Genomic DNA, 57,671 nt, shown 5'->3' on the forward strand with positions numbered 1-57,671 from the left:
AATAATTGACGGGTATTGTCTCTTATTAAGGCGTCCGGTTCATTCAACCAGAACACGGATCAAGTCCGGTATGACCGCTATCCAGTCGATATAACTGCTTTTTTAGTTGGTATGACTGCGTTTTCGGCCGGTATGGTGGTGTTTTTTGCTCGGCATGACATCTTTTTCAAGGTCGGCATGGCTGTTTTTACGCTCGGTATGGCTGCAAATTTTACAGTACTTTGCCTCATCTCCTGCGTTGTCATTCTGAACTTGATTCAGAATCTAATGCCGCAGTCGTTGAATATTGGCTTAAGGCTGGTATAACAGAGAAACAGGGTTTCCACTTTTTCTTAATCTAGCAAAGGTATAGCAACTTGATATTGATTATGAAAACTGAGTTCGAGAACCTGCAACAGAATGATGCACACTCTTATGATGTGGATACCAATTCCGATAAACAGGTTCTTAAAATCTATTGCGGCGAGGTGTTGATCGCCAAAAAGATCAAGCAGAAAAAATCGATTCGCTACTTTGGGGTTCGGGATTACCAGCAGTATCTAAACTTGGTTTAATTACTGCTTTTCTCAAGTAGGAAACTGGCGGCCGTCCTTGGCTGCTGTGATTTTGTGGGCTATTTCTCTTCCTCTGATCGAATCCATATGTCCCGCTGTGGAAACGGAATTTCTATTTCATGTTTTCTTAAGATTGCCTCTATTTCCACGTGAATCTCGTGAATTAAGGGCATGATGTCGAGCATGCTGGGCACAAATACGCGCAGTTCAAAGTTGAGGCTGCTGTCGCCAAAGCCAACAAAAAACACCGATGGTGGCGGATCTTTGGTAATGCGGCGGTTGTCGTCTATGACTTTAGAGAGCAATTTATGCACGGCAAGCACATCTGATCCGTAAGCAACGCCTACTTTTATAATTTGCCGAGTAATGGAGTCGCTTAGTGTCCAGTTGGTGAGCTGTTCGGTTATAAAGGTTTTGTTGGGAATTATCTGTTCTTTGCGATCCCAGTCGGTGAGTGTTGTTGCGCGTATACGAATGCGCGTTACGGTTCCGGTGTGGTTGCCTACGGTAACGGTGTCGCCAACGCGGATTGGGCGTTCGAATAAAATGAGCAGGCCAGAGACAAAGTTGGCTACGATTTCTTGTAAACCAAAGCCCAGACCGACGCCTAAAGCGGCGACGAGCCATTGCAGTTTTGACCACTGGGCACCAATAATATTGAGCGAAACGATAATCCCAACCAGTACGATAATATATTTCACTACCGTGGTAATTGCATAGCTGCTACCAGCTTCTAGCCGCAGTTTGCGAAGGATTGATATTTCTAATATGCCCGGTAGGTTGCGTGCGCCCAAGTAGGTTAATGTCATCATGATGATGGCAATGATGCCGTCGGCAAGGGTGATTGCCTTTTCGCCCATGGCGGGGTTTGCGCCCGCCACATGCCAGAGTTCAACATTATTGAGTACACTCAGAGCCGGTAGTATTTCTGCCCATAAATCCCAGACTAAAACGATTGCTGCAACTGCCGTTAACAAGCCCACAAAACCTCTGGTTTGCTGGGTAATGGTGTCCATATCGTATTCGGTGGCTTCAATTGCTTCTGGCATTCCCTCACCGGCATTGTCGGCCGCTTGGCGATTTGCATTTTGAGCTTGCTCTGTTTTGCGTTTCAGGCGCAGCCGTTCAAGGGTCATGCGCCGTTCTATCACCGAAAATATTCGTAAACTTAGCGAGTAAAGTATGAAGAGCATGGCCAGTAAACAAGCACTTACAAATAGCTTGCTTTGAATTAGTAGTGCCGAAAAATGATAGCCGTACCAAGAGAGACCGAGCAGAATTAACGGAATGCTAACAGCCAAGCCATGTGCGATGTATTTAATGGTGATTTGGCGGCGAGAAACGTGGTTTCTCAAATGCAGGAGCTTCCATAATACGCGGTGCGCTACGTAGGCTAGCGCAAGCGACGAAACCCCGAAAAGTAGCCGGCTAATAATTGTATTGCCATCGTTGGTGTGGTCTGCAATGGGGATAAAAAGGGCGACAAAAACCAGTGTTAAGGTGAGCCACGGTAGGTGCTTTCTAATTACGGCAAGTATGTCTAACCGCCATTTAAAATGGAATTCGGCAATTCCGTCGGTTCTGCATATTTCGCGAAACACATTCAGCAATAACCATAGGCCAGCTGCATTCTTTAATCCTAGGTGAATCTGTTGTGTGGATGTGCCGCCGTCGGCCGTTAATACGGCAAGAAAGCCAAGTATTAAGGGGCCAGGTGAGGCGAGTACAAGTGATATGAGTAATGCTGTGGCCGTGTAGGAAAATCGGTCTCGATTGACTTTGCCAACGTTAATGGCCAAGGTTTTTAAGAGCTTAAGTAGTCGCGGCTTGAGTAACAGAGTTAGCCCAGGAACGACAAACAAAAAAAGCAGCCATTTATTATTCCATTGCAGGTTTTTTGCCACAACATTTGTTTGCCATTGCGGTAAGCGTTCTGACCACGGCGAGCTTTGCTGGGCAGTTTGTTTTAGTTGAACCCACAGTGGTGTCGTGCTGGGAATCCATAGTAAACGGCTATTGAGAAGTTTAATGTATTCGGCGGTTTTTACATTCAGGGCAATATTTTCGCTTCGGGTAGTCATTATTGCATCAATGTACCGGCGGTAGATCTTGGCGCCGTCCTGAAGTAGTCGCGCTTTTTCCTCGTGCAATTCATTGCGTTGTGAACCCGTCCCACTAAGGTCAGTTTTGGTCATTAAATATTGGCGATCTTCTAGCCGAAGCTTACTAAGTTGGGCGCGGGCAAGTTCTTCATTTAGCGTTTTCGGTTTTAGTGTCAGGGCCGAGCGTTGGAAAAACTGTTGGCGCTGAGCCAGTAAATCGACCCCTAAGGTCGACAGGCGATCTGCACCAGTTATTGCAAGTTGCTGGGCCATGCTGTTGGCGTAGCGCTCTACGTAAGCGCGCTCGTCGCGCAATACGCCCAATTTAATAAGCAATTCATCGGTGCGGGCGGTGATATGGGCAATATCGCTAGCGAGCTCGGCGTTTTCTTTGGCAATTGTTTTAATATCTTCGGCAGCATTTTCTAATTGAATGAGATGCTGCTGGGCGCGCTCAGCGACCGCATTAGCTTGATTGCGACGGGCGCTGCTAACCGCTTCTTGCAGTTTGCCAATGGCTTGATTGGTGATATTGATTTTGCGTACCACTAAACGCTGTTGAAGATCCAAAACTTCAAGCCTGGAGTCTCTGGAGATTAATCGTTGTCGCAATAATTCGACGCGGGCATTTGCGGCATCGCGTTCGCTCACGTTATAGGTTCTGCGTGCTTTGGCGAGTTCCGTGGTGTCACTTTCTGGGCTCTCTGCCAATTGCATTTCTGCGGCCGATTGCTTTTGTAATGCTGCTTCAATAAGTAGCGACACGTCTTGTTGCGCCGTTAAAATTTGGGCATTTATTGAGGTTTCTTCGCTGTGGAGTTCGAGCAATGTTGCCTGCTGATCCAGTAGCCTCTGCTCCAGCAGCCCCAGCTTGCCGCTAACATCGACCTCTGGAAAGCGTTGGTCGAGTTTGCGCTGAATGTCGGCCACGCGGGATGCGGCGTTGGCTATTTGGTCTATATAGCCCTGCGCTTGATTGCGGTCTTCGGTTGCTAACGCAAGGTTAGCGATCGATTTTTGATAGAGTTGAACAGCAAAATCGCGCTGTTCTGGGCTGATATTTTCTGAGGATTGAACAGCATTCAGCTGAAGTTGGATATCAGTACTTGTTTGCGGGGTAAGGGCAGACGCCGCGAAGCTAGGGCTTGCCGTCATGCCGAGCAGTAATAAAATCACGCCGATGGTGTTTGCGGCGTGGCGGCGCCACTGCTGGCTTGCGTGAGCCGAGTAGTACCCTATGGCAGCGGCAGGGGTGTTTAGGCTCGATAGTGGTGGGGCACCCAATTTTATCCTCCTTAAAGGTGGGGAAGCGTGGTTAGCTAGTAGATGGTTTTGTGGTGGAGATAACATGAGCTGCCTTTTTGGTGTTCAGAGCCTATTCAAAATGCTGGCTTAGCCTAACGGGTGTTGTCAGTTGATGTGGTCATTCCGTCTTGGATGAGACGCTATGTTGAGCTATTGCTAAAAATGCATGAACTGACGTTACCAGAAATGAAAGCTGACGCGTATAAATAAAGAATGGCTCGGTAGCGAGCGACTTACTGTAAAGGATAAGGATTTTCTTAAACCGTTCAATTTACGCAGTCGGCCAGTCGGCCTTGCGGCAGTGGGGTTTGGATTACGGTCAGGTTGATGCGACCTTAGATGCTTTAAGTAGAGTATGTATTTTAAATCATGGTTAGGTGCAATTGGGGTTGTTCCTCTTCTCACTGGTGCATTAGGTTGGTGCCCACTATACGTGCCGTTCGGTAAGAGTAGTTGTAAAACTAAAACCAATTAAATTATTTGTTTGTGATCAATGTCGCCAAGGAAGGGTGCTAGTGCGGTAAATCGTATATCCACCACGCTGCCGCGCACCGATACAATTGTGCCTTGCTTGAGCGTGCTGACATTTGTCTTCATGCACTAATTCCCATGCCTGTGTACTTGGCGCGACTTACGTAAAAGGCCTGCGCGGTAGCGAACTTAGTTGTAGCGTTCGGCGGCGATGCTATATTTCGCTTTCTGATTGAGTATACAGCGTGATGGGCGCGAGAATACAAAATTTAGTTAAGCCGCTCGGTTCTAGTGGAACGGTATACAGCCACACTTACAAACTGATTTTGATGGCTGGCGGCTGATAACGCCCTTGTTCTCTGTTATGGCGTTTGGTTTTGCACCAAGGCATGATTGCAATGTGCGACGCTGGAAATAAGATAGTGCGACAGCGTGTTATGGATGGCTGGAGCTTGTAATAATACTTAGGGACGCGCAGGAAACACCATGAATAAAAAAAGCCGCTTACGTGACTCTGCACTGCGATTGTCTGGACTAAGTCGTATTAGAAAACAGGGGCGTCGAGTAAAGCCTGGCGAGTTGCCTGGCATAGAACATGTCGCCGCGGCATTGATTGCACCGGCGCCGGGCAGTGTTGCTATTAGCTATATTGATTATAGCGCTGACCAAATTGAAACCGGTACTATCAGTAATCTTGACGAGTTTCTCGACAAACCCATGCCAAGTTGGGTTGCGGTTAGGTGGATCAACGTTAGTAATATGCATCCGTATGTTATTAACCAGTTTCGGCAGCATTTCGAATTTCACACGCTTACCGCCGAAGACGTATTGCATGTTACTCAGCGTCCCCGTGTGGAAAGTTTTGATGACCATCTTTTTGTGGTGTTGCGAATGCTACAATTGCTTCAACATAACGCTGCAGGCGAGGCGAAGGATTGGACACTTGATACCGAGCAGGTAAGTATTTTTCTTTATGACAAAGTATTGATTACCTTCCAAGAAAAATTGGGTGATGTTTGGCAACCAATTCGGGAACGTCTGCACACAGAAGGCGTGCGCCTTCGAAAAAATGGCCCAGGTTATTTGTTATACGCGATGCTAGATGCAGTGGTAGACCATTGTTTTCCGGTACTTGAACACTATGGCGATTTGCTCGAAGACCTTGAAATACTTACCTTGGAGTACCCCTCGCCAGATGTGCTGCGGCGGATTCATTGCGTTAAACGTGAATTGGCGCTATTGCGACGCATTGTTTGGCCGATGCGGGAGCTTGTTGATCATTTGTATCGTGAGGAGGAGGGTCGAATCAATGAATCGACGCGGCCGTATTTGCGCGATGTTTATGAGCATACAATTCAGATCGTTGAAATTATCGAATCGTATCGTGAGATAGCCAGTGGCCTTACCGATCTCTATATGTCGGCGGTTTCAAACCGTATGAACGAGATTATGAAGGTGCTGACCATTATGTCATCTGTGTTTATTCCCTTAACATTCATTGCTGGCGTGTATGGAATGAATTTTCAATTTATGCCGGAGCTCTCCTTACGGTGGGGCTATCCGGTAGTTTGGGGTGTATTTGTGGTGCTCACTATTGGCATGGTGTTATTTTTTAAACGTAAAGGCTGGCTAAGCGCGGGTAGATGAACACGGGACGATAGCTAAGTGCTAAGCCCATTTAACATAAGCGGAGACCATTAAGGTATGTCACACCAAGAACTTCACCGTCAACACCGAGTAGGTTGGTTGCGAGCCGCCGTACTGGGCGCTAACGACGGCATAGTGTCTACCGCAAGTTTGATCATCGGGGTAGCGGCGGCAAACTCAGATCATGGCGCTATTGTTGTGGCTGGTACCGCGGGATTAGTTGCTGGGGCCATTTCGATGGCGGCGGGCGAATACGTTTCAGTGTCGTCGCAGGCAGATACTGAGAAGTCAGATCTGTTGCAAGAGCGCTTAGCGATAGAAAATGATTATGAAGGCGAAGTCCTTGAACTGGCTGAGATATATGAGCAGCGTGGCCTTGAACCGGAGTTATCAGTTACCGTTGCGCGGCAGTTGATGGCGCACGATGCACTTGGCGCGCATTCTCGCGATGAAATTGGCATTTCGGAATTAACGCAAGCACAGCCGGTTATAGCTGCATTTTCTTCTGCGCTTAGCTTTAGTGTTGGTGCGGCGCTGCCCTTGCTTACTGTGCTATTTTACAAATCACCCGATGTGAGTCTGTTGGTCGCGATTTTGTCATTGTTTTTTCTGGCGGCCTTAGGTGCGGTATCGGCCTATTTAAGCGGCGCAAAAATATATACGGGTGTTGTTAGAGTCACCCTGTGGGGGGCGCTCGCGATGGCTGCCACCGCGCTCGTTGGTATTGCATTTGATGTTGCGGTGTAGGTATTTATGTTGCGAACTTTTCGATAAGGCCGGGTAAATATTAACGGCCAAACCCAAAAGATTAATTTTTATAAAGCAGGGTGGGGCATGTCAAAAATATGTAAGGTGTTGTTGCGCTGCTGCTAATGGGTTTGTGTAATTTATGTAAGCTATTTATTGGGAAGCCGGTAGCTGTTCGCGTTTACTTGATTTGAATCAATTCACTTTTCCACAAAACCGATAGTATTTACTTAGCGCATTATTGCAGCCTTAGCATTGGAGAGTTGGCGATGAGTACTAAGCAAAATTTCAACGACATGGTCGAAAAATTACGTGAGCAGCGTGACGAAATCAATGTGAAGATTCATTTGGCGAATATGGAAGTACGTGATGAATGGGAAGAGCTAGAGCAAATGTGGGGCCAGCTCGTGGATAAAACCAAACGCGTGGGTAAAGAGGTGGAACCCGCCGCCGAGGGTGTGCACGCCGCAATTTCCCTTTTGGGCGAACAAATTACAGATGGTTATCGTAAAGTTAAGCGCGCTTTGTAAGGTAAGTCTAAGAAGGCGGCGTCGGTGATTTGAGGCCGCCTAGTTTCGTCACCAAGTTACTGACTTATGTTCCGGCTTTCCGTTGACCTACGAGTGAAAATACCGCGCCCTGTGGGTCGAGTCCTTGAATGGTGTATTCGTCGCCTGGAATTGGGTCTGGGCCAGTTAATATCGTTCCGCCGCCAGCCTTTACTTTTTCGACCGCGATATCAATGTCTGCAACTCTGAAATAGTAATTCCACATTGGCCGTGGCATAGCTTCTGGACTTGGCATTATTGCGCCGATCATGTGATCGTGACGTAAAAACTCGTACGTACCCATTGGCCCCATATCCATTTCGCTGTCTTTAATCCAGCCAAATTCCTTGCCATAGAATGAGCGCGCCCCAGCGGGGTTGCTGCTCATTAACTCGTTCCACGCGCAGTGTCCGTCCCTAGGGTGGTCAGCGGCAAAGGCAAGACTGGCTTCGTCGCTAAGCCCCCGCATAATATAAAACAGCGCGCCCTGGGGGTCGCTTACCATCGCGATACGGCCAACATCAGGAATGTCAGTTGCCGGCATTATTTCTGTGCCACCGGAGGTGATGATCCGCTCAATACAGGCGTCAACGTCGTCTGCGGCGAGATAGCCTAGCCATATTGGTTGCGCGCCGCCTGCTTTCATCTCAGTCGTAATCTGTAGCATGCCACCAATGTCGGCGCTGGCTTTGGCGGTGATAATCGTATAATCCATCTCGGCTTGGCCGCTATCGTTGAATTCCCAGTCGAGTACATTTCCGTAGAATGATTGCGCGAGATCAGTATTGTCTGTTAGCAGCTCGTACCAGATGAAATCGCCGTGTTTGTTGGCCATGCTTATTCTCCTTATAATTTAGTCCACTGCTTAATGCTACTCGTCGCCGACGCGAGGGCCGAGGGCTAAATCGACACTAGCACAGAATTTTTACAGTTTTTAGTATGTTCTCGGCTAGCAGTGGTGCGGTCATTTATAGGCTAAAATAGCGAATACATATAATTTGGGGTGAAATCCGTGGAGGCGAAGAATGCTGGGCAGTAAGCACGAGGTTTTTCAGTGGCGTAGTATGCGTGTCTGAATTTTCCGACGAGTATTGGATGCGCCATGCTTTGGGATTGGCGCAGCAGGCGGATTTGGCGAATGAGGTGCCAGTTGGCGCGATTATCGTTAAAGATAATGAGCTTATTGCCGAGGCTTTTAATCAGCCAATCAGCAGCGCAGACCCTACAGCTCACGCGGAAATTGTCGCGCTGCGCAGTGCGGCGCGAAGCCTGAATAATTATCGTTTGCCGGATACCACGCTTTATGTGACCGTTGAGCCCTGCGCGATGTGCGCTGGGGCAATTATTCACAGCCGTATTAAGCGCGTGGTGTATGGCGCGGCAGAGCCAAAAGCGGGGGCAGTGTGCAGTCATTTGCAGCTGTTCGACCAGCCACAAATGAATCATCGCGTAGAGTGGCTTGGCGGTGTGCTGGCTGCGGAGGCCACGGCTGTATTGCAGGCATTTTTTACGCGCCGCCGTGAAGAAAAGCGGGCTTTGAAGAAAGGCTGATTAAAGTTTTTTGTAAGTTAGCCTGCTAGAGTGGTTTTCGCCTCGCTGCGCAACTCGCCTTCGGCTCAAACAGTGCTCGCTAAAGGCCCCGCTCAGTTTCTGTGATGCTCAGCGAGCTCAAAGGGGATTTGCCTGGCCGGTAGTCGATGCGCATAAGTTCAATACAATGCGCTAAGACATGTGATGAATCTAAAAACATATAATCTAGGCATAATGTTACTGGCACAAAAAAGCCGCCCGAAGGCGGCTCTCTCAACAACGTAAGTCTAAGACTTACATCATGTTTACATACTTACTTCGGTAATTTCTACTGAAGCAATACGCTTACCTTCTTCCGCACCTTTCTGGAAAGACGCAATTTGATCGAAGTTCATGTAGCGATAAATCTCGCTAGACATGGCATCCAGATCTTTGCAGTATTCCATATACTCAGCCGGTGTTGGCAGGCGGCCCAGAATCGCGCCAACCGATGCTAACTCAGCAGAGGTCAGGTAGACATTGGCGCCATTGCCAAGACGGTTAGGGAAGTTACGGGTTGAGGTAGACAGCACAGTAGCGCCATCGGCAACACGTGCTTGGTTACCCATGCACAGTGAACAGCCTGGCATTTCGGTACGTGCACCAGAAGCGCCAAAGATGTTGTAGTAGCCTTCTTCCATCAGGGTGTGCTGATCCATTTTAGTCGGTGGCGAGATCCACAGACGGGTGTTCAGCGTGCCTTTGTTGGCGTCGAGCAGCTTACCAGCGGCGCGGAAGTGACCGATATTGGTCATGCAGCTACCAATGAAGACTTCGTCTACTTTGTCGCCAGCAACTTCAGACAGCAGCTTGGCGTCGTCTGGGTCGTTAGGGCAGCAAACTACAGGCTCTATCAACTGGTCTAGGTCAATTTCGATAACCGCAGCGTACTCAGCATCGGCATCGCCTTCGAGCAGGCTTGGGTTGGCCAGCCATGCTTCCATATTGGCAGCGCGGCGCTCTAGGGTGCGTGGGTCGCCATAGCCTTCGCTTACCATCCAGCGCAGCAGGGTGATGTTAGAGCGCAGGTATTCAGAGATTTCTGGAATGCCTTGCTTGATGGTACAGCCAGCGGCTGAACGCTCTGCAGAGGCGTCAGACAATTCAAATGCCTGCTCAACAGTCAAACCAGCCAAGCCTTCGATTTCAAGAATACGACCAGAGAAGATGTTCTTCTTGCCTTTTTTCTCAACGGTCAGGTGGCCTTCTTTAATGGCTTGGTAAGGAATGGCGTGAACTAGGTCGCGCAGGGTAATGCCAGGCTGCATTTTGCCTTTAAAGCGAACCAGTACTGATTCGGGCATATCCAGTGGCATAACGCCGGTCGCGGCAGCAAAAGCAACCAGACCAGAACCCGCTGGGAAAGAAATGCCCATTGGGAAGCGAGTGTGTGAGTCACCGCCGGTGCCAACAGTGTCTGGCAGCAACATGCGGTTCAACCAGCTGTGGATGATACCGTCGCCGGGACGCAGTGAAACACCGCCACGGGTCATGATGAAGTCTGGCAGGTTGTGCTGGGTGTCGATGTCGATTGGCTTGGGGTAAGCCGCAGTGTGACAGAAGGACTGCATGGTCAGGTCGGCAGAGAAACCGAGGCAGGCCAAGTCTTTCAGCTCGTCGCGGGTCATTGGGCCAGTGGTGTCTTGCGAACCAACGGTGGTCATTTTGGGTTCGCAGTAAGTGCCTGGGCGAATACCAGTACCTTCGGGAAGACCGCAGGCGCGACCAACCATTTTTTGCGCCAAGGTGTAGCCTTTGCCAGTGTCGGCGGGCTGCTCGGGCAGACGGAATAGGGTAGAGGTGGGCAGACCCAGCGATTCACGGGCTTTAGCGGTTAGGCCACGACCGATAATCAGGTTGATACGGCCGCCAGCGCGCACTTCGTCAAGCAATACCGGTGACTTCAGTTCGAAGGTGCTTAGGGTGGCACCAGTTTCAACATTTTTGATCACGCCGTCGTAGGGGCGGATTTCAATCACGTCGCCCATGCTTAGCTCGTCAACGGGGGCTTCAAAGACCAGTGCGCCAGCATCTTCCATGGTGTTGTAGAAGATAGGAGCCACTTTGCTGCCGATACAAATACCGCCAGAGCGCTTATTAGGCACGCCGGGCATATCGTCGCCAAAGAACCACAGTACCGAGTTGGTGGCTGATTTACGTGAAGAACCAGTACCAACAACATCGCCAACGAAGGCAATGGGGTGGCCTTTTTCTTTCAGCGTGCCGATCAATTTAAGTGGGCCAACACTGCCTTGCACGTCGGGCTTAATGCCATCGCGTTCCATTTTAAACATCGCCAGTGCGTGCAGTGGGATGTCTGGGCGCGACCATGCATCTGGCGCTGGTGACAGGTCATCGGTATTGGTTTCGCCGGTGACTTTAAATACGGTGTTAACAATGCTTTCGGCAACTTCAGGGCGGTTGGTGAACCACTCTGCGTCTGCCCAGCTTTGAATCACTTCTTTCGCCAGTGCATTACCGGCTTTAGATTTTTCTTCTACGTCGTGGAAGGCGTCAAACATCAGCAGCGTGTGCTTAAGCTCTTCGGCGGCGAGTTTGGCAAGGTCGGCGTGGTCGAGGAGGTCTACCAAGGTCACAATATTGTAGCCGCCGTGCATATTGCCCAGCAGTTTAACTGCGAGCTCTTTGCTAATTAGGGGGCTACTGGCTTCGTCTTTAACGATGGCAGACAGGAAACCGGCTTTTACATAAGCGGCTTCGTCGACACCTGGTGGTACACGGTTGGAGATCAGGTCAACTAGGGTTGCTTCTTCACCCGCTGGTGGAGTTTTAAGCAATTCAATTAGGCCCGCGACTTGTTCAGCGTTGAGTGGCTGGGGAACAATGCCTTGCGCCGCGCGTTCGTCGACGTGTTTCCGATATGCTTCAAGCACAGTGTAACTCCTCTTTTCAGTTTCGGTACCCGTATCCGCCGGGATCGCCGGGGCCGGGGCTATCGATGCCCATCATCGATGCGAAATAGGGGGTTGCAAGTATACTGAAAAACCACACATACGTTAAGGAATCTCTGCAGAAGTAGGTGCTTAGCCAGTCTTTCTTCGCCTCGTCAGACGTCCGACGTCAGGCGTCTGACGATTTGCGGTCTTTGCTGTAGCTTGGGGCGAGGGGAATTAGATAGTAATATTGTCAGCTTTCATTATTGACCAAGCTTGCCAGCTCCTAGGGTGCTGGCTTACCCTTTACGCTGTATTTCACCTATTTATCTGGAGTCTGGCTTGGCTGTTGTGCGTCCTCGTGTGGTAACCCCTTGTATTGGTGTTTGTTCGACGGCACTGGGGGACGAGGTATGCCGCGGTTGTAAGCGTTATAGCCACGAGGTGATTGACTGGAATAGCTATAGCGATGATCAGAAGCAGATTATTGATCAGCGCTTAGACGGCTTTTTGGTTCAGGTCATCGAAAATAAGCTCCGCATCAATGATGTCACGCTCTTGGAGTGGCAGCTGCAAACCCAGCGAATTCGCTATCCTGCGCATAAAAGTCCCTATATTTGGCTGTTTCAGTTGTTGCGGGCAGGGGCGGGGCAGATCAGTGATAGCGCTCAGTTTGGCTTTAGTATTGACGCAGAGTATCGCGATGAACCCTTAGTATCGCTGCGCGATATGATTGATCGCGAGTTTTATCTGCTTTCAGAGGCGTATTATCAGCGTTATATTGGCCGATATTTAAGCCGAGAGTCGTAGTTCGTCCTACTCGCCGTTTTTATCCCCCTATTGCTCCTGAAAACCCCTTCACTTTGCTATACTGCGCCGGCTTTTCTGCCTCGCCTTAATTTGATTGGATGCGTTTTGTCATGTCTGTAGATATTAGTGAAATACTTGAATTCCTGCCCTGCGAGACGCCGCAGGGCTGGATAGACGCCGCTTTGCGTTTTCCTGAAGAAATGCTGATCGATCACGCTAATTGCGAGAAAAAAGCAGCGGGCACCGCCTTGAATCTCATGTTTCGCCATGTCGATAAGCCGGATCTGCTCATGAAAATGTCGAAACTGGCACGTGAAGAGTTGCGCCATTTTGAGCAGGTTATGAGTATTATGAAAAAACGCGGTATTGAATATCGGCATCTTTCATCAGCAAATTACGCCAATGGTTTGCGCACCGGCGCTCGCACCAGCGATCCCCATAAATTGGTCGATATTTTAATTATTGGTGCGATTATCGAAGCGCGCTCCTGCGAGCGCTTCGCGAAAATAGCCCCGCTGCTAGACCCTGAGTTGGGCGCGTTCTATACCTCGTTACTAAAATCTGAAGCGCGGCATTTCAAAGATTATTTGGCATTGGCTGAGCGTTACGCTGTTGAGCCAATAGCGCCGCGGGTGGATTTCTTTCGAGAAAAGGAACAGCGCTTAATTGAAACGGTAGAAGAAGAGTTTCGCTTTCATAGTGGCCCATTGGCGGCCTGAAGTCTGCGCATTAAAACTTGGCGACCATGAGGGGCTTGCGTGTACCGTCCGTCTCCCATCAAGCATTCAGCCGTGCTCGCTCACAAACGTGAGGATTTGGTTGGCATGGTGCAAGGCTTAAATAAAAGAGCCGGTATCGAGTAATTGCCGCGCGACATCAGTAACCGGTTTACGTTGACGATCTGCATTTTTATTTAATAAATCGGTGGCTTGATCCTCTGTTAGTCCATAGGTGTCCATAATAAATTTCTTGGCTTTATTCAGGGATTGACGAGCATCGGTGGTTGGCTTGAGCGCTTCTACCTCTGCGCGCAGCTGGTTTACGCTGTGAAAATAGCTGATGGCGATGTCGATTAGTGACTGCAGCAAGGCTGTGGGCACGGCGTCGATGGCATAAAGGCTAATACCTGCTTCTGACGCTAGGCGGTTGATACTTTCAGAACGATTGCCGCCTAAATTTATTACTGTGCGCGGTGCGCCTTTTTGGAGCTGAGCCAAATGTTCTAAGGTGTCGCGATTGGGGGAGTTGGTGTCGACCAGAATGATCTCGGGGTGCAGCTCGCCGACCAATTGATAAATATCGGCGTCGCTGTCAGTGACGCTCAATAATTCTATACCTGCCCAAGTAATAATAGCGTCGATTTTCTTTGCGCGATGTTCATCAATATCAATCAGTAACACTTTCATTTAAGGGGTTAAACCTCTTTTCGGGTATTAATTAGGCGGAGCGCGGGAATGTCGGCCTTGGACAGATTTTGTTTTTCTAGGTATTTGATAATGCCGCCAACACTAATAACTTGCCCGTCTAAAAACTGATTGGGGCCGATGTGTTGCGATTTAGTCAAAATCATTTTCTCATGCAAATTGCCTTCGGTTTTACGGTCAATACTCGGGCACTCGATACCGACTGCTGCTGCGGCAATGCGGAATAGGCTTGGCTTATAAACAGCTGCTACTGTTTCCTCAATATTTACGGGGGTAGTTAGCTGCCCCCAGCGATACATTTGCGAAATAAACCACTCGGCGTGGTTGAGCCACGGAAAATTGGCTGAATAGCGATGGAATACGTGAAAGTCTTCGACCTTTTCCGCAGGTAGGCCGTGGTGTTTTAGGGATGAGCCCGTCAGCGATAGTGCGACGGTTTCTTCGGGTAGGGCGATATAGGCGGCTTGGCTAATAATTTTTGCAGTGGCCCTACGGTTTTCCTTTTTGTCGAGCCAAATGCAGGCTTTTATTAAGGCGCGTAGCATAGCCTGGTGGGTGAGCGGGTTTTCTTTTGACCAGCTTTCGCTAACCGCAAATACCTTCTCTGGGCTGTTATTCCACAACTGGTATTTGGTGGCGACCACATGGCCGATTTGCTGCTGCACGGCGAGGGTATTCCACGGCTCGCCAACACAAAACCCGTGGATATCGCCATCGGTCATGGCGGTTACCATTTTGGGGGGCGGAATAACGACAATCTCAATATCGCGATCTGGATCAATGCCTGCACTGGCTAACCAATAGCGTAATTCATAGCTTTGGGTTGAGCAGGGATAGACCACCCCAAAACGCAATTTTGGCCTTTTGCTGCGCTTGTTTTCCTCAATTAAGCACTGCAGTGCTTGGGCGGCAATGAGCGGGCTAAACTCGCAGCGCGAATCTATTTCATATAGGTGTTTGTAGAGTTGATTGTTGATGGTAATGGCATTGCCGTTAAGGTCGAGCACCATGGCGCTGACCATGTCTATTTTGGGGCCGCCAACACCGAGCCTGGACGCCACTGGAATAGATGCCAGCATTTGCGCGCCGTCTAATATCCCCAAGCCAACCTTGTCGCGAATTCCCGCCCACGATGCTTCTCGAGAAAGGGTGACATTAAGACCTTCACCGGCAAAGTAGCCTTTTTCTTGGGCGATAACCAGCGGCGCGCAGTCAGTTAGGGGGATAAAACCCAAGGTGACATCGGGCTTTTCAAGTTGCAGGCCATTCCTATTATTAATGGTTCCCATATTCAGGCTCCAACGGCTTTTTTAACGTCCGCCACAGGCGCTATAGCGGGTTTGGCTTGTGAGGGCGGGGTATCTGACTTCGCTTGCTTTTGGTGCAAGAACGTTAGCACTGCCGCGCGGTAGTGGTTGTAATCTGAGTTGTCAGCCAAGGCTAGTCGATCCCTTGGTCTGGGCAAATCAATATTGAGAATTTCGCCCACTCTGGCCGCAGGACCATTGGTCATCATAACAATTCGATCGGAAAGTAATACTGCCTCGTCCACATCGTGGGTAATGAGAATGACGGTATTGTTTAGTTCGGCTTGGATTTCCATTAACGCGTCTTGCAGGTGGGCGCGGGTAAGGGCGTCGAGAGCGCCAAAAGGCTCGTCCATTAGCAGTACTTTAGGTTCCATCGCCAAGGCTCTGGCAATGCCAACCCGCTGTTTCATACCGCCGGAAATCTCGGCGGGTAACTTGTGACTGGCGTGGGACATGTGTACCAAGGCGAGGTTGTGCTCCACCCACTGGTGCATTTCAGCCTTGGATTTTTTGCCCTTAAAAACCTGTTTAACAGCGAGCTCTACGTTTTGGTACACCGTGAGCCAAGGGAATAAAGAGTGGTGTTGAAATACTACCGCGCGGTCTGGGCCGGGGGCGTTAACCTCTTTGGATTCGAGTATTACCGCACCTTCAGTCGCTTCATAAAGTCCAGCAACGATATTGAGTACGGTTGATTTACCACAGCCCGAATGGCCGATTAGTGAGATAAATTCACCGCGATCAATTTTTAAGTCGACCTTGTCCAAGGCTTTAAATGGGCCGGTTTTGGTGGGAAATTCAATGCTAATTTGTGAAATATCAAGATAAGTAGACATGTCGGCATCCTTGGTTTCAGGCTTCGTCGTGGGCAATGACTTTGTGAAGAGTATGCATAAATGAGTCCAGAATGAATCCAACAAAGCCGATGGTAATCACTGCAACCATAATGCGAGCGAGGGACTCGGAGCTGCCATTTTGAAACTCATCCCAAACGAATTTTCCAAGGCCTGGGTTTTGGGCCAGCATTTCTGCGGCAATTAAGACCATCCAGCCAATGCCTAGGGAGATGCGCAGGCCTGTGAAGATCATAGGTAGCGCTGCCGGTATGGCTATTTTGTGGACCCGTGTGAACCAGCCAAGCTGGATAACACGACCAACATTAATTAGGTCTTTGTCGATATTGGCAACACCGACGGCAGTATTGATTAACGTCGGCCACATGCAGCACAGGGTGACGGTGATGGCTGAGTTTATAAATGATTTGGATAAAGCTGGGTCGTCACTTACGTATACCGCACTAACCACCATGGTCACGAGCGGCAGCCATGCCAAAGGTGATACTGGTTTAAGAATCTGAATAATTGGCGTAATGGCGGTGTTTAGTAGTGGGCTTAGGCCGCACATTATTCCAATGGGCACCGCGATAAGTGAGGCGACTAGAAAGCCGGTAAAAACAGTAATGAGGCTGGTAAAGATTTGGTCGAAATACGTCGGCTTACCGGTGTAGTCTCGAATCTTAACTTCTGCGTCGGGGTTTTTTGCGAGCTTTGCGTCATTGCGCTTGGTTTGGCGCTCATAAAATGCAACTGCCTTTTCACGCTCTGCCAAATGCTCCTGATATAAGCCCTGTGCTGCTGTTACCACGGCGGTAGGGCCGGGGAAAGTGCCAAGGCTAGTGTCAATGCGCGATGCGGCAGTTGACCAAATGGCGAGAAATACCAAGATGGCGATCAACGGCAGACCAATAAGGCGGACAATTTCTTGTAATTGCTCGCGGGGGCTCTCCCAGCTGGCAAGTTTAATGAGTGGGACTAGCCATGCGAAACCGGCAACACTCAAGTAATGCAGGGTGTTTTGTTTAAACATAAGTGCTCCTTTTGCCCCGCTGTAGGTCAGCGGGGCGGTACGACTACTTCAGAGTGTCTTTTGGTTTCAGGCCGATACTGAACTTGCCGAGGTACTCGTTGGGTTTGTTGCCATCGTAGGTGATGTTGTCAATAAACTCCGTCTGTGGTGGTTTAAAGCCGGTTTCGGTGGCGAAGTTAGGGAATTCGCTGGCGCTGACTTTACCTTCGGCAATTAATTGCTCGGCTGCTTTGCGGTAAATGTCGGGGCGGTAAACCTTCTTAGCGATTTCCATATACCAGCTGTCAGGCTTGTGCTCGGCAATTTGGCCCCAGCGGCGCATTTGGGTGAGGTACCAGATAGCATCGGAGTAGTAGGGGTAGGTCGCGTTGTGGCGGAAGAAAACGTTAAAGTCGGGAACCTCGCGCTTATCGCCTTTTTCGTATTCAAAGGTGCCGGTCATCGAGTTAGCGATAACGTCGTAGTCGGCGCCAACATAGCTGGATTTAGCTAAGATTTTAACGGCTTCTGGGCGGTTGGCATTGTTGTTGTCGTCCAGCCATTTAGCCGCGCGGATCATGGCTTTAACGACGGCAATGTGAGTGTTGGGGTATTTCTCTGCCCATTCATTGCTTACGCCAAAGACCTTCTCTGGGTTGTTTTTCCAAATTTCATAATCGGTAATAACAGGAACCCCAATGCCTTTGAAAACGGCTTGCTGATTCCATGGTTCACCTACGCAGTAGCCATAAATAGTACCTGCTTCCATCGTTGCCGGCATTTGCGGTGGTGGTGTAACCGATAAAAGTGCGTCAGCGTCAATTTGGCCGCTGGTGTCGCCTTTAAGCGGTGCGTAGTAACCCGGGTGAATGCCGCCGGCCGCTAACCAATAGCGCAACTCATAATTGTGTGTTGAAACAGGGAACACCATGCCCATTTTAAAGGGCTTACCCTCGGCCTTGTATTTGGCGATTACCGGTTTCAAGGCGTCGGCCTTAATTGGGTGAACCGGCTTGCCGTCGGCTTGTTTGGGGATGTGGGGTTTCATGTCTTCCCACACACTATTAGAAACGGTAATGCCGTTGCCATTAAGGTCCATGCTAAAAGCGGTGATGATGTGAGCTTGGGTACCAAAACCAATGGTGGCGCCAAGCGGTTGTCCGGCCAGCATGTGGGCGCCGTCGAGCTCGCCGTCAATGACCCGATCAAGTAGCACTTTCCAGTTGGCTTGTGCCTCTAGGCTAACGTAAAGTCCTTCATCCTCGAAATAGCCTTTCTCATAGGCGATTGCTAAGGGCGCCATATCGGTCAGTTTGATAAAGCCGAATTTTAATTCTTCCTTTTCAAGATCTGCAGCCATTGCAAAACAGGTGCTCGTGAGTGCAAGGGCACCGACGGTGTGTTTAATAAAGCTATGATACCAAGGCATTTATCTGTCTCCGAGTGAGTGCCGGGTGCTGGGATGAGATCAAGATCGCCAGCAGACCGTTTCGTAATACCGCCGCTTAAGCTTAGGTAGTTTTGGATCAGAACGTTCTGCTTAGAACTAGCAATAGCTATGCCATTAGTATTATATTGTTTTTAATCAGTGGCTTAGCGCTTTTCAAAGCGCAAATTGCGCTGGCGGAGTGCGCCAATTGAGTGCTGGGTAAAAAGACTGTGTTGCGGCGGTGTTGTTCAAAATGGTGCAAAACAGCCCAGAGTCGTTTGCTCTAGGCTGTTTTTATTGGCTTATGCCGAGGTGTTGGGGAAGGGGTGTTGTTCTAGTTTGAGGCCGTCGTTATTGGCGCGAAGCACCCATACCGCGCGATCCCAGTCGCCAAGTACAATGCGCTCGGCTGGCTGGCCGTCAATCGTCATCGGGTGACGTTGGGGACGATGGGTGTGGCCATGAATCAAACGCTGACACTGGTGGCTCTGCATTGCGCGGCTCACGTCATCAAGGTTTACGTCCATGATGTCTTCGGCTTTGTTGCTATTCGCTTCGCTGCTCATCATGCGCAGGTGCTTGGCTATAGCGCGGCGCTCTTCCAAGGGTTTGGCAAGTGCGTCTTGCTGCCATTGGGGCGAGCGCAGCATTTTCCGAAACTGCATGTATTCTTGATCGTCGCTACATAGGCTGTCGCCGTGCATGAGCAGGGTCGCTTCACCATTTATTTGAATAACACTTGGGTCGCTTAATAATTGGCCGCCAACGGCAGCGCAGAACTGCTGGCCTATTAGAAAGTCGCGATTGCCGTGCATTATATAGAGCGCAACACCACTGTCGGTGAGGGCTTTGAGCGCAAGGCTGACCTCATCGATGAGCGTGGAGCGATCATCGTCTCCTATCCAGCTTTCGAAAAAGTCACCGAGAATATACAAGGCCTGAGCTTTGCTGGCGTCGTCGCGCAGGAATTCAAAAAACGCCCGGCTGATATCCGGGCGAGTTTCATCTAGATGTAAATCTGAGATAAAGAGCGTTGTCATTGGGGAATTAGTCTACCCAAACTGCTTTTTCAATGATGACGTCTTCCATTGGTACGTCTTGGTGTCCTGCTGCACTCCCGGTTTTTACGCCTTTGATTTTGTTAACCACGTCCATGCCGTCGGTGACTTTAGCGAACACGGCGTAGCCCCAGCCCTGCATGGTTTTGCTGCTGTGGTTAAGGAAGTCGTTGTTCTTGACGTTAATAAAGAACTGCGAGCTAGCTGAGTGTGGGTCTGAGGTGCGGGCCATAGACAAGGTGCCAACATCGTTCTTTAGGCCGTTGTCTGCTTCATTTTCAATCACGGCGCGGGTGGTCTTTTGCTTCATGCCGGCCTCGAAACCGCCGCCTTGCAGCATAAAACCATCGATAACGCGGTGAAAAATGGTGCCGTCATAGAAACCGTCAACAACGTATTGTTTGAAATTCTCAGACGTCTTGGGCGCGTTTTCGAAGTCCAATTCAATGCTGATGTCGCCGAAATTCGTTTTGAAGATAATCATTTGCGCTGATCTCGCTTATAACCGGAAATTAAAGCCGCTATAATACGGCTTTTGGCCTCGCGGCGAAACCAGCCTAGCGAATTGGATATTGAGTCCACTCGCGCCTAGCCCGTGGCCCGCCAAGCAGGCTAATGACGATTAACGGAATTATTCAATGACTGACAATGCAGTATCCGGCAATAATTTTCTCCGCAGTATTATTAAAGAAGATATTGCCAGCGGACGCTTAAGCGGCGAGCTGGTAACGCGATTCCCTCCAGAGCCCAACGGTTTTTTGCATATTGGTCACGCCAAATCAATCTGCCTTAATTTTGGCTTGGCAGAGCAATTTGGCGGTCGCTGCCACTTGCGCTTTGACGACACCAATCCCGCCAAAGAAGAGCAGGCTTATATTGACGCGATACAGGAAGATATCCGCTGGTTGGGCTATGAGTGGTCTGGCCCGATTCGCTACGCCTCAGATTATTTCGACACTTTGTTTGAATACGCTCTGCATTTAATTAGCAATGGCGACGCTTACGTCTGCGATTTAAGTGCTGATGAGGCTCGCGAATACCGCGGCACCTTAACTGAGGCGGGGCGTAATAGTCCTTTCCGTGAGCGCAGCCCAGAAGAAAATTTGGCTTTGTTTACCGCCATGCGCGACGGCGAATTTGACGAAGGCAGCCGCGTATTGCGAGCCAAAATAGACATGGCGGCGCCGAATATTAATTTGCGTGACCCGATTATTTACCGCATCCGCAAGGTTAGCCATCATCAGACTGGCGACAAATGGTGCATTTATCCAAATTATGATTTTACTCACGGCCAGTCCGACGCCCTAGAAGGCATCACTCACTCCATTTGCACCTTGGAGTTTGAAGATCACCGTCCTTTATACGAGTGGTTTCTTGCGAAACTGCCGGTGCCTGCGCAGCCTAAGCAGTACGAATTTGCGCGTTTAAACATCAATTACACTGTGACCAGCAAGCGCAAACTAAAAATGCTGGTAGACGAGAACGTTGTTGATGGCTGGGACGATCCGCGGATGCCGACAATTGCCGGTATGCGTCGTCGTGGTTATACCGCCGCCGCGCTGCGCAATTTCTGCGATATGGTTGGCGTGGCGCGCAGTGAAGGGGTGGTCGATATGGCCATGCTGGAGCACGCGATTCGCGACGATCTCGACAAAAACGCACCGCGGGCCATGTGTGTAATGGATCCGCTGAAATTGGTCATTACCAATTACCCCGAAGAGAAGGTTGAGCAGCTTAGCGCTGCCGGTCACCCTAATCGTGATGATCTTGGCGAGCGCACCTTGCCCTTTAGTCGCGAGGTGTATATTGAGCGCGACGATTTCCGCGAAGAGGCAAATAAAAAATTCAAGCGCTTAGTCTTAGGTAAAAAAGTGCGCTTGCGCAGCGCTTATGTACTGCTCGCGGAGTCGGTTGTTAAAGACGCCGATGGTAATATCACCGAAGTGCACTGCAGCTACGACGAAGCTACCTTGGGTGAAGATCCCGCCGATGGCGTAAAACCAAAAGGCGTTATTCACTGGGTTTCGGCCAGTCACGGCAAGCAAGCCATTGTGCGTTTATACGACCGATTATTTACTCATGAAGCGCCGGACCGTGGCGGCGAAGAGTTCCTTAATCACGTTAACCCCAGTTCATTGACCGTGCTTGAAAATTGCTGGATCGAACCGGGCCTTGCCGATGCAGCTCCTGAGGCTCGATTCCAGTTTGAGCGTACCGGCTATTTTGTTGCCGATCGCCGCGAGCATAGTAGCGACAAGCCGGTGTTTAATCGCGCGATCGCACTGCGGGATACCTGGGGGAAGGAGGGCGAGTGATTCGTCAGACGTCCGACGTCAGACGTCAGACGTTTGGTCTAGCCTGCAAAATTACGGGCATCTGCGAAACTAAATTTACGTCACGGGTCGTGGGGCTAATACCCCCGTCTCCCGTCCAGCATTAAGCGATAATCTATGACTATACAAATCTACAACACTCTCAGCCGCAGCAAGCAGGAGTTAATCCCGCTTGAAGACGGTAAAATTAAAATGTATGTCTGCGGGATGACGGTATACGACTACTGCCACTTGGGTCATGCGCGGGTGTTGGTGGCCTTTGATGTGATTACGCGGTTTTTGCGTGCCAAGGGCTACGATGTAACTTACGTGCGCAATATCACTGATATAGACGATAAAATTTTGCGCCGGGCGACGGAGAATGGCGAGCCATACGAGGCGCTTACTGCGCGCTTTATTGAGGCAATGCATGAGGACGCGGCGCGCTTAGATATTCTGCCGCCAGACCAAGAGCCCCGTGCAACCGCGCATATCGGCGATATTATTGCCATGATTACGCGCCTAATTGCTAGCGGTCACGCCTATCAGGCGAGTAATGGCGATGTTTATTATCGGGTAACTGCGTTTGCCGATTACGGTAAATTGTCGGGCAAAAAGCCCGATGAGCTGCTTTCTGGTGCGCGTATTGCGGTGGATGAAGCGAAGGATGATCCGCGCGATTTTGCACTGTGGAAAGCGGTAGATGACGACAGTGTGAGCTGGTCTTCACCGTGGGGCAAAGGGCGCCCAGGTTGGCATATAGAGTGCTCGGCAATGTCGACGTGCTGCTTGGGCAATACCTTTGATATTCACGGCGGTGGCCCAGATTTAGTTTTTCCTCATCACGAAAACGAAATCGCCCAGTCGGAAGCGGCAACGGGCGTTCAGTATGCGCGGGCGTGGATGCATGCCGGCGCGGTGCGGGTCGACAATGAGAAAATGTCTAAATCACTGGGCAATTTTTTCACGATCCGTGAGATTTTAGATCGCTATCACACCGAAGTAGTACGCTATTTCTTGATCTCTAGTCATTATCGTAGCGCGATTAATTACTCTGAAGATAATTTGCAGATAGCGAAGCAGAATCTCGATCGTTTTTATCACGCCCTGAAAGGTTTGCCAGATGTCGCAATCTGTGAATATTCGGCGGTAGTGCTCGACAACGACTACGCGCAGCGCTTTGATGCGGCGATGCAAGATGATTTTAATGCGCCGGTCGCGCTGGCGGTGCTCTATGATATGGTGCGCGAACTAAATAGCGCAAAAGACAGTGGCGATAAAGCTCGCGCCGTAGTCCTAGGTGGGCAGCTAAAATCTTTGGCCTCGGTGTTAGGGATTTTGCAATTAGACGCAGATGCGTATTTACAGGCTGGCAGTAGCGATCAGTTGGCGGCGGCGGAGATAGAGTCGTTGATTGCGGCGCGGGTGCAAGCCAAGCAAGATAAGCAATTTGCACGTGCGGATGAAATTAGGGACTCTCTTAAGGCGCAGGGCGTTATTTTAGAGGACAGTCGCGAGGGAACAACTTGGCGCCGAGAGTAATATTTAGCGCTGGCTATCGTTTTTTCTAAAACACTTAATGCTATAGAACAGCCCCCATGCCAGTAAATAGCCTGCGGCAACGCCGAGGCTATTGGCAAAAACATCTTCCCATGAGGTTTGGCGTCCAGGCGATAAGCGCTGGGCGTACTCCATCATTACGCTATAAGCAATAATGCCGACGGCGGTGAGCAGTCGCCAGCGATGCCAGTGTGCAAGCGGGAAGGCCAGTACCATAAATAGCAGATAGGCGCTGAAGTGCTGAACCTTGTCCCAGATGCCAAAGCTTGGTGCGGTATTGGCGGGGAGTAGGGATAGCACTGTGATAACAATGGCGTAGCTTATAAAGAGCAGGGCGCGATGCTTGCGGCTTAGTTGCATTCAGTGGCTACCGTAGTCGTCTGTTTGCAGAGCAGAAAGCCGTTTTTGCGCTGCGGCAAGGATTACCTCAATGTCGCTCTCGTCAGCGTAGTCTTCCATTGGGAAGCGCTCGTAATTGAAGCTGACTTCGGCGAAGGGCTTGGGGAATTTTGATTTATCCCAAGACTTCTCTATTCGCCAGCCACTGTAGCTGGCGCGAATAAGGTAGAGGGGCAGCTTAGCTTTGCGGGCTAATATCACTGCGCCCTGCTTCATTTCGTGGCGAGGGCCCCGTGAACCATCTACCGCGAAGGCAATGGTTTTGCCCTTGCGCGCGGCTTTTAGCAACTGAAAAAAAGCATCCATGCCGCCACGGCTACGGGAGCCGAGTGCCACTTCGTAACCATAGCGCTCCATAACCTTGGCAATCGAGTAGCCAAAGTGATTTTGCGAGGCGATTGCGGTGACGTCTTCATTGCGAAAATAGTGGATGAGCGGCATTAACTCATCGTGGTATACCGCCATTACGCAGGGCCGCTCAATTTCCAGCTGATTTTTAAAGCGCAGGGTGTTCATTACCCAGAAAAAAAGTTGCAGCACGCCACTTAGTAGGGCACGCGCAATTTTTTGGGCCGGACCAATTTTCTTGGGGGGTTTAATGCGTCCCATAAGGCTTGTCCGGATTAGGCTAGGGCTTTTTCGCCGGAGTCGACACTTTGAAATATAAGTGTGTTGATTGTCATTGGGCCAACGCCACCTGGCACCGGTGTGTAGGCGCTGACTCTGTTGAGTAGTGGTGCTAGTTCAATGTCGCCAACGCCACCTGGGTGGTAGCCGGCGTCAACAACAACTGCGCCATCTTTAATCCACTCGGCTTTAATGAACTCGGGTTTGCCAACCGCGCCAACTAAGATGTCGGCTTGCTTAATCAGTGCTGGCAGGTTCTGGGTGCGGGAGTGGCAGATAGTGACCGTGGCGTTGGCCTCGAGCAGCATCATCGCCATGGGCTTGCCCAAAATGGCGCTGCGGCCCACAACGACGGCGTGTTTGCCTTCGATGTCGATCTTGTAGTGTTCCAGTATGCGCATAATGCCTTTGGGAGTAGCGCAGCCGTAGGCGTCTTCGCCCATGGCCATGCGGCCAAAGCCCAAGCAGGTAACGCCATCCACATCTTTATGCAGAGCGATTGCATCAAAGCATGCGCGCTCGTCAATCTGCTCTGGCACTGGGTGTTGCAGTAGAATGCCGTGAATGTCAGGGTTGGCATTTAATTCGGCAATTTTAGTTAATAGTTGCTCGGTGGTGGTTGAACTTGGCATCTCAATAGCTAACGAGTCCATACCGACGCGGCGGCAGGCATTGCCTTTCATTTTTACATAGGTAGCAGAGGCGGGGTCGTCGCCCACTAGAATGGTCGCAAGTATTGGGGTTCTGCCGGCGGAGCTATTCTTGAGGGCAGTGACTCGTGCTGCCAGTTGTTCTTCCCAGCTTGCCGCCAGTGTTTTGCCATCTAAGATCAGAGCTGCCATTCGAAATAGTCTCGCAAAAAGGTGATTCAAATTAAGATGTTATTGTCGCATGGGCCGAAACGGCAGGCCAACAAATGAAATGAAATAATTTTCCTAAAAGCGTTGACGAAGGAGGGGCTGCTGCGTATTATGCCCACCTCCTGTAGCGAGGCATACGGGAAACGAAAAACGGGGTATAGCGCAGTCTGGTAGCGCGCCTGCTTTGGGAGCAGGATGTCGGGAGTTCGAATCTCTCTACCCCGACCATTTTTCGTATCTCAGTTAAGGCGATTTTGCGCCCGTAGCTCAGCTGGATAGAGCAACGGCCTTCTAAGCCGTCGGTCACAGGTTCGAATCCTGTCGGGCGCACCATTTACAGGTTTGCAGTACCCTCTTAGTAGTACCCCAATGGTGGCCGTAGCTCAGTTGGTAGAGTCCAGGATTGTGATTCCTGTTGTCGCGGGTTCGAGCCCCGTCGGCCACCCCATTATTTTAAAAAAACATACCGTTAGTGCCTTTTCTTCCTGTAATTTCTCTACTTATAGTGTTTCCTTTTAAGCTTTATTTCTCTCTATTTTCTTCGCTTTAGTTTTTACTTGGCGCTCGATGATATTGCAATACACTCTTAATTTATCTGGCGTCAAGCTGGCAAAATTTACTTCGTGTGTCGTAGTCCTCAGTGTTGAGTTTTTGCTGTGTGATTCCCATCACAAAATTGTATTAATCTCGGTTTCTACGCATTGCATTGCTATTTAAGAGCGATGGCTTTGATTAAGATTGCCTGCATAAAGCGCCCCCTCTAATGAATTAACGAGGGGTATTGTTTTTGTGTTTTAAGTACAGCTTGAACAATGACGTTCCTTAGTAATTTATTTTTGCTATGTACATGGAGAATGCATATATGCCCTATGCGTGCCAAGCGCGACTAACTTTGCGGGATTCTTGCCAAATTTTTATTTGAGGCGGGGCGTGCCCGCGAAATATGTTTTTCCTTGTAGGGTGCTTGACGTTTTCACAAGGTACTTAATTTTCGGTTTTGTGTGTCGTTCCCGTGCTGCTTTTTGTGGAAAGAGGTATTTGTCGGGATTTCGGTGTTTTCGTCGACGGCTGTTTGGCTGGCGACTGGTTTTGAGTAGAGGAACGTTCAAATGAGGAGTTTTCGCAGGCTGTTGTCCGTCTTTACGGTAACGATGGTATTGTTATTTTCAATAGGGGCTTCGGCGGGTGCTGTTACGAACCTTCTTGATACTTTGGGTGTTACTCGGCTTTTAACCGGCGTAGGTACGACGGTTGGGACTATTGGAGCTTCTGTATTAGACCCAACAGGTACGGGTGATAACGATTTTCTCGGTGTTGATGCGTTAAATCCCGAGAATGATCTCGGTGTGACACTTCTTTCTGGAGAGCTACTTGGTTTTGGTAATAAAACCGGCTCTGGTACAGCGCTTCCGTTGGATGCGCTGGGTTTGTCACAACTAATAGCCGCGCTGGGTTTGAATTATGAAAGTGGGATAGTGACCCAATTGCGTGGGTTAGTTGGGCCAGAGGGGGTGATTATATCACCTGTGGTGGGTGTTCTTGGCGGGCTCACTGATAGGCTTAATACAGACGGACTTGGCTTGGCGCAGATATTAACTTTACCTAGCTTAGATGACAGTCTTTTAGGTTTAGCTCTGTTTGGGGAGCCGAATTCAGGTAACGCGAAAGAAGGCGGTTTATTGGGTATTTCATTGCTAACACCGGGATCATCGGGTAATGGCGGTCTGATCGGTTTGTCTATTTTGTCGGGAGATAATTCTGGGAATGGTGAGCAGATTGGTATTTCTTTGTTGAGTGGTGATGACAGCGGTAACGGTGATTTTGCCGGTATATCACTGCTTTCCGGGAGCAATTCTGGTAATAGCGACAATCTTGGGGTGGCTGTGTTGTCGGGAGATACTGCCGGCAATGGTGATAATTTTGGTGTGGCCGCATTGAATGGTGATAACTCTGGTAATTCAGATTTCGCTGCGATTGCTGTATTAAACGGCGCTAACTCAGGTAATTCCGACACTATTGCGGTTGGTGCAATTAACGGCGCTAACTCAGCAAATGGTGGCTTAATTGGCGCCGGCGTTTTGAATGGTCCAGGGTCGGGAAATGGCGGTTTAATCACAGTTGCAGTATTAAATGAGCCGAGTGCTGGTATTGGTGGTGACGATGCAAGTAATTGTGCGGTAACGGGCGGTGTAGGCTGCTCAGATCGCGTGCAACTGGCCTTGCTGGATGTGTGTGAAGACTTGGATGCTGATGGTGTTTGCGATGATCAAGATGAGTGTCTAGATACGCCGGCGGGTGCGCCGGTATTTTTAACGGGCTGTCATTTGACCGACGATGCGCCCTTGGTACTTAGAGGCGTTAATTTTGAGTTTGATCGCGCTGATTTAACACCGGAATCCTTACCCATTCTTGAGCATGCCGTAAAAGTGCTGGAAGCGCAGCCAGAAGCTTTGGTGGCAGTAGATGGACACACCGATGCGAAGGGCAGCGATGAATACAATATTCGACTTTCCTACGCTCGTGCAGCCACGGTTTATAACTACCTAATCGCTGCCGGCATCGATGAAAAGCGCTTAGCTTATCGTGGCTATGGCGAGTCAGTTCCTGTGGCTAGCAATGAAAATGACGATGGCAGTGATAACCCTGTAGGGCGTGCTGAGAACCGTCGCGTTGAGTTGAATATTCTTGATGGCGAGAAGTTTCTGTCTGTTAAAGAGCAGAATGAATCTGACTATTAATTTCGACGACGGGCTCATCAGCTAGCCCGTCAATCTTCGCTTAATTCAATATGTTTAAAATGGTGCATATTGAGTCTTTACCAAGGGATTTATTTTTATGGCAATCGATTTTCCACCGGCGGTACAGCCACAGTTAGCTACGGTTCAATACATAGAGTCTGTGGCGGGAGCATCAGCCTCATATACCGGTTTGGTCAATGGTTACGAATTGCGAGTATCAGGTACGCACTATTTAAGTAATGACGAGTTAGACGCTATTTTTAACGCGGCTAAAACGCCATCGCAAGCTATTTTTCTTATGAACTCACTTGTGTTGCGCAAAGGTCATTTACTCGTGACCATACAGTATGCGCCTGATAGCAATGTTGTTTATGTTCATGCTTTGCAGGGCAAAGTTGCTGATATTCAAGGTGATGGTATAGAAGAGTTTTTTGCAGGTCTTCTTGGTGATGAGGACTTAACGCGGGCTGAATTTGAACGCGCAAGGGTTATGGCGAATGTCAAAAGTCAGCGTAGTGGTTTAGATTACTCCGCGTCTTATCGTGCGGATACCCAGAATCCAGAGGACATAGCGCTGGTTTTTGAGGCGGCTCCGGTAGAAGATTTCGACGCGACTGATGTGTTCTTTCAGATCGGCAACCAAGGTAGTCGCTACGTTGGCCGCTATTTTGGCGATGTAGGTATTAGCCATAATTTTGAAAATGGCACCCGTGCTACGTTGGCTTATGAGACTGCATTTACTGATTTAGGGGAGTCTCGAGAGGGCGAAGATTATCATCGCTTTCAGTTTGCGGCAGACCGTGCATTTAGCGCTGGTTTATATGGTATTACCGCGAGCCATGCCGAGTATTCCCAAGACTTTGGTATGGTTTCTATTCCTGGTTCGTCATCAGGTGGCACGCCGCTTTGTGACTTACTTGGTGCCTTGGGTGGGCTTCTCGGTTGTGGATCGGCGTCAGCGACTACACAAAACCTTTCTTTAGATGCGGATATTGATGTGGTGGCACTGACGGGGGAGCAGGTTTTATCTGCTGATCTGACCCATCGTTTTAATCTTTTTGAGCGGGTTGAGTACATCGATTCGCAGATAGACGCTGGCGCCTTAGGAAGTTTGCAAGATGAGAAGTACGGTACCCTTGAATTTGGTGCCAAGTATTTCTCGGCTGTACTAGTTAGCGGAAAAACCTTTCGCTGGTCTGCGCAATTGTCGTTTAAAGCAGGCGTGACGGGAGACAGCGGTACACTTGGTACGGCAACGGAGGACTCGCCTGAGGTTGGGCCGAGCACACGTACGTCGAAATTTGTCACGATACTACCTAAGCTTTCTGCAAAACTTCCTGTCACCGATGCATCAGAATTCAATTTGAATTTTTCTGCGCAAATTGCGGACGAACAACTACCGCAGCAGCAGCAGTGGGTGCTAGGTGGTATGGGTGCGATCAGTGCGTATTTGCCGGGTGTGTTGTCAGGCGATTCGGGCTTTTTTACCGTGGCAGATTTTACCCATAAATTTACAGTGGGTGGGCTTGATCTAAGCGCCGCAGTATTTGCCGAATACGGTTCTGCGAATTTTGAAAATGCATCTGGTGCCGCTGGCGATGATCGCAGTATTGCCGATGTTGGTGGTCGTATCGGTGCAAAACTGGGCTGGGGCGTGACGATTGACGCGGTTGCCGCTCGATCAGTGATGGATGATGGCTTTGCATCGTCGGAAGAACTGGAAAAGCTTGAGGCTGATTTTTACGTAGTACTCAAAAAAGTATTCTAATTTCCGGCTATGAACGGCGGGGTGTTTTCACTTGTTACAGTGGAAGCCCCGCCGTTTTTTTATGCTTAAAAAATACTGTTGTGAGGTGAGTGAGTTGACGCGTGTTTATCTGCTGGGATATTAACGTAGGCAGCTAAGATAGGATTTAATACAATTGTCTAAGCCTATTTCAATGGCATCAACAGTAAATGCGTGGCCTATAGAGACTTCGAGTAAATTGTGGACGCTATTTTTAAATAAAAATAAATTATGCAGGTTTAAATCGTGGCCGGCATTTAAGCCTAAGCCCTGTTCCGCTGCAGTCTCACTGGCAGCAATAAATTGATTTAAGATGGCGTCTTGTTGTTGGGAGCCAAAGCTTTCTGCGTAAGGTCCGGTATACAGTTCTATGCGGTCTGCGCCCACGTCTTTTGCTAAACGAATTTGGCTTGGGTCTGGGTCCATGAAAAGACTAACCCTAATTCCTAAGGTTTTTAGTTCCGCTATGATCGGCGCTAAGCTGTCGCCGTCTTTACGCAGATCGAAACCGTGGTCTGATGTAAGTTGGCTGTCGGTGTCGGGTACTAATGTGCACTGCGCTGGTTTAGTTAGTCGGACAATGTCCATAAACCCAGGGTAGTCGCTAACGCCGCGTCTATCACTTTTGGTGGCGGGGGCGAAAGGGTTGCCCTCGATATTAAACTCTACGCCTATCATGCCTGCTAATTCATAGCAGTCGTCAGCGCGAATATGGCGCTGGTCGGGTCTTGGGTGCACGGTAATCCCGTGCGCGCCGGCAGCAATGCAACGCGCTGCATGGAGTGCGACGCTTGGGTATTCGGTATCTCGTGAATTGCGGATTAAGGCAATTTTATTCAGGTTGATACTTAGCGCAGTCAAAATGACCCCTCGCGCCTAGGCGCAATATTTTCGCTTACTTGAGTGTAGTGCTGATAATCAGAATGGGTTCAACTGGCACGTCTTCCATGCCGCCAGCGGAGTGGGTGCTGCTTATGGCAATGTCGCGAACAATATTCTGGCCTTCTATCACATTGCCGAATACTGCGTAGCCGTCACGACCCATGCGCGAGTCTAAATCAAGATTCATGCGCATATTTATATAGAACTGTGAGCGGGCGCTATTTGGGTCGTCGGTGCGTGCCATGGCAACCGTCCAGCGATCATTTCTCAGTTTACTGGTTTTTGACTCGTTAATAATACTCTCTCCATTGGGCTTTTCGACCAAATCGGGAGTAAAACCGCCGCCCTGAACAGCAAAACGGCGGATAACACGGTGAAAGATGGTGCCGTTGTAAAACCCACTTTTAACATACCCTAGAAAGTTTTCCACGGTAATGGGGGCTTTGTCAGGTAATAACTCGATCGTGATGTTGCCCTTGGATGTTTCCAGCACCACAATTGGATTCCCTGATGTCTCCTCGCTGACGGCGAGTGTCGAGCATAGGCTGCAAAGGGTGAGTATGAGTGCTGGAAAAATTCGCATGTTCAGCTCCAGTCAGAACGACGTTTAGGCATCATGCGCGGAACAATCAGTGACAGCATTACGCCAATGAGAACAGCGAATGCTCCGTTTAAGAAGAATTCATTTTCTTTGTTTTCACGCAGTCGGGCGTTATCAGTTTTTAATACGTCAACTTCGCTGCTTAGCATTTGATTGGACTCAAGCAATCGGCGGTTATCTTCGTCTAATTTAATGCTGTTGGCAGAGATGCGTTTGATTTCTTCGAGTTCTTCCCCAAGCGCGGAATTTTCGTTTTTAAGGTCTTCAGCGACACTGCTAGTTTCTTGGCTGTTCTGGGTGGTGTTTTCTAGCTTGGCACGCAAATCTTTATTGGTGGTACTTAGCTCGTCAATAAGCTTTTTATTGCTATCTAGCTGACTGCGGGCGGAGGGTGAGGTCACCAAGTAATGGCTGGGTAGCCATCCCTCTACGCCTTTGTCGGTACGAACTTGAGAGTAACCGCTGTCTTCATTCGTGCTGAGGAGGTCGAGTTTCTCACCGCTGGGTAGGCCGCGATGAATGATGCGGTATTTTGAGCCGTCGCCAACGCGTAGCGGCACGTAAATTTTGTCGCTGATATAACGGGTTTCTGCAATAGACGCACTTGCCAGGCTGAATAAGACTGCGGATACGCCGAATAAAATTGATTTTTTCACTAGATTTTCCACGTTAATAAACTGCGGTAAATATTTAACAATGAAGGATAAAGCAGTTGCCAGAGTAGTTCAATTTCCACTTTGTTATGGCAGTACTTTTTTATACGGTTTAACCGTCACTTTGGCGTATACGCCAGCTTCAATGTAAGGGTCGGTGTCTGCCCATTGTTGGGCGGCTTCTAACGATGGGAATTCCGCGACGATTAAACTGCCAGTAAAGCCTGCCTCGCCAGGGTCTTCACTGTCGATTGCGGGGTGCGGGCCAGCAAGTATCAAGCGGCCTTGGTTTTTTAGTTCTTGTAAACGAGCGATATGAGCTGTTCGAGCACTTGCCCGCTTACTGAGACTGTCCGTGACGTCTTCGCTAATGACTGCGTATAACATATTGATTCCTAATGTATTCTGAAAATATCGTCAAAACTGAGACCGGTTAATTTTTCAATTTGCTTTACTAAGTAAAACAGTGCGCCGAGCATCACTAGGGTGCAGGGTAGGGCTATGACTGGGAAACTCAGCCCCGTCATTTTACCTAATTCGGCGCTGTATTCTGCAGTGCCGGGTGGGCTGACAAGCAGGACTTTAGCGAGAATATAGTTAAGGGTCGCAGAGAGGAAAAAGGAAAATGCGACTAAATACGTAGCATTGCGAAGCGCCATGTCAAACAGAGTAGTGTTGCCATGCTCATGAAGCGCGGTACTTATTTTGTCGGTGTAAATGACTTCGTCGTTGAACAGAAAGGTTTTGATCAGCGGGTAGGGGGTATACAGTGAAAATAGGGTGGCGATACCAATAATCGCGGGTATGCTAGCCTCTTTAATGGCGATGTATTCAGCGTCTAATTCTAATAGGCTAATACCGCCGGTTAGTAGCACGCTGATAAAGCCCAGAACTGCAAAAATATTGGCACGACGAGTTTTGATAAAGTCGTAAACACCAAAGGCCAGTGGGAAGGCGAGGGCAATCACGATACTATAGCGGGGGCCGAGATACAGCTCGCTACTGAGTTTGGTTAATATCAGGGTCGGTATTATGATGTTGAACAATAAATTAACAACAACACCGTGTTGTTGTTTCTTGCGTGCCTGCTCCGGCATATTGCTTCCTATTTGACGTAATCGTCTGGTGTGCAGTTTACTATAACTGCCTGATGTTAAAGGAGTGCCGTTGGCGTTGTGTGACGCGGCGGTGATTATCCGTCCACTATACCTATTTTCAAATTTCATCACTAGCCTCCAAGGGGATTCGGTTTGATCGTTGATTTACATACCCATACCACGGCTTCAGATGGTGGCTTGTCGCCACAAGAGCTGGTTCAGCGCGCCCGCGAGCGCGGGGTGCAGTTATTGGCGATTACCGATCACGATACCGTTGCCGGTTTTGCCGCGCTGCAGGCTGACGCTGGCGATGAAATGCAGTTGCTGGCTGGCATTGAACTGTCTTGTACGTGGTCTGGCGTGAATGTGCATGTGCTGGGCTTGGGTGTGGATATTAATCAACCTGCTTTGGTTGGGGAGTTAGAGGCTCAGCGCAGTGCCCGCGATGCCCGCGCACTCATTATTGCCGAGCGCTTGGATAAATTGGGTTTTGTTGGCAGTTATGCGGCGGCCTCTGAATTGGCTGCGGGACGCGCCATTGGGCGGCCAGATTTTGCCCGTTTTTTGGTGTCTGCGGGCCATGTAGACTCAATGGCAACCGCCTTTGATAAATACCTTGGCGCCGGCAAGGCGGGCGATATCAAGGCCATGTGGCCGGCATTAAGCGAGGTGGTGAGCTGGATTCGCGCAGCGGGCGGTGTTGCAGTAATCGCGCACCCACTCCATTACAAAATGACCAACGCCAAGTTGCGCCGTATGCTGACGGAATTTAAGGAGGCCGGCGGCGAAGGGCTGGAGGTTTGCAATGGCCGGCCGTCGCCGCAGGATTTGGGTTATTTACGGCAGTTGTGCCAACAGTTTGAGCTAGAGGCCTCGGCGGGGAGCGATTTTCATAATCCCAGTAGCTGGTCTGAGTTGGGGTGCGACGCAAAGATTGTGGCGCCCTGTAAGCCAGTTTGGGAACGTTGGCTTACACCTGTAGCGCAGTGATGATAATTTAGGGAGGCTTCAGTGAGCCAATTTTTTCAGATACACCCAGAAAACCCGCAGGCCCGCCTCATAAAGCAAGCGGCAGATATTATTCGTGGTGGTGGTGTTGTGGCCTACCCAACGGATTCGGCCTACGCCTTGGGTTGTCATTTGGGCGACAAAAATGCACTTGAGCGGGTGCGCGCGATTCGCCGCCTTGACGACAAACACAATTTTACATTGATGTGCAGTGATCTCTCGGAATTAGGCACTTACGCCAAGGTTGATAACACCGCCTTTCGGCTTTTAAAGGGGCTTATTCCCGGGCCCTACACCTTTATTTTGAGGGCAACACCAGAAGTGCCTAAGCGCTTGCTGCAACCCAAGCGCAAAAGCGTCGGGCTGCGGGTGCCCGCCAATCAGATTTGCTTGGATTTACTGGCAGAACTCGGCGAGCCGTTGATGAGCGTTAGCCTTATTCTGCCAGGTGAAGATCTGCCAATGACCGATCCCTACGATATTCGCGATACCATCGGTAATTTGGTTGATTTAGTGATTGATGGCGGTTATTGCGGTATGGAGGCGACGTCGGTCATCGATTTAATCGACGAAGTTCCGGTAATAATACGCAGAGGCCTCGGAGACGTCAGTCAATTTGAGGATTCGCTGTGACCGGCGGCGAGATCCACGTATAATCCGGCCCTTGGTGGATGATATCGTGAGATCTCAGTAATAGTGCAAGACGAGCAGACAGAACAGCAGCCGGACAGTGTGGCTCAAGTTGGGCAGGCAGATGGCCCAGCAATAGAAGCCCGCGCCGGTCGTTTGGAACCCGTTATTGAACTGCCCACTGCGCCACTTGAAATTGTCAGCTTAAAGGCCATTCGGCAGCAGCCCCAGCAGGGTGAAATGCCCTTTGCCGTGGTTCAGGGTAAAGCCCTTACTGAAATTCCTAAAGATTTGTATATCCCCCCCGAGGCGCTTGAGGTTTTTCTTGAGGCTTTCGAAGGCCCGCTCGATCTATTGCTATACCTCATAAAACGCCAGAATCTGGATATTCTCGAGATTAACGTTGCGCAAATTACTGAACAGTATATGCAGTACGTTAATATGATGAGCGCCATGCAGTTTGAATTGGCGTCGGAATATCTGCTGATGGCCGCGATGCTGGCCGAGATTAAGTCGCGCATGTTATTGCCGCGCTCAGCCGAGGCCCTCGACGATGAAGAGGATCCCCGCGCCCAGTTAATTCGCCGTCTGCAAGAGTATGAGCGCTTTAAACAAGCCGCCGAAAATATCGATCAATTGCCGCGCGTTGGCCGCGATAACTACGTGGCGCAAATTGAACCACCTGAGGCGGAAAAGCGCCGTGCCGAGCCTGATGTCGATCTTAAAGAGTTGATGATGGTGTTGGGTGACGTATTGCGGCGCGCAGACTTATTTGAAAGCCATCAAGTACAGCGCGAAAAATTATCTACCCGCGAGCGTATGTCCGAGGTGCTCGCCGCGTTGCGTTCCGATAGTTTTGTGCCTTTTGTCAGTCTGTTTAAAGCTGAAGAAGGGCGTTTGGGGGTAGTGGTAACGTTTCTGGCTATTATGGAGCTGATCAAGGAGTCTCTGGTTGAAATTGTACAGTCAGAGGCTTTTGGCCCCATTCACGTTAAAGCGAAAGTGATCTAATGCTTGAACAACAGCAATTAAAAAGAATTCTTGAGGCTGCACTGATGGCGGTCGGTCGGCCGCTTTCAGTGCAGCAGCTCAGTGAATTATTCGACCCTGAGGAGCGACCAGCCAATGGCGCTATTCAGGAAGCCCTGCAGGTGATTACCGCCGACTGCGAGGGCCGTGGCTTTGAACTGAAAGTGGTGGCCAGCGGCTACCGAATGCAGGTTTGCGAAGACCTTGCACCTTGGGTGGGCCGTTTGTGGGAAGAGCGGCCACAGCGCTACTCTCGGGCAATGCTCGAGACCTTGGCGCTAATTGCCTATCGGCAGCCCATTACCCGCGGCGATATTGAAGATATACGCGGTGTTGCCGTGAGTTCACAGATTATTAAAACCATGCTCGAACGCGAGTGGGTGCGGGTGGTGGGCCACAAAGATGTGCCCGGCCGACCGGCAATGTATGCCACCACACGCAAATTTTTAGATTATTTTAATTTACGCAATTTAGACGAGCTGCCTAGCCTCGCCGATATTGCCGATCTAGACACCCTTAATGGTGAATTAGATTTAGATACCGGCGAGTTTGCGCCCGCTGTGAATAGCGATAACACCGATTTGGCTGAAACTGATGCAGAGACTTCAGCCGACATCGACGAAGATTCTACTGATGACACTTCTGGCGATTTGCTCGCTGAAGTCGATCTTGACGATGTAGACCAAAATAGCCTTGCCCACGATTTTCCACCTGAGACCCATTCTTAATGATACCCACTGATGAAAAACTACAAAAAGTACTGGCTAGAGCCGGTTTAGGTTCGCGCAGGGAAATGGAGAAAGTCATCAGCGAAGGCAGAGTCACTGTGGACGGCCGCGTGGCAGGCTTAGGTGATCGAGTGGGAGCTGGCGTCAAAATTCAATTTGACGGTAAACCGCTGCGCATTGACACCGCGGCAATAAAACCGCGCATCTTGCTCTATAACAAGCCGGAAGGCGAAATTTGCAGCCGCAAAGATCCAGAGGGACGGCGCTCGGTGTTTGATCGCCTGCCTCGTCTGCAGGGCGAACGCTGGATATCGGTTGGACGGCTCGATTTTAACACCACCGGCTTGTTGCTCTTTACCACCGACGGCGACCTGGCCAATAAATTGATGCACCCGTCCACCACCATAGAGCGCGAGTATTTGTGTCGAGTGATGGGCAGTGCTACGCCGGTGATGATGCAGCAATTGCGCGATGGCGTGCAGTTGGAAGATGGTCTGGCGCGTTTTGCCGATATCGTCGACGGCGGCGGCGAGGGCTTTAATCACTGGTATTACGTGGTCATTATGGAAGGTCGCAACCGCGAAGTGCGACGTCTTTGGGAATCGCAAGGTTTGCAAGTTAACCGCCTGAAGCGGGTGCGCTATGGGTCAGTATTTATTCCGTCTAAGGTCAAGGTTGGCCAGTGGACAGAGTTGAATGATATGGATATTGCCGACGTGTACAAAATGGCCGAGTTGCCTGCTCCAATGGCGGCCCCAGAAGGTGGTCGGGGGCGTAAATCTCGCTAACAAAGTAGGCTTATAAAGAAAAAGGCCCGCGTGGGCCTTTTATTGGTAAATGATTTGGGTATTTGGGGTGTTAGTGAAACGCTTGTTTTTCCAGCGCGGTCGCGGTGTCGATGCCATCCCAATGGTCGGTGCGTCCTTCTCGCCAGCCAGTTAGCCATTCCTGTTTGAGTTGGTCTTGATTATGAGGGCAGTTGTCTTTTTGTCTTCCGGCGATGCCGGCTTGGTAACCACGTTGGTAAGCTCTTTCGGTCATGTCGCGTTTCTGTCTTCTCATTGGGCATACGCCTCCAGCATTGTAGTCAACATATCGCTCTGGATTAGCTTACGTGCGACTAACCCAGTTTTCTGGCACCATCGCGGGAATTGCCGCGACAGGATCTTCATGTAACCAAACTTTCATAGTGCGCGTCGAAGACCTATTAATTATATGCATATGCGCTTTTAGATGGATGTTGTATAAGAAGCTACTATATTGTTTGTAAACGAATTTTTTATTGCTACTAGTTCTCTCCAGAGGTTTTATGAGTCAAAAGCGTTCATTTATAGCGACCTGCCCTAAAGGTTTGGAGCAATTGCTCGCCTCAGAAATCTCGAGTTTGGGCGGCGAACCGGTTCGTGAAACCGTTGGTGCGATGATTTTTAACGCCGATTTAGTCACGGTTTACCGCCTGTGTATGTGGTCGCGATTGGCGAACCGGATTTTATTAATTCTCACTGAATTTCGCGGTGAAAGTGCTGAAGACCTCTATCAAGGTTTAGGCGCGGTTGATTGGCAAGAGCATATGTTAGCCAATAATAGCCTCAGCGTGGATTTTAACGGCCAGACCGATGAGATTCGCAATAGTCATTTTGGCGCATTAAAAAGCAAAGATGCGGTAGTTGATTATTTTCTGGCGCGCGGTGCTGAGCGGCCGAGTGTTGATAAAAACGCCCCCGATATTCGCATTAATATCCGCCTAAATCGTGGCCAGATTACCGCCTGTATCGACTTGTCGGGTGAGAGTTTGCACCGGCGCGGCTACCGCAGCAGCGGCGCGATGGCACCTTTGAAAGAAAATCTAGCAGCGGCTTTGCTACTGCGTGCCGACTGGCCTGGTATGGCTAGCCGCGGCGGCGCTTTAATCGATCCTATGTGCGGTTCCGGCACCCTGTTGATTGAAGGCGCGATGATGGCCATGAATATTGCGCCGGGCTTGCTCCGCCAGCGTTGGGGATTTTCTACTTGGCTGGGCCACGATCAGGCAGTGTGGGAAGGGATTGTGGACCAAGCCGAGGCCCAGCGCAGCTTGGCGCTGAGTCGTGAATGGCCAGAAATTCGCGGTTACGATGCCAATGGTAAAATCGTTGCCCAGGCTCAAGAGAATATTGAGAACGCCGGTCTAGAACGTTTTATTAAGGTAAGCCGTCGCGAGCTGGCTCAGCTCGCTAAGCCCTCGCACCGGCAGATGGATGAAGGCTTGCTTATTACCAATCCACCCTACGGTGAACGCCTGGGTGAACAGGCCGAGTTGCTGCATTTGTATCGGCATTTGGGGCAGTCGATGTTAAGCCATTTTAGTGGCTGGCAGGGCGCGGTATTTACCGGTAATGCCGATTTGGGCAAGCGTATGGGTATTCGCAGCCACAAACAGTACCAACTGCAGAACGGCACAATTCCTGCGAAGTTATTACTGTTTAATATCGGCCCCGAAGCCGCGGTTCATGAGCGCCGTCAGGAGACTCAGCGCGAAGAGCCCAGCGAGGCTTTGCAGCTCACCGCCGGTGGCCAAATGTTTGCCAATCGCCTGCGTAAAAACATAAAACGCTTAGCCAAGTGGCGTAAGAAAAATGACATTGAGTGCTATCGCGTGTACGACGCCGATATGCCTGAATATGCGGTGGCAGTAGATTGCTATGGCAGCGCAGTGCACATTTCTGAGTATATGGCGCCGATCTCGGTGCCAGAAGAAGACGCCGAGCGCCGCTTGCGCGAAGTTATTGAAGCAGTGAGCCAAGTGTTTTCGGTGTCTGCCAATAATATTGCGATCAAAGAGCGCCGCCGTCAACGCGGTAAGGATCAATACCAGCGTCAAGCGCCGCGCAATACCGTGATGGAACTCAAGGAAGGGCAGGCGAAGGTGTTGGTTAATCTTTACGATTATCTGGATACCGGCTTGTTTTTAGATCATCGCCCCGTGCGTTTGGATATTGCCGCGCGGGCCAAAAATAAGCGGTTTTTGAATTTGTTTTGCTACACCGGTGTTGCCTCTGTGCAGGCGGGTATTGGCGGCGCGAAAGTGACGACCTCGGTTGATATGTCGCACACTTATTTGCAATGGGCGCGACGCAATTTGTCGCTCAATGGCTTGAGCGAGTCTCGGCACCGCACCGAGCATGGCGACTGCCGACGCTGGTTGAAAGACTGTAAGGATCAATACGATTTAATACTGCTCGACCCGCCGACGTTTTCAAACTCTAAGCGGATGGATGACGTGCTGGATATACAGCGTGATCACAGTGAGTTAATCAACGATGCAATGGCGTGTTTGGCGCCGGAGGGTGTGCTGATTTTTTCTACGAATAAGCGCGATTTTATTTTGGATCAAGAATTAACTAGTCAGTACAAAATGGAAGATCGAACGCGCTGGTCATTAGACGAAGACTTTTCCCGCGGCGGTAAACCAATTCATTACTGCTGGTATATAAGTCGCTAAGGCGGATAAATTGGCGCTACAAAAAAGCCCGCGGTGATTTTTCACTGCGGGCTTTTTATTAAGAGCGTGCTTTAGGGGCAAGCCTTAGAGTACGGTGACGTTCGCCGCCTGCGGACCTTTCTGGCCGGTTTGCACATCAAACTCAACAGCTTGGCCTTCGGTGAGGGTTTTAAAACCGCTGCCACCAATCGCGCTGAAATGAACAAAAACGTCTGGGCCAGAATCTTGCTCAATAAAACCAAAGCCTTTAGTTTCGTTAAACCATTTTACTTTTCCGGTACTTCTAGACATGACATGTGCCTCGTTTTGTTAATTGCCTGTTTGGTGCTAGAGCTGAGATAGGCAGGGACTTATGAAACAGAACGAGGTACTAAAAACGACTTCGTGGTGCTTATACATAAAACCAAGCTGCATCCGTAGCCAGCATGATTATTATATACATAGAAAAAAGTCGCTTTGGAAGGCCTTTAGCCCGCGGAAAATGAATTTTTTATTTCGTTCTCCGTGGTGGCAGTCCAGTATGCTGGGTCAGTATGCGTCGACCTTTACCTTGTTTAGGTGTCCAGTTTACTGGTTGGCGTGGCGGCACTAGGTGTTTTTTGCCGTAGCCAATCAGGTCTTTGCGGCCCATTGATAATAAAGATTCGCGAATCGATGGCCAGCCTTCGGGGTCGTGATAGCGCAGAAAAGCCTTGTGCAGGCGGCGCTGTTTTAGGCCCTTGGCGCTGACCACATCTTCGCTAGTGCGTGACACTTTCTTGAGCGGATTTTTGCCGGAGTAATACATCGCGGTGGCGTTGGCCATGGGCGAGGGATAGAAGGCCTGCACTTGGTCGGCGCGGAAGCTATTGCCCTTTAACCACATTGCTAAATTCATCATATCCTTATCGCTGGTACCCGGATGGGCAGCAATAAAGTAGGGAATTAAATACTGTTCTTTACCCGCCAGCTTTGAGTATTTATCAAACATGGCTTTGAATTTGTCATAGCTGCCCATGCCTGGTTTCATCATCTTCGACAGAGGGCCGTCTTCAGAGTGTTCGGGGGCAATTTTTAAATAGCCACCTACGTGGTGAGTTACTAGCTCTTTCACGTATTCTGGCGTTTCAATGGCTAAGTCGTAGCGCAGTCCCGACGCGATCAATACCTTTTTAACGCCTTTTAATTCGCGCACATCACGGTATAAATCGATCAATGGCGTCTGGTCGGTGTTAAGACTTTTGCAAATGCTGGGGTACACGCACGAGAGACGACGGCAGCGACTTTCAATTTCTGTACTCTTGCAATTTAGCCGCCACATATTGGCGGTTGGACCGCCTAAGTCTGAAATAACCCCAGTGAACTCTGGGGTTTTGTCGCGGATTTTTTCAACTTCTTTAACAATCGATTCATGGGAGCGGCTTTGAATAATACGCCCCTCATGCTCGGTGATTGAGCAAAAGCTACAGCCGCCAAAGCAGCCGCGCATGATGTTCACCGAGAAGCGGATCATCTCGTAGGCCGGAATTTTTGCGGTGCCGTAAATTGGGTGCGGCTTGCGCTGGTAGGGCAGCTCAAAGACCCAGTCGAGCTCTTCAGTGCTCAGCGGAATTGGTGGCGGATTAAGCCACACTTCTTGGTCGCCGTGGCGTTGAATGAGCGCCCGGGCATTGCCTGGGTTGGTTTCTAGGTGCAATACGCGTGCGGCGTGAGCGTAGTTAACCGGATCTACTTTAACCACGTCGTAGTCGGGCAGGCGGATGACGGTTTTGGCGGCGTCGGTGCCGGCTTTACGGGCTTGCAGCGGGTCGACGATTCTGACGGTTTGCACGGCATCAATCGGCGCGCTGGCCTCTGGGTCTTCTTCGTTTTTCTTGCAGCTTTCGGTGGCGCTGGTGTCAATGTAGGGGCTAGTAATGGGGTCTACTTTGCCTAATTGATCAACGCTGGCGGAATCAATTACTGTCCAGCCGTCGGGCACCGAGCGGGTAACATAGGCAGTGCCGCGCAGGTCGCGGATGCTGTCGATGCTGTCGCCGCGGCCAAGGCGGTGCGCCACGTCAATAATGGCGCGTTCGGCATTGCCGTAGAGCAATATATCGGCGCGGGAGTCGAGTAATACTGAGCGACGGACCTTGTCGCTCCAGTAATCGTAATGAGCGATACGGCGCAGGCTTGCTTCAATTGAGCCAATAACAATGGGGCAGTCTTTGTAGGCTTCGCGGCAGCGCTGAGAATACACAATCACCGCGCGGTCGGGGCGTTTGCCGCCTTCGTTGTCTGGCGAGTAGGCGTCGTCGTGGCGCAGGCGGCGGTCGGCAGTGTAGCGGTTAATCATGGAATCCATATTGCCGGAGGCCACGCCGAAAAACAGATTGGGTTCCCCTAGCGCTTTAAACGGCTCGGCAGATTGCCAGTCAGGCTGAGCAATAATACCCACCCGAAAGCCTTGGGCCTCTAATACTCGGCCGATAACCGCCATACCAAAGCTGGGGTGATCGACATAGGCGTCGCCGGTCACAATGATAATGTCACAACTGTCCCAGCCGAGCGCGTCCATTTCCTGCCGCGAAGTGGGCAGGTAGGAGGCGGTGCCGAAACATTCGGCCCAGTAGGGGCGATGACTGAAGATAAGTTTTGGTGTTTGCATAGCTGAAGACATAGCGGTAACGCAGTATTCCGAATAAAGGGGCATTATACTAGATATTGGGCTTACTTGCTGGCTGATAAAGCGGTCACGCCAAATATAAATAGCTTTACTAAGTGCTTGAATATTTGGGGAAATCAGGGGTAAATAAGTGCCTGTCACACAAGCGATTAAGAAAAGGGCTCGGAAATGGAGTGGTTGAATTCAAATATAGCGTACTGGCATTGGATGGTTTTTGGTTTATTGCTGGTTGCTAGCGAGATGTTTATCCCCGTTTTTGTGATGATTTGGTTTGGTGCCAGTGCCATTGCAGTCGGGTTGGTGCTGGCGGTGGTTGAAATGAGCGTAGTGGTTCAGCTGTTGTTTTGGTTGACGTTATCCGTGGCGGATTTGCTGCTGTGGTTTAAGTTTATTCATCCCAAAATGAAGAACCGGACTTTATCGGGTATGTCGCGGGAGCAGGTCATTGGTCAAGAGGGCATGGTGATACGCATAGGTCCAGAGGTAGAGCACGGCACCTTGCGGTTTTCGATACCAATATTGGGTAGTGATGAGTGGCAATTTATTTGCCGCGAGCCCATTTCGGTAGGCGACCGCGTGAGCGTGGAAGAAATTTCGGGCAATACTCTCGTTGTGCGCGCTCAGCGTGCCGGCGCTTAAGTCAATATGGTGTGTACATAAACTCAAAAATAGGGAGATAGGCGATGGATGGCTTGGCAGTAGTAATAGCGTTGGCAATATTGGTGGTTATCACCTTGCTAAAAGGGGTGAAAACGGTCCCGCAGGGTTATAAACATATAGTTCAGCGCCTAGGTAAATATCACGTCACCTTAAACCCTGGTTTAAATTTTATAATTCCCTATATCGATTCGGTGGCTTATAAGCTAACCACCAAAGACATTGTATTGGATATTCCCTCCCAAGAAGTGATTACCGAAGACAATGCGGTGATTATCGCCAATGCGGTTGCCTATATTAATATTGTGGCGCCAGAAAAAGCGGTTTACGGCGTTGAAAACTACACCTTTGCGATTCAAAATTTAGTACAAACCGCGCTGCGTTCAATTGTTGGCGAGATGGCACTAGACTCGGCGCTGTCGTCGCGGGACCAAATTAAGGCCAAGCTAAAAGCCGCTATTTCAGAGGATATTGCCGATTGGGGCATTACCCTGAAAACCGTCGAAATTCAGGACATTAACCCTTCGCCAACGATGCAGGCGGCCATGGAGGAGCAGGCGGCGGCCGAGCGTCAGCGTCGCGCGGCGGTGACCAAAGCTGAGGGCGAAAAGCAGGCGGCTATTCTTGAGGCCGATGGTCGTTTAGAGGCCTCGCGGCGCGATGCGCAGGCCCAAGTAGTGCTCGCCAAAGCCAGCGGCGCTGCTATTTCGCTGGTGTCTGAGGCCGTGGGCAACGAAGAGCTGCCGGTGCTGTATTTACTCGGCGAAAAATACACCGAAGCGCTGCTGCGTTTGGCCTCGTCAAACAATGCAAAAACGGTGGTTTTACCCGCAGATTTGCCGCAGGCTTTGCGCGGTATTTTAAATAAAGTCTAATGAAGGATTGAGCGTTTTACATGGATCATACTTATCGTTTAGTGATTAGCTGCCCAGATCGTGTGGGTATTGTTGCTCGTGTAAGTCAGTTTGTTGCAGAGCAGGGAGGTTGGCTCACCGAGGCGAATTATCATGCCGACGCTGAGAGCAATTGGTTTTTTATGCGCAATGAAATTCGCGCCGAATCATTAAAGGTGAGTGCGCAGGCCTGCCGCGACGCATTTACACCGATTGCCGAAGAGTATGGTATGCACTGGGCGCTAGTAGACTCTGCGGTTAAACGCAAAGTAGTTATTTTGGCCAGTCACGCCTCTCACTGTATTGCCGATATATTACATCGCTGGCATAGCGGTGAGCTGGATTGCGATATTCCCTGCGTTATTTCCAATCACGAAAACCTACGTAGTATGGTGGAATGGCACAATATTCCCTTTGAATATGTTGCTATCGACCCGCAAAACAAAGCACCCGCCCACGCTAAAATTATGGCCTTGGCCCAAGAATACCAAGCCGACTGCGTGGTATTAGCGCGCTATATGCAAATCATTCAGCCCGAATTCTGCCAAGCCTATGCGGGGCGAATGATTAATATACATCACAGCTTTTTGCCGTCATTTATCGGCGCCAACCCCTACCAAAAGGCTTTTGATCGCGGCGTTAAACTCATTGGTGCCACTAGCCACTATGTCACCGAACGTCTCGATGAGGGGCCAATCATTGAACAAGATGTGATTCGGGTTTCTCATCGCCACAGCAAAGACGATTTGGTGCGTCTTGGTAAAGATGTTGAAAAGTCGGTGCTAGCTAGGGCGCTGCGCAATCATCTTGAAGACCGTGTTTTGGTTCACGGAAATAAGACGGTAGTGTTTGATTAAACTGGGAAAATCAGAACTGTCATAAAATTGTCACTAAAAATCGTTTTAATGCAGCTTATAAATATCGCAAAAAAAGGTTAAAGGGATGACTGCAAGCACCATATTGATCGTCGACGACGAAGCTGCAATCCGTGAAATGATACGGGTAGGCCTGGAACTGGCCGGCTATGAGTGTCTGGAAGCGAGCAATGCGCAGGACGCGCATGGCCTAATTGTTGATCGGCGACCTGATTTGGTATTGCTGGACTGGATGATGCCGGTAACCAGCGGCTTAGAGCTGCTGCGTCGGCTGCGCCGCGACGAGCTAACCCGAGATTTGCTGGTTATTATGCTGACCGCCAAAGACGATGAAGACAACCGAGTGCAGGGCTTGGATGTGGGTGCCGACGATTACATCACCAAACCCTTTTCGTCGCGGGAGCTAATGGCGCGTATAAAAGCGATTATGCGTCGCTCCACCAGTCGCGAAGAAGAAGAGAGTATTGAGGTGGCGGGGTTAAAATTAGATCCCAGTAGCCATAGGGTGTTTGTTGACGCCACGCCATTAGAGATGGGGCCCACCGAGTTTAAATTATTAAAGTTCTTTATGACCCATCAGGAGCGGGCGTATAGTCGCGGCCAGCTTTTGGACCAAGTCTGGGGAACCAATGTCTATGTCGAGGAGCGTACCGTTGATGTGCATATTCGGCGGCTTCGCAAGGCCCTGCAGACCGAACTTCGCGACTGCGGGCTATTAATTCAAACAGTTCGGGGAACGGGTTACCGTTTTTCCACCACGGGTGTCTGCGCATAGCGCGAAATGATGCGGTATTACAGTTGGAAGACAGAATTATTACGGCTTAGTGTGCCATTGCTTGCAGTGGCCGCCGTCAGCGTTATTTTTGATCTGGGGGTTTTGCCCCTGCTGGTGCTTGCGATACTTATCTGTGGCCGTGTATTGCAGCAATTGCAACGCCTGTCAGATTGGCTATACAGCGGCGCTGGCGAAGAGCCGCCGGAGGCAAGAGGCATGTGGGGCCAAGTTTTTGATGTGATATATGACATGCAGCGCGAGTCTAGCCAAGACAGTGAGCGCTTGCAGGCAATGATTGATTATTTACACGCTTCTTTTGCGTCGATGTCTGATGCGGTAGTAATGCTAGACTCGCAAGGCAATATCGAATGGTGTAATTCGTCGGCGCACGACTTACTAGGGCTTAGACAGGAAGATGACACTGGCAGGCAGTTGGTGAATTTATTGCGCAGCCCTGCATTTTTACGGTATTTCGAGGCGGAGCGCTACCAGGCTCCGTTGGAAATGAACTCCCCTGTTAATGGCATGATTAATCTCAGTATCAGCGTCAGTTTTTTTGGCAAAGGCAATCGGCTATTGTTTGCTCGGGATGTGACCCGAACCCATCGTTTGGAGCAGATGCGTAAAGATTTTGTTGCCAATGTTTCCCACGAATTGCGCACGCCACTTACCGTAATTAATGGTTATTTAGAGACCTTTGCAGAGCACGGTGGCGAAAATCCGCGCTGGGACAGGGCGGTAAATCAGATGCTGCAACAGTCGCGGCGGATGAATTTGTTAATTCAAGACTTAATGTTGCTGTCGCGCTTAGAATCGGTTCCTAAATTAGTTGATGAGAGTGTCATTCGCCTGCGGCCCCTCATGGAAATGATTCGCGAAGAGAGTGAGACCGCGGCGAGTGGCTCGCGGAATATTGTGATTGAATGTGACGACAATATTGCAATTAATGGCAATGCTAATGAATTGCGCAGTGCTTTTTCTAATTTGGCAGTCAATGCTGCACGTTATACCAGCGAGAATGACAAAATTATCCTGCGCTGGTATCAAGATGACTACCATGCCTATTTCGAAGTTGAAGACACTGGCATAGGCATAGAACCGCAATATATTCCTCGCTTAACCGAGCGCTTTTACCGTGTAGATCAAAGCCGCTCCCTCGATACTGGCGGCACTGGGCTGGGGCTGGCCATCGTTAAGCATGTGCTTATTCGTCACCGCGCCGAGTTGCGTATTCGCAGTGTGCCAAATAGTGGCAGTGTTTTTACCTGTGTGTTTCCCAAATCTGTGGCCGTAAAAGTAGCTTGAATTGCCGGTAAGGGATATTTCGGTGCTTGTCACAAAGTTGTCACAATTCGTCTATAAAGTGGCATCGTTGTAACAGCTTAATGGCTTTGGGAGTATCGAATTGAAGATTAAATATTTAGTAGCAAGTACAGTCGTAGCCTTGTCGTCAATGGCCGCGGTAGCCGATTCCCGCGTAGACAGCAAGTTGCCAGAATACACAACGGCGTCGGGCGTATCCGGTAATTTGTCCAGTGTTGGCTCGGATACACTCGCCAACTTGATGACCTTGTGGGGTGAGGATTTCAAACGCATTTACCCTAATATTAATATTCAGATTCAGGCCGCGGGCTCGTCTACTGCGCCACCAGCGTTGACCGAAGGCACCTCAAATATCGGTCCGATGAGCCGTAAGATGAAAGACAAAGAGCTTGAGTCTTTTGAAACGAAATACGGTTATAAACCCACTGCTATACCCGTTGCGATTGACGCTTTAGCCGTATTCGTACACAAGGATAACCCGATTGTTGGGATGACGATGGCGCAGGTTGACGCGGTGTTTTCTAGCACCCATAAATGTGGCCACGCCGCGAATGTCGACACTTGGGGTGGACTGGGTATGAAAGATGCCTGGGCGGCGCGCGACATTCAAATGTTTGGTCGTAACTCAGTTTCCGGTACTTACGGCTACTTTAAAGAAGAAGCCCTGTGTAAAGGCGATTTCAAAAATGGCGTTAACGAACAGCCTGGTTCAGCGTCGGTAGTGCAGTCGGTCTCTACGTCTATTAATGGCATTGGCTACTCTGGCATTGGTTATAAAACCTCTAGTGTGCGCGCGGTACCGTTGGCGAAAGACGAGAAAAGTGCTTTTGTTGAAGCCAATGCAGAAAATGCGACTAAAGGTAGCTACCCACTGTCGCGCTTCCTCTACGTTTACGTAAACAAAGCGCCTAACAAGCCACTTGCACCACTAGAGCGTGAGTTTGTGAAGCTGGTTTTGTCAAAGCAAGGGCAGGAAGTTGTGGTCAAAGACGGCTATATTCCGCTACCGGCCAGTGTGGTTGATAAAATCCGCAGTAAATTAGAGCTATAGGCCAGCGAGGCTGTAATGCTAACGGAAATGCCGCAGAACCCATTTGCGGCATTTTTTTTTGTGGCAGAGTCGAGTGTCATAATACTGTAACAAAACTGTCATACTGTGTGTGCTGGTTTTTTAGAGAGCGAGTAAAATGAGTCAGTCTGAGGTACGAGCTACCGCTTCCGCTTACCGCAAATGGCGGCAAGTTAAGGATGGTATCGCAACAGCCACCATTACCACAGGTGGCATAGGCGTACTATTTGCCATACTACTGATATTTTTCTACCTGCTATTTGAAATTATGCCGCTGTTTGAATCGGCATCGCTCAAAGAGGGTAACCAGTACGCAGCAAGCAGTGACACCCCCAGTCTTTATTTAGCGATGGAAGAGCAGGCCGAAGTCGGTTTTCGTCTTGATCGCTCAGGCCGAGCTGATTTTTTTCAAGTGAGCGACGGCAAATTGCTGTTGAGTAAAGAGCTGCCCTTAAATAATGCGGCCATAAGTAGCTTTTCACTAGACTCCGAAGTTAGTCGTATTTTTGCGCTGGGCCTGAGTGATGGCCGAGTATTGATTGCTAAGCACGATTACCGTACCAGTTACCCTAGTGATAAGCGCCTTATTTCCCCCGAGCTGCGTTATCCCTATGGTGAACAGACGTTACGGCTTAGCGAAGATGGACCAATAGATCAAATAGCCATTAGCGACAGCGACGATGAGTTGCTTTTGGTGGCAATAAGCAATGGCAAGTTAATTGGTCGTCGCTGGGTGAAGGAAGAAGACTTTCTCAGCGAGGAAGTGACATTAGTCGAAGAATCGGTAGATCTACCGGTTTTGGATATAAGCGCGGACAGGGTGCTAGTTGGTCCTGGCCAGCAGTGGTTGTACGTGTTAAGTAATGACGGCGGATATCGCCTTATTGATTTGCGTCGTGTCAATGTGGCAGATCGCGGCTATTTATTTGATAACGGCAAGCTGAGTGAAGCGCGATTCCTGCTCGGTGGTATTTCCTTGCTCACCGCCAATGATCACGGTGAAGTAGGGCAGTGGTTTGTGGTTCGCGATGCGGAGCGTGAGTCGGGGTATCGCCTGCAACCGGTACGGCAATTTGACGTGCCAATGGGTGGTAGTGCGGCCTTAGTGACAGAGCACCGCCGCAAAGGATTTTTGAACGTAACTAAAGATGGCACTTTGGATGTGTTTTACACCACTTCACATCGTCGCTTGTTGAAGCGCGATCTTGATATTGGTGCAGTCGCATCGATGGCAATTTCGCCACGTGCCGATACTGTATTACTCGAAAATACCAAGGGTATGTTATACAGCTACGAGCTTCATAATGAGCATCCCGAGCTGTCGTGGTCTGCGCTGTGGAGCAAAGTTTGGTACGAAAGTTATCCCGAACCAGATTATGTGTGGCAGTCCTCGGCATCAACTAATGATTTTGAAGCTAAATACAGTTTTGCCCCGCTGGCTTTTGGTACGTTAAAGGCCGCCTTTTACGCCATGGTAATTGCGGCACCGCTGGCCATATGCGGCGCCATTTACACCGCCTATTTTATGGCGCCGGCGCTACGCCGAAAAGTGAAGCCGCTCATCGAATTAATGGAGGCTTTGCCAACGGTCATCCTCGGCTTTCTCGCCGGATTGTGGCTGGCGCCCTTCATTGAAAAAAATATGCCTGCGGTTTTTTCGCTGTTCTTGATCATGCCGGTGGGTGTTCTGCTATTTGCCTGGTGTTGGGCGCAACTCCCTGTTGGCCTGCGTCGCCATGTGCCAGAAGGCTGGCATCCGGTGTTGTTAGTACCGGTAGTGCTGGGGATTGTGGTCGCCTGCGTGACCCTGGGCGCACCCATGGAAAGAGCCTTTTTTGGCGGTGATATGCGCGCTTGGCTCACCAACGATTTAGGCGTGTCTTTCGATCAGCGCAATGCCTTAGTGGTGGGGATTGCAATGGGCTTTGCGGTTATTCCGACGATATTCTCGATTGCGGAAGACGCGATATTTTCTGTGCCTAAACACCTTAGTTATGGCTCCTTGGCGCTGGGCGCAACGCCCTGGCAGAGTTTGATTGGCGTGGTAATGCCAACAGCGAGCCCAGGTATTTTCTCGGCGCTAATGATCGGCATGGGCAGGGCGGTGGGCGAGACCATGATCGTGCTTATGGCGACGGGGAATACGCCCATTATGGATGCTAATATATTTGAAGGTATGCGCACCTTAGCGGCCAATATCGCAGTTGAAATTGGTGAAACTGAGGTGGCGAGCTCCCATTACCGGATTCTGTTCTTGGCGGCATTCGTGTTGTTTATGTTCACCTTCTTTGTTAACACCATTGCGGAAACAGTGCGTCAGCGTCTGCGTATGCGCTACGGAAACCTTTGATATTGCTATCGCAGCAGGCTGTGAAACAGGAAATTAAAAAATGTCTTTGCACGATGATAACAAGCAGGGCCTGATCGAGTGGTGTAAGCGCGGTGAGCCCATGATTTGGCTGAACGCGGCGGCGGTTACTGTAAGTACCATGGCGGTTGTTGGCTTGTTGCTGCTGTTGGCAGTGAGGGGCTTTGGCCATTTTTGGCCTGCCGCCGTAGTTCAGGCTGAATATAACCTGCCAAGCGAGACGGCTATTCCGATACTTGCCGAGCGGGTTGAGGTCGAGAGTGTACCCATTGAACAGCTTTTAAGTGCGGGCTTTAAAATTGACGCCAGTGAGCCTTTTGTTAAGCGCGAATTAGTTAAAGTTGGCAACCGCGATGTTGGTGGTGCTGATTTTAAGTGGGTAATTAGCGACTACCTAGAAAATGTTCAATATCCAAACGATGTGTTGGTGATAGAACGTCGCGAGTGGGGCAATTTCTACGGCTTTTTACAAGATGTTAAAGAGCAGGGCAAGATTGTTGCTAGCACCACTACAGACAGTTCGGCGGCGTTGTTGGACTTCCAAGAGCGGGTTGCGCGGGCGAGTGATATTCACGACCAGATTGCGAAAATTGAAAAGAAAGAAATTGGCAGCATAAATTATAAGCTGGAAAAACTGCGTTTGAAGGAGCGGGGTTTAAGCCTTAATAAAGATTTAAGCGCTGCGAGTCGGCAGCAAGCCGAAGCCGAAATTGGCCTGTCTCGGGCTGAACTTGATATTCAGTATAAGGCTTTGCAGGGCCAACTGGCTGAGCTGTATACCCAGTGGAATCGCGATAGCTATACTATTTTGACCAGTAGTGGCCAACTCCGCGAGCAGCGCATGGCGACCGTGGTAAAGGCGTATCAGCCCAATGCCATGCATATTGGTCAGAAAGTTGTATTTTACTTTCAAAAGTTTGGCGAGTTTCTTACCGATGAGCCCCGCGAGGCCAATACCGAGGGCGGAATATTCCCCGCTATATTTGGCACCGTTATTATGGTGCTGATCATGTCGGTATTGGTTACGCCGTTTGGCGTTATTGCGGCGGTGTATCTGCGTGAATATGCCAAACAGGGTTTGATGACCCGTATTGTAAGAATTGCAGTGAATAATCTGGCGGGAGTGCCGTCGATTGTGTACGGTGTTTTTGGCTTAGGTTTCTTTATCTACTTTTTAGGTGCTGAAATGGATAAGGCCTTTTTTGCCGAAGCGCTGCCCGCACCAACGTTTGGTACCCCAGGTTTGTTGTGGGCGTCGGTAACCTTAGCCTTGTTAACCTTGCCGGTGGTGATTGTGGCAACAGAAGAAGGCTTAGCCCGAATTCCGCGCAATTTGCGCGAAGGCAGTTTGGCCCTTGGCGCCACTAAAGCAGAAACCCTGTGGCGAGTAGTACTGCCAATGGCGAGTCCTGCGATGATGACTGGCTTGATTTTGGCCGTGGCGCGGGCGGCGGGTGAGGTGGCACCGTTAATGTTGGTGGGGGTGGTTAAGTTGGCCCCTTCGTTACCGGTTGATGGTAACTTCCCCTATTTCCATCTCGACCAGAAGTTTATGCATTTGGGCTTTCATATATACGATGTGGGTTTCCAGAGTCCGAACGTAGAGGCAGCACGACCTCTGGTTTACGCTACTGCGCTCCTGTTAGTAGTGATTATTGCCCTACTCAATTTAAGTGCTGTGGCTTTGCGCAACCGTTTGCGTGAAAAATACAAATCACTGGAAATGTAATCGCGTGAATAAAGTGAATGAAAAGGCGGCGAATTTTATGACGACAGATAAAGCGGCAGTGAAATCACATGCCATTAATATAGAATCAATGGGCCGCAATCGCGGGGAACAGTCTATTCACGACGAAGACATTACCCTAACGGTAGATAACCTCGATCTTTACTACGGTGAAAAGCAGGCCTTGTTCGATGTGAACATGGTGATTCCACGTAAAAAAGTGACGGCCTTTATCGGCCCTAGTGGCTGTGGTAAATCAACGTTATTGCGGTGTTTCAACCGCATGAATGATTTAGTCGATACCTGTCGTGTGGACGGCGGAATTTCCCTCGACGGCTCTAATATTTATGATAAGCGGGTCGATGTCGCAACCCTGCGCCGCCGTGTAGGCATGGTGTTTCAAAAGCCCAACCCCTTTCCTAAATCTATTTATGAAAATGTTGCGTATGGTTTACGTATTCAGGGGATTAATAAAAAGCGGGTTTTAGATGAAGTCGTTGAACGCTCCTTGCGCGGCGCGGCTTTATGGGATGAAGTTAAAGACCGCTTGCACGACAATGCCCTTGGCATGTCTGGTGGTCAGCAGCAGCGCTTGGTTATAGCGCGGACCATTGCGGTAGAACCTGAGGTCTTGCTTTTGGATGAACCGGCTTCGGCGCTGGATCCAATATCAACGCTCAAAATTGAAGAGTTGATTTACGAACTTAAAGACAAATACACAATCGTAATTGTTACGCATAATATGCAGCAGGCAGCTCGTGTTTCTGACTATACTGCGTTTATGTATATCGGTAAGTTAATTGAATTCGACAATACCGATATTCTTTTTACCAACCCGAGTAATAAGCAAACAGAAGATTATATTACTGGGCGTTACGGTTGATCCGGCGTGGAAAATCTCTGTCCAATGTTTGCTGACGTGTTATTGGGAGAATCATGATGAAAGAAAAAAATTCGCACACGCTTCACATATCACAGCAGTTTAATACTGAGTTGGATGATATAAAAACGCGTATGCTCGAAATGGGTGGCTTGGTTGAAAAGCAGGTTGCCGATGCGACCAATGCATTTATGAGCCTCGATACCGGTCTGGCAGAAGACGTGAAGAAGGGCGACAAGATAGTTAATGCGCTAGAAGTCTCTATCGATGAAGACTGTACTATTATTCTCGCGCGGCGCCAGCCAGCGGCGAGTGATTTGCGTTTGGTGTTATCCATTAGCAAAATTCTGAGCGATTTGGAACGAATGGGCGATGAGGCCAGTAAAGTGGCCGATAGTGCGATTAAACTAACCGAATTGGGTGGTTTGCCACGCAGCGTACTCGAAATTCGTCATATTGGTGACCATGTTGCCGGTATGGTGCGCGGTGCGCTAGATGCGTTTGCGCGCTTTGATATTGATCTGGCTTTAGAAGTAGCTGAAGAAGACAAGGCCGTGGATCTTGAGTACGGCACCGCCATGCGCAGCTTAGTGACGTATATGATCGAAGATCCCCGCACAATCTCGTCGGTGTTACAGGTGATGTGGGCATTGCGTTCATTAGAACGGGTTGGCGATCATGCGCGTAACATTGCTGAACATGTTATTTACCTTGTTAAAGGCGCCAATGTTCGCCACGTAAATATTGAAGAAATGGCCGCCACCGTACAAGATCAATAAGCACAATACGGTCGCGAAAATTAAGCCGGACCAAGTGGTAGTCCGGCTGCCAGCCACACGCCTAATAATAGTGACCAGCCCAATAGAAAGCACAGTGAATATGGCAGCATCAGCGCCATTAAGGTTCCCATTCCCGCCGATTTGTCGTGGCGCTGCATAAACGCAACAACAACCCCGAAGTAGGGCATTAGTGGCGTGATGATATTCGTGCTCGAGTCGCCAATGCGGTAGGCCATTTGACTGGACTCGGGATCTACACCAAGTAAATACAGCATCGGTACAAAAATTGGCGCCATTAACGCCCATTTTGCCGACGCACTGCCAATCAATAAATTAATCCCAGCGCTAACCAATACAAAGCTGATTAATAAGCTTGTTTTAGAGAGGGCTAGACCAGCCAGCCACTCTGCGCCATTGATAGCCGCGATGGCCCCAAGCCCAGTCCAATTGAAATAATTGACAAACTGCGCGGCAAAAAACATGAGCACTAAATATCCCGATAGACTCGCTAGGCCTTTTTCCATACCGCCAACCCAGTCGTGCTGGGATTTGAATTTGCCTGTGCCGTAGCCAAAAATAATGCCGGCGATCACCGCGTATATAGCTATGAACACCACAATACCATTTAGCAGTGGGAGTGCGGCGAGGCCGTTGGGGTCTGGGTTGCGCAGAAGGCCGCCGGCCGGCAGTACTAATGCGAACATAATGGCGATAAACCCTAGGCTAAACATCCCAACGCGGCGCAGGGCAAGAGCTTGCTGCTGTATACCGTTAATTGTTGGACTTGCCTCGCCACTAATGTTGGGTTTGGCGAGTCTGGGTTCAACAAATACTTCATTTACCCATGCGCCAGCAAAGGTAATAAACACCGTTGAAACGAGGGTGAAGTAATAATTGGCGCTAGTGAGCACTTGACGCTCTGGCGCGACTAAACCAATAGCTTCGGTCGTGATGCCAGCTAAGATTGCGTCAACCGGCCCCAGCAGTAAGTTGGCGCTGTAACCGCCCGATACCCCCGCAAAGGCAGCGGCTATGCCTGCCAGCGGCGAGCGGCCGGCGGCGCGAAAAATCAGTGCGGCAAGAGGGATTAACACCACGTAGCCCGAATCGAAGCCAATGCTGGACATCACCCCCGCAAAAACAACAAAAGCGCTGAGAAATTTCGGTGGTGCTTTGCTGGCAAGGCGGTGAAGTACACAGGCCAATAAGCCAGATTCTTCAGCCACAGCAATACCGAGTATCGCAACAATAACCGAGCCTACAGGGGCGAAGTGAATAAAATTGGCGACAGCATTGCTAATCATCCAGCGCAGGCCATCACCACTTAATAATGATTTTGCGGCAATGTTGTCGTTGCTAATCGGGTGGGTGGCATTGACGCCTAGGCTCGTAGCGAGGGCAGAGCCGAGGATGATTGCCAGGCTGAAATAAATGAAAAGCAACACGGGATGGGGCAGGCGATTACCCGCCGCTTCTAAGCTGTTGAGCCAGCGCACGCTAAGTGCAGGGCGTTGTGAATTTAGAGCCATGAGTTGGACTTTTCCTTTAAAAGCAGGTTTTCAGTGTATTATGGCGACACTGCAAATAGACTATAAAACACGTACAGCAAAGGCTTTATACTTTGCCAGAATCACCCGATGATAGGAATGTTTTTACAGTGAGTGGAGTTAATCAGAGTTACCTGCAGGACGCGCCGCTTACACCCCGCTGGACTGTCATGATCACACTCTATCTCGCAATGATGAGTGTCGGTATGGGGCAAACGGTCGTGTTTGCCATACTTCCTATGCTCGGCAGGGAGCTTGGTTTAGATCAGCTAGTGTTTAATTTACCTTTTAGTGGGCTGTCGTTTCAGCCCCGCGAAATGGCCATAACTTCGCTCTCAACCTTAACGGCGTTCACTTTCTTTATTGCTGCCCCGCGCTGGGGTCGCCTCAGCGATCGCTGGGGGCGAAAACCACTCATAATTCTTGGCCTGTGTGGCTACACTGTTGGTACCCTCGCGTTTAATGGTGTGGCCTATTTGGGCTTAACGGGAATGTTAGCTGGTGGCATGCTCTATCTATTTTTAATCCTGAGTCGAGCTTTCCATGCGGCGCTTATGTCGGCGACCCACCCAGCCTCAGCGGCGTATATGGTTGATGTAACCTCGGTAAATGAACGCACCCGAGGCATGGGTAAAATGCAGGCGTTTAGTCAGGTTGGTGTAATGATTGGGCCTGCTTTAGCGTGGTTTGTGCACATAAGCTTTTTGGCGCCATTTTTTATTCAAGCTTTTATTACCTTTGTGGTTGGCATGATGGTATGGCGTTACTTACCTGCGCTGCCGCGCATGCCTGACACTGGGGTAAAGGCGGTAAAGCTATCGTATTTTGATCCTCGCTATAAACTTTATATGATGGTGAGTTTCACCGTGTTTTGTTTGGTGGGTATGGTCCAGCAAACCTTGGGGTTTTATTTTCAAGATTTACTTCAGCTTGATAGCGTGCGCTCGGCGCAAACTTTTTCAATGGCCATGGTTGTCTCATCGGTTGCGATGTTGGTGGCTCAGCTTGGTGTGGTCCAGCGCTATGTTGGGCCGCCAATGAAGCTATTGCTATTTGGCTTGCCCTTCATGTGCGTGGGTTATGTGGTGCTGGCAAATTCCACAACACTGCCGTATTTATTGCTTGCAATGGCCCTTATCGGTTTTGGTATGGCGGTAACTGGCTCATCACTAACCGCCAGCGCAACAATGGCTGTCGAGACAGGCGAACAAGGCGGTTTAGCTGGCTTGCTAGGTTCTACAGCTGGGCTGGGTTTTATGCTCGGGCCGCTATTAGGGGGCGCGCTTTATCAGTTGTCGCCAGCCTACCCATATTGGTGTGCAGCGGCGGTGGTGCTGGTGATTCTTGTTGTGCTATTTCGTCATGAGCCAAAGCCATTGAGTCAAGGGAAATAAATGACTGTGACAGTTTGGTTAAATTTTATGCGGAAGCGCCCAGCGCCCATGAGCGCTGCTTTATGGTGGGCATGTACAATGTTATCCACAAGCTTATTCACCTAAATTGGGGAAAACTTTTATTTTGTTCGCTTGCAATCAAAGTTGTCCACAAAGGTAAAGTGAAGCGGGTGAGAATGCGAATAAGGGATTTTGTGGGCTAGTTGTGATTGTTTTCAGGTTTTTACAGGCGTTTAATGGCATGTATTAGAATTAATTGCTAGAAATAAAGAGCAATTAGATATTCTACGTAATGCTTGGCCCTTTTTGGGGTGCCGCACTAAATGAGATGTTGAGTATGGCTAAATTTAATGTGCCAGCGATGTTGCCGCTGTGCTTAGCAATTTTACTTGGGCAAAAAGCGGTTGCCTTGGGCTTGGGGCCCGCAATGCTTGATTCCGAACTAGGCGAGCCGCTATTCGCTCGGATTCCTATTTTTAAGGCCGAAGGCTTAGGGAGCGAGCAATTACTGGTTAGTCTTGTTGCGGTTAAAGACGGCGATAGCGGCGTAGAGGTTGGCTCAGTCGACACCCGCTCCATTTCTGCGGTGGGTGAAGTAGATTTGAGTGGCAACGGCACCATCTATTTGCGGAGT

At 49.8% G+C, this 57,671-nt stretch carries 53 protein-coding genes and 3 tRNA genes (1 of these 56 running past the window's edge); 33 read left to right on the plus strand and 23 right to left on the minus strand.

Annotation, left to right across the window (positions count from 1 at the left end; translation table 11 throughout):
• Window positions 1–368 precede the first annotated feature (368 nt).
• The gene (locus P1U47_RS04050) at window positions 369–554 is read left to right on the plus strand and encodes a hypothetical protein (protein ID WP_301027302.1); all 186 of its coding nucleotides are present in this window, start codon (window positions 369–371) and stop codon (window positions 552–554) included.
• A gap of 59 nt (window positions 555–613) precedes the next feature.
• Here the strand turns inward: P1U47_RS04050 and P1U47_RS04055 are convergent, their stop codons facing one another.
• Window positions 614–3,940 (minus strand): mechanosensitive ion channel domain-containing protein, encoded by a 3,327-nt coding sequence (locus P1U47_RS04055; protein ID WP_301027304.1) that lies wholly within the window; start codon window positions 3,938–3,940, stop codon window positions 614–616.
• 376 nt (window positions 3,941–4,316) lie between these two features.
• Between P1U47_RS04055 and P1U47_RS17570 the strand changes: the two genes are divergently transcribed.
• Window positions 4,317–4,436 carry a DUF2892 domain-containing protein gene (locus tag P1U47_RS17570; RefSeq protein WP_366943114.1) on the plus strand — a complete coding sequence of 40 codons (120 nt, stop codon included), beginning with the start codon at window positions 4,317–4,319 and terminating at the stop codon, window positions 4,434–4,436.
• On the opposite strand, the gene P1U47_RS04060 is transcribed toward P1U47_RS17570, so the two are convergent.
• A complete protein-coding gene (locus P1U47_RS04060) occupies window positions 4,433–4,558 on the minus strand; it encodes a hypothetical protein (RefSeq protein WP_301027305.1) in 126 nt (41 codons plus the stop codon). The genes P1U47_RS17570 and P1U47_RS04060 overlap by 4 nt on opposite strands.
• 360 nt (window positions 4,559–4,918) lie before the next feature.
• On the opposite strand from P1U47_RS04060, the gene corA reads away from it, so the two are divergent.
• The 3 genes from corA to P1U47_RS04075 all read left to right on the plus strand — a co-directional run bounded on the left by corA (window position 4,919) and on the right by P1U47_RS04075 (window position 7,356).
• The gene (corA, locus tag P1U47_RS04065; RefSeq protein ID WP_301027306.1) at window positions 4,919–6,079 is read left to right on the plus strand and encodes a magnesium/cobalt transporter CorA; all 1,161 of its coding nucleotides are present in this window, start codon (window positions 4,919–4,921) and stop codon (window positions 6,077–6,079) included.
• A 57-nt stretch (window positions 6,080–6,136) separates the two neighbouring features.
• Window positions 6,137–6,826, plus strand: coding sequence for a VIT family protein (locus tag P1U47_RS04070; RefSeq protein ID WP_301027307.1), 690 nt, complete (start codon window positions 6,137–6,139; stop codon window positions 6,824–6,826).
• A gap of 269 nt (window positions 6,827–7,095) precedes the next feature.
• Window positions 7,096–7,356 carry a hypothetical protein gene (locus P1U47_RS04075; RefSeq protein ID WP_301027308.1) on the plus strand — a complete coding sequence of 87 codons (261 nt, stop codon included), beginning with the start codon at window positions 7,096–7,098 and terminating at the stop codon, window positions 7,354–7,356.
• A 64-nt stretch (window positions 7,357–7,420) separates the two neighbouring features.
• On the opposite strand, the gene P1U47_RS04080 is transcribed toward P1U47_RS04075, so the two are convergent.
• Complete coding sequence (locus P1U47_RS04080; protein WP_301027309.1) at window positions 7,421–8,209, minus strand: VOC family protein; 789 nt, start codon at window positions 8,207–8,209, stop codon at window positions 7,421–7,423.
• Between the two features lie 233 nt (window positions 8,210–8,442).
• Here P1U47_RS04080 and tadA point away from each other — a divergent pair, with 233 nt between their 5' ends.
• Window positions 8,443–8,925, plus strand: a complete 483-nt coding sequence (gene tadA / locus P1U47_RS04085; RefSeq protein ID WP_301027310.1) for a tRNA adenosine(34) deaminase TadA — start codon at window positions 8,443–8,445, stop codon at window positions 8,923–8,925.
• A gap of 284 nt (window positions 8,926–9,209) precedes the next feature.
• Here the strand turns inward: tadA and acnB are convergent, their stop codons facing one another.
• The gene (gene acnB / locus P1U47_RS04090) at window positions 9,210–11,837 is read right to left on the minus strand and encodes a bifunctional aconitate hydratase 2/2-methylisocitrate dehydratase (RefSeq protein ID WP_301027311.1); all 2,628 of its coding nucleotides are present in this window, start codon (window positions 11,835–11,837) and stop codon (window positions 9,210–9,212) included.
• 351 nt (window positions 11,838–12,188) lie between these two features.
• Between acnB and P1U47_RS04095 the strand changes: the two genes are divergently transcribed.
• Together P1U47_RS04095 and P1U47_RS04100 are read left to right on the plus strand one after the other, a co-directional pair.
• Window positions 12,189–12,647, plus strand: coding sequence for a DUF1289 domain-containing protein (locus tag P1U47_RS04095; protein WP_366943120.1), 459 nt, complete (start codon window positions 12,189–12,191; stop codon window positions 12,645–12,647).
• A gap of 110 nt (window positions 12,648–12,757) precedes the next feature.
• Window positions 12,758–13,366: a tRNA-(ms[2]io[6]A)-hydroxylase gene (locus P1U47_RS04100; protein WP_301027313.1), complete on the plus strand. Its 609-nt coding sequence runs from the start codon at window positions 12,758–12,760 to the stop codon at window positions 13,364–13,366.
• Window positions 13,367–13,483: 117 nt separating this feature from the next.
• On the opposite strand, the gene P1U47_RS04105 is transcribed toward P1U47_RS04100, so the two are convergent.
• From P1U47_RS04105 to P1U47_RS04135, 7 genes are all read right to left on the minus strand, one after another.
• Window positions 13,484–14,053: an ANTAR domain-containing protein gene (locus tag P1U47_RS04105; RefSeq protein WP_301027314.1), complete on the minus strand. Its 570-nt coding sequence runs from the start codon at window positions 14,051–14,053 to the stop codon at window positions 13,484–13,486.
• A gap of 8 nt (window positions 14,054–14,061) precedes the next feature.
• On the minus strand, window positions 14,062–15,360 hold the full coding sequence (locus P1U47_RS04110) for a CmpA/NrtA family ABC transporter substrate-binding protein (protein ID WP_301027316.1): 1,299 nt from the start codon (window positions 15,358–15,360) through the stop codon (window positions 14,062–14,064).
• Window positions 15,361–15,362: 2 nt separating this feature from the next.
• Window positions 15,363–16,217: an ABC transporter ATP-binding protein gene (locus P1U47_RS04115; protein WP_301027317.1), complete on the minus strand. Its 855-nt coding sequence runs from the start codon at window positions 16,215–16,217 to the stop codon at window positions 15,363–15,365.
• Window positions 16,218–16,233: 16 nt separating this feature from the next.
• Window positions 16,234–17,247, minus strand: a complete 1,014-nt coding sequence (locus tag P1U47_RS04120; protein ID WP_301027318.1) for an ABC transporter permease — start codon at window positions 17,245–17,247, stop codon at window positions 16,234–16,236.
• Between the two features lie 43 nt (window positions 17,248–17,290).
• A complete protein-coding gene (locus tag P1U47_RS04125; protein WP_301027319.1) occupies window positions 17,291–18,655 on the minus strand; it encodes a CmpA/NrtA family ABC transporter substrate-binding protein in 1,365 nt (454 codons plus the stop codon).
• A 302-nt stretch (window positions 18,656–18,957) separates the two neighbouring features.
• Window positions 18,958–19,695 (minus strand): UDP-2,3-diacylglucosamine diphosphatase, encoded by a 738-nt coding sequence (locus P1U47_RS04130; protein WP_301027320.1) that lies wholly within the window; start codon window positions 19,693–19,695, stop codon window positions 18,958–18,960.
• Window positions 19,696–19,702: 7 nt separating this feature from the next.
• Window positions 19,703–20,197, minus strand: a complete 495-nt coding sequence (locus P1U47_RS04135) for a peptidylprolyl isomerase (protein WP_301027321.1) — start codon at window positions 20,195–20,197, stop codon at window positions 19,703–19,705.
• A gap of 154 nt (window positions 20,198–20,351) precedes the next feature.
• On the opposite strand from P1U47_RS04135, the gene P1U47_RS04140 reads away from it, so the two are divergent.
• Together P1U47_RS04140 and cysS are read left to right on the plus strand one after the other, a co-directional pair.
• On the plus strand, window positions 20,352–22,028 hold the full coding sequence (locus tag P1U47_RS04140) for a glutamine--tRNA ligase/YqeY domain fusion protein (protein WP_301027323.1): 1,677 nt from the start codon (window positions 20,352–20,354) through the stop codon (window positions 22,026–22,028).
• A 135-nt stretch (window positions 22,029–22,163) separates the two neighbouring features.
• Window positions 22,164–23,567, plus strand: a complete 1,404-nt coding sequence (gene cysS, locus P1U47_RS04145; protein WP_301027324.1) for a cysteine--tRNA ligase — start codon at window positions 22,164–22,166, stop codon at window positions 23,565–23,567.
• 3 nt (window positions 23,568–23,570) lie between these two features.
• Here cysS and P1U47_RS04150 read toward each other — a convergent pair whose 3' ends face one another.
• The 3 genes from P1U47_RS04150 to folD are packed head-to-tail and all read right to left on the minus strand — an operon-like array spanning window position 23,571 to window position 25,453.
• Entirely contained in the window at window positions 23,571–23,945 is a 375-nt protein-coding gene (locus P1U47_RS04150; protein WP_301027325.1) for a VanZ family protein, read from the minus strand.
• Window positions 23,946–24,593 carry a DUF374 domain-containing protein gene (locus P1U47_RS04155; protein WP_301027326.1) on the minus strand — a complete coding sequence of 216 codons (648 nt, stop codon included), beginning with the start codon at window positions 24,591–24,593 and terminating at the stop codon, window positions 23,946–23,948.
• A 14-nt stretch (window positions 24,594–24,607) separates the two neighbouring features.
• Window positions 24,608–25,453 (minus strand): bifunctional methylenetetrahydrofolate dehydrogenase/methenyltetrahydrofolate cyclohydrolase FolD, encoded by an 846-nt coding sequence (gene folD / locus P1U47_RS04160; protein WP_301027327.1) that lies wholly within the window; start codon window positions 25,451–25,453, stop codon window positions 24,608–24,610.
• A gap of 169 nt (window positions 25,454–25,622) precedes the next feature.
• Here folD and P1U47_RS04165 point away from each other — a divergent pair.
• The 5 genes from P1U47_RS04165 (at window position 25,623) to P1U47_RS04185 (ending at window position 29,977) form a co-directional block, all read left to right on the plus strand.
• Window positions 25,623–25,699, plus strand: a tRNA-Pro gene (locus P1U47_RS04165).
• Window positions 25,700–25,727: 28 nt separating this feature from the next.
• Window positions 25,728–25,804, plus strand: a tRNA-Arg gene (locus P1U47_RS04170).
• A 39-nt stretch (window positions 25,805–25,843) separates the two neighbouring features.
• Window positions 25,844–25,919: transfer RNA gene (locus P1U47_RS04175), tRNA-His, on the plus strand.
• A gap of 661 nt (window positions 25,920–26,580) precedes the next feature.
• A complete protein-coding gene (locus P1U47_RS04180; RefSeq protein ID WP_301027328.1) occupies window positions 26,581–28,209 on the plus strand; it encodes an OmpA family protein in 1,629 nt (542 codons plus the stop codon).
• A 97-nt stretch (window positions 28,210–28,306) separates the two neighbouring features.
• A complete protein-coding gene (locus P1U47_RS04185) occupies window positions 28,307–29,977 on the plus strand; it encodes a ShlB/FhaC/HecB family hemolysin secretion/activation protein (RefSeq protein ID WP_301027329.1) in 1,671 nt (556 codons plus the stop codon).
• A gap of 120 nt (window positions 29,978–30,097) precedes the next feature.
• On the opposite strand, the gene P1U47_RS04190 is transcribed toward P1U47_RS04185, so the two are convergent.
• The 5 genes from P1U47_RS04190 to P1U47_RS04210 form a co-directional block, all read right to left on the minus strand.
• A complete protein-coding gene (locus tag P1U47_RS04190) occupies window positions 30,098–30,856 on the minus strand; it encodes a pyridoxine 5'-phosphate synthase (RefSeq protein WP_301027331.1) in 759 nt (252 codons plus the stop codon).
• A 34-nt stretch (window positions 30,857–30,890) separates the two neighbouring features.
• Window positions 30,891–31,460, minus strand: coding sequence for a peptidylprolyl isomerase (locus P1U47_RS04195; RefSeq protein WP_301027333.1), 570 nt, complete (start codon window positions 31,458–31,460; stop codon window positions 30,891–30,893).
• Window positions 31,461–31,462: 2 nt separating this feature from the next.
• The gene (locus P1U47_RS04200) at window positions 31,463–32,134 is read right to left on the minus strand and encodes a TIGR04211 family SH3 domain-containing protein (RefSeq protein WP_301027334.1); all 672 of its coding nucleotides are present in this window, start codon (window positions 32,132–32,134) and stop codon (window positions 31,463–31,465) included.
• Window positions 32,135–32,218: 84 nt separating this feature from the next.
• Entirely contained in the window at window positions 32,219–32,518 is a 300-nt protein-coding gene (locus P1U47_RS04205; RefSeq protein ID WP_301027335.1) for a YciI family protein, read from the minus strand.
• Between the two features lie 8 nt (window positions 32,519–32,526).
• Window positions 32,527–33,228: a VC0807 family protein gene (locus P1U47_RS04210; protein ID WP_301027336.1), complete on the minus strand. Its 702-nt coding sequence runs from the start codon at window positions 33,226–33,228 to the stop codon at window positions 32,527–32,529.
• A 153-nt stretch (window positions 33,229–33,381) separates the two neighbouring features.
• Here P1U47_RS04210 and P1U47_RS04215 point away from each other — a divergent pair, with 153 nt between their 5' ends.
• The 5 genes from P1U47_RS04215 (at window position 33,382) to rluB (ending at window position 37,411) form a co-directional block, all read left to right on the plus strand.
• Window positions 33,382–34,218: a PHP domain-containing protein gene (locus P1U47_RS04215; protein WP_301027337.1), complete on the plus strand. Its 837-nt coding sequence runs from the start codon at window positions 33,382–33,384 to the stop codon at window positions 34,216–34,218.
• 21 nt (window positions 34,219–34,239) lie between these two features.
• Complete coding sequence (locus P1U47_RS04220; protein WP_301027338.1) at window positions 34,240–34,869, plus strand: L-threonylcarbamoyladenylate synthase; 630 nt, start codon at window positions 34,240–34,242, stop codon at window positions 34,867–34,869.
• Window positions 34,870–35,034: 165 nt separating this feature from the next.
• A complete protein-coding gene (locus P1U47_RS04225) occupies window positions 35,035–35,877 on the plus strand; it encodes a ScpA family protein (RefSeq protein ID WP_301027613.1) in 843 nt (280 codons plus the stop codon).
• On the plus strand, window positions 35,877–36,623 hold the full coding sequence (scpB, locus tag P1U47_RS04230) for an SMC-Scp complex subunit ScpB (protein ID WP_301027339.1): 747 nt from the start codon (window positions 35,877–35,879) through the stop codon (window positions 36,621–36,623). Before P1U47_RS04225 ends, scpB begins: the two co-directional genes overlap by 1 nt.
• Window positions 36,623–37,411: a 23S rRNA pseudouridine(2605) synthase RluB gene (rluB, locus tag P1U47_RS04235; RefSeq protein ID WP_301027340.1), complete on the plus strand. Its 789-nt coding sequence runs from the start codon at window positions 36,623–36,625 to the stop codon at window positions 37,409–37,411. The genes scpB and rluB overlap by 1 nt, the downstream gene beginning before the upstream one ends.
• Before the next feature lie 70 nt (window positions 37,412–37,481).
• Here the strand turns inward: rluB and rmf are convergent, their stop codons facing one another.
• The gene (gene rmf, locus P1U47_RS04240) at window positions 37,482–37,685 is read right to left on the minus strand and encodes a ribosome modulation factor (RefSeq protein WP_301027341.1); all 204 of its coding nucleotides are present in this window, start codon (window positions 37,683–37,685) and stop codon (window positions 37,482–37,484) included.
• A 247-nt stretch (window positions 37,686–37,932) separates the two neighbouring features.
• Between rmf and rlmKL the strand changes: the two genes are divergently transcribed.
• A complete protein-coding gene (rlmKL, locus tag P1U47_RS04245; RefSeq protein WP_301027342.1) occupies window positions 37,933–40,104 on the plus strand; it encodes a bifunctional 23S rRNA (guanine(2069)-N(7))-methyltransferase RlmK/23S rRNA (guanine(2445)-N(2))-methyltransferase RlmL in 2,172 nt (723 codons plus the stop codon).
• Between the two features lie 84 nt (window positions 40,105–40,188).
• Here the strand turns inward: rlmKL and P1U47_RS04250 are convergent, their stop codons facing one another.
• Window positions 40,189–40,395 (minus strand): cold-shock protein, encoded by a 207-nt coding sequence (locus tag P1U47_RS04250; RefSeq protein ID WP_301027343.1) that lies wholly within the window; start codon window positions 40,393–40,395, stop codon window positions 40,189–40,191.
• Between the two features lie 199 nt (window positions 40,396–40,594).
• Complete coding sequence (locus tag P1U47_RS04255; RefSeq protein WP_301027344.1) at window positions 40,595–42,745, minus strand: YgiQ family radical SAM protein; 2,151 nt, start codon at window positions 42,743–42,745, stop codon at window positions 40,595–40,597.
• Between the two features lie 174 nt (window positions 42,746–42,919).
• On the opposite strand from P1U47_RS04255, the gene P1U47_RS04260 reads away from it, so the two are divergent.
• The 10 genes from P1U47_RS04260 (at window position 42,920) to phoU (ending at window position 54,096) form a co-directional block, all read left to right on the plus strand.
• Window positions 42,920–43,390 (plus strand): NfeD family protein, encoded by a 471-nt coding sequence (locus tag P1U47_RS04260; RefSeq protein WP_301027345.1) that lies wholly within the window; start codon window positions 42,920–42,922, stop codon window positions 43,388–43,390.
• Between the two features lie 44 nt (window positions 43,391–43,434).
• On the plus strand, window positions 43,435–44,283 hold the full coding sequence (locus P1U47_RS04265) for a stomatin-like protein (protein WP_301027346.1): 849 nt from the start codon (window positions 43,435–43,437) through the stop codon (window positions 44,281–44,283).
• Between the two features lie 20 nt (window positions 44,284–44,303).
• Window positions 44,304–45,158: a formyltetrahydrofolate deformylase gene (purU, locus tag P1U47_RS04270; RefSeq protein ID WP_301027347.1), complete on the plus strand. Its 855-nt coding sequence runs from the start codon at window positions 44,304–44,306 to the stop codon at window positions 45,156–45,158.
• Window positions 45,159–45,243: 85 nt separating this feature from the next.
• Window positions 45,244–45,951 carry a phosphate regulon transcriptional regulator PhoB gene (gene phoB, locus P1U47_RS04275; protein WP_301027348.1) on the plus strand — a complete coding sequence of 236 codons (708 nt, stop codon included), beginning with the start codon at window positions 45,244–45,246 and terminating at the stop codon, window positions 45,949–45,951.
• A gap of 9 nt (window positions 45,952–45,960) precedes the next feature.
• Entirely contained in the window at window positions 45,961–47,256 is a 1,296-nt protein-coding gene (phoR, locus tag P1U47_RS04280) for a phosphate regulon sensor histidine kinase PhoR (RefSeq protein ID WP_301027614.1), read from the plus strand.
• A 100-nt stretch (window positions 47,257–47,356) separates the two neighbouring features.
• Entirely contained in the window at window positions 47,357–48,325 is a 969-nt protein-coding gene (locus P1U47_RS04285) for a phosphate ABC transporter substrate-binding protein PstS family protein (protein WP_301027349.1), read from the plus strand.
• Between the two features lie 136 nt (window positions 48,326–48,461).
• Window positions 48,462–50,693 carry an ABC transporter permease subunit gene (locus P1U47_RS04290; RefSeq protein WP_301027350.1) on the plus strand — a complete coding sequence of 744 codons (2,232 nt, stop codon included), beginning with the start codon at window positions 48,462–48,464 and terminating at the stop codon, window positions 50,691–50,693.
• Between the two features lie 40 nt (window positions 50,694–50,733).
• Window positions 50,734–52,440, plus strand: coding sequence for a phosphate ABC transporter permease PstA (gene pstA, locus P1U47_RS04295; RefSeq protein ID WP_301027351.1), 1,707 nt, complete (start codon window positions 50,734–50,736; stop codon window positions 52,438–52,440).
• 88 nt (window positions 52,441–52,528) lie between these two features.
• Complete coding sequence (pstB, locus tag P1U47_RS04300; RefSeq protein WP_301027615.1) at window positions 52,529–53,320, plus strand: phosphate ABC transporter ATP-binding protein PstB; 792 nt, start codon at window positions 52,529–52,531, stop codon at window positions 53,318–53,320.
• Window positions 53,321–53,376: 56 nt separating this feature from the next.
• Window positions 53,377–54,096, plus strand: coding sequence for a phosphate signaling complex protein PhoU (phoU, locus tag P1U47_RS04305; protein ID WP_301027616.1), 720 nt, complete (start codon window positions 53,377–53,379; stop codon window positions 54,094–54,096).
• A gap of 20 nt (window positions 54,097–54,116) precedes the next feature.
• Here phoU and P1U47_RS04310 read toward each other — a convergent pair whose 3' ends face one another.
• Window positions 54,117–55,625, minus strand: coding sequence for an AbgT family transporter (locus P1U47_RS04310; RefSeq protein WP_301027352.1), 1,509 nt, complete (start codon window positions 55,623–55,625; stop codon window positions 54,117–54,119).
• Window positions 55,626–55,813: 188 nt separating this feature from the next.
• On the opposite strand from P1U47_RS04310, the gene P1U47_RS04315 reads away from it, so the two are divergent.
• Complete coding sequence (locus P1U47_RS04315; protein WP_301027353.1) at window positions 55,814–57,037, plus strand: MFS transporter; 1,224 nt, start codon at window positions 55,814–55,816, stop codon at window positions 57,035–57,037.
• Between the two features lie 337 nt (window positions 57,038–57,374).
• Window positions 57,375–57,671: the beginning of a hypothetical protein gene (locus P1U47_RS04320; RefSeq protein WP_301027354.1), read on the plus strand. 1,890 nt of this gene lie beyond the right edge of the window; 297 of the gene's 2,187 nt are visible here — the first part of the coding sequence; its start codon is at window positions 57,375–57,377; its stop codon lies off the right edge, out of view.

Source organism: Zhongshania sp., from assembly GCF_029212375.1.
Classification (GTDB): Bacteria; Pseudomonadota; Gammaproteobacteria; order Pseudomonadales; family Spongiibacteraceae; genus Spongiibacter.

Excerpts from the sequence above, each read along its gene's own strand:
- P1U47_RS04050 (WP_301027302.1), top strand. The coding sequence starts at position 369 with ATGAAAACTGAGTTCGAGAACCTGCAACAGAATGATGCACACTCTTAT.
- P1U47_RS17570 (WP_366943114.1), top strand. The coding sequence starts at position 4,317 with ATGTATTTTAAATCATGGTTAGGTGCAATTGGGGTTGTTCCTCTTCTC.
- P1U47_RS04060 (WP_301027305.1), bottom strand. The coding sequence starts at position 4,558 with ATGAAGACAAATGTCAGCACGCTCAAGCAAGGCACAATTGTATCGGTG.
- corA (WP_301027306.1), top strand. The coding sequence starts at position 4,919 with ATGAATAAAAAAAGCCGCTTACGTGACTCTGCACTGCGATTGTCTGGA.
- P1U47_RS04070 (WP_301027307.1), top strand. The coding sequence starts at position 6,137 with ATGTCACACCAAGAACTTCACCGTCAACACCGAGTAGGTTGGTTGCGA.
- P1U47_RS04075 (WP_301027308.1), top strand. The coding sequence starts at position 7,096 with ATGAGTACTAAGCAAAATTTCAACGACATGGTCGAAAAATTACGTGAG.
- P1U47_RS04080 (WP_301027309.1), bottom strand. The coding sequence starts at position 8,209 with ATGGCCAACAAACACGGCGATTTCATCTGGTACGAGCTGCTAACAGAC.
- P1U47_RS04100 (WP_301027313.1), top strand. The coding sequence starts at position 12,758 with ATGTCTGTAGATATTAGTGAAATACTTGAATTCCTGCCCTGCGAGACG.
- P1U47_RS04105 (WP_301027314.1), bottom strand. The coding sequence starts at position 14,053 with ATGAAAGTGTTACTGATTGATATTGATGAACATCGCGCAAAGAAAATC.
- P1U47_RS04110 (WP_301027316.1), bottom strand. The coding sequence starts at position 15,360 with ATGGGAACCATTAATAATAGGAATGGCCTGCAACTTGAAAAGCCCGAT.
- P1U47_RS04115 (WP_301027317.1), bottom strand. The coding sequence starts at position 16,217 with ATGTCTACTTATCTTGATATTTCACAAATTAGCATTGAATTTCCCACC.
- P1U47_RS04120 (WP_301027318.1), bottom strand. The coding sequence starts at position 17,247 with ATGTTTAAACAAAACACCCTGCATTACTTGAGTGTTGCCGGTTTCGCA.
- P1U47_RS04125 (WP_301027319.1), bottom strand. The coding sequence starts at position 18,655 with ATGCCTTGGTATCATAGCTTTATTAAACACACCGTCGGTGCCCTTGCA.
- P1U47_RS04130 (WP_301027320.1), bottom strand. The coding sequence starts at position 19,695 with ATGACAACGCTCTTTATCTCAGATTTACATCTAGATGAAACTCGCCCG.
- P1U47_RS04135 (WP_301027321.1), bottom strand. The coding sequence starts at position 20,197 with ATGATTATCTTCAAAACGAATTTCGGCGACATCAGCATTGAATTGGAC.
- P1U47_RS04140 (WP_301027323.1), top strand. The coding sequence starts at position 20,352 with ATGACTGACAATGCAGTATCCGGCAATAATTTTCTCCGCAGTATTATT.
- cysS (WP_301027324.1), top strand. The coding sequence starts at position 22,164 with ATGACTATACAAATCTACAACACTCTCAGCCGCAGCAAGCAGGAGTTA.
- P1U47_RS04150 (WP_301027325.1), bottom strand. The coding sequence starts at position 23,945 with ATGCAACTAAGCCGCAAGCATCGCGCCCTGCTCTTTATAAGCTACGCC.
- P1U47_RS04155 (WP_301027326.1), bottom strand. The coding sequence starts at position 24,593 with ATGGGACGCATTAAACCCCCCAAGAAAATTGGTCCGGCCCAAAAAATT.
- folD (WP_301027327.1), bottom strand. The coding sequence starts at position 25,453 with ATGGCAGCTCTGATCTTAGATGGCAAAACACTGGCGGCAAGCTGGGAA.
- P1U47_RS04180 (WP_301027328.1), top strand. The coding sequence starts at position 26,581 with ATGAGGAGTTTTCGCAGGCTGTTGTCCGTCTTTACGGTAACGATGGTA.
- P1U47_RS04185 (WP_301027329.1), top strand. The coding sequence starts at position 28,307 with ATGGCAATCGATTTTCCACCGGCGGTACAGCCACAGTTAGCTACGGTT.
- P1U47_RS04195 (WP_301027333.1), bottom strand. The coding sequence starts at position 31,460 with ATGCGAATTTTTCCAGCACTCATACTCACCCTTTGCAGCCTATGCTCG.
- P1U47_RS04205 (WP_301027335.1), bottom strand. The coding sequence starts at position 32,518 with ATGTTATACGCAGTCATTAGCGAAGACGTCACGGACAGTCTCAGTAAG.
- P1U47_RS04210 (WP_301027336.1), bottom strand. The coding sequence starts at position 33,228 with ATGCCGGAGCAGGCACGCAAGAAACAACAACACGGTGTTGTTGTTAAT.
- scpB (WP_301027339.1), top strand. The coding sequence starts at position 35,877 with ATGCTTGAACAACAGCAATTAAAAAGAATTCTTGAGGCTGCACTGATG.
- rluB (WP_301027340.1), top strand. The coding sequence starts at position 36,623 with ATGATACCCACTGATGAAAAACTACAAAAAGTACTGGCTAGAGCCGGT.
- rmf (WP_301027341.1), bottom strand. The coding sequence starts at position 37,685 with ATGAGAAGACAGAAACGCGACATGACCGAAAGAGCTTACCAACGTGGT.
- rlmKL (WP_301027342.1), top strand. The coding sequence starts at position 37,933 with ATGAGTCAAAAGCGTTCATTTATAGCGACCTGCCCTAAAGGTTTGGAG.
- P1U47_RS04250 (WP_301027343.1), bottom strand. The coding sequence starts at position 40,395 with ATGTCTAGAAGTACCGGAAAAGTAAAATGGTTTAACGAAACTAAAGGC.
- P1U47_RS04255 (WP_301027344.1), bottom strand. The coding sequence starts at position 42,745 with ATGTCTTCAGCTATGCAAACACCAAAACTTATCTTCAGTCATCGCCCC.
- P1U47_RS04260 (WP_301027345.1), top strand. The coding sequence starts at position 42,920 with ATGGAGTGGTTGAATTCAAATATAGCGTACTGGCATTGGATGGTTTTT.
- P1U47_RS04265 (WP_301027346.1), top strand. The coding sequence starts at position 43,435 with ATGGATGGCTTGGCAGTAGTAATAGCGTTGGCAATATTGGTGGTTATC.
- purU (WP_301027347.1), top strand. The coding sequence starts at position 44,304 with ATGGATCATACTTATCGTTTAGTGATTAGCTGCCCAGATCGTGTGGGT.
- phoB (WP_301027348.1), top strand. The coding sequence starts at position 45,244 with ATGACTGCAAGCACCATATTGATCGTCGACGACGAAGCTGCAATCCGT.
- phoR (WP_301027614.1), top strand. The coding sequence starts at position 45,961 with ATGCGGTATTACAGTTGGAAGACAGAATTATTACGGCTTAGTGTGCCA.
- P1U47_RS04290 (WP_301027350.1), top strand. The coding sequence starts at position 48,462 with ATGAGTCAGTCTGAGGTACGAGCTACCGCTTCCGCTTACCGCAAATGG.
- pstA (WP_301027351.1), top strand. The coding sequence starts at position 50,734 with ATGTCTTTGCACGATGATAACAAGCAGGGCCTGATCGAGTGGTGTAAG.
- pstB (WP_301027615.1), top strand. The coding sequence starts at position 52,529 with ATGGGCCGCAATCGCGGGGAACAGTCTATTCACGACGAAGACATTACC.
- phoU (WP_301027616.1), top strand. The coding sequence starts at position 53,377 with ATGAAAGAAAAAAATTCGCACACGCTTCACATATCACAGCAGTTTAAT.
- P1U47_RS04310 (WP_301027352.1), bottom strand. The coding sequence starts at position 55,625 with ATGGCTCTAAATTCACAACGCCCTGCACTTAGCGTGCGCTGGCTCAAC.
- P1U47_RS04315 (WP_301027353.1), top strand. The coding sequence starts at position 55,814 with ATGATCACACTCTATCTCGCAATGATGAGTGTCGGTATGGGGCAAACG.